Genomic DNA, 57671 nt, shown 5'->3' on the forward strand with positions numbered 1-57671 from the left:
GCGATGCTGAACACAGCCCTCATTCTGGGCGAAGATCATCCGTGGAAGTCCGTCTATGCGCCGGATCGCAAGCCGCTCGCAGCGGCGCGGAATTTCCTGCGCGAGAACATGACGATCCTGCAAAACCTCGCGGAATATGTGGCGCCGGGTGAAATCGCTTCGCTCGAAGAGCTTCAGCCGGGTGAGGGCGCCATTCTGCGGCGGGGACTCGAAAAGATCGCAGCCTACAAGGACAAGGCTGGCGAACTGCATCTTCATTCGGCCAGTTGCACGCATATTGGCTGTCATCTGCACTGGAACAGCTTCGAGAGCTGCTGGGATTGTCCGTGCCACGGTTCGATCTTTGCGCCCAACGGACGGCCGATCAATGCTCCGGCCGTGTCGGCTTTGCGCCCGGTAAAGGTCTAGCGAGATCCGGTCAAGGCTCAGGGAGCGTTCCATCTTCAAGGACGAGGACATCGAGCAGGGCGATCTGCGTAGCCCGCGCACACCGTGGGCCGTCCTACGGCCGCTGCCAATTGAGCCGATCGTTGACAGCTTTCGGTGCGAGGTGTTGATCATCGGCGCCGGCATCACCGGTGCGCTGATGGCCGAGCGCCTGACACGGCAAGGCCGCCAGGTGGTCGTCATCGATCGCGAGCTTCCCAGTCTCGGCAGCACGGTGGCCAGCACCGCCATGCTGCTCTGGGAAATCGACCGGCCGCTGTTCGAACTCGCGCAGCTCTATGGTTTCGAGAAGGCCGTTCGCTGCTATCGGGCCAGCCACCATGCCGCGCAAGGCCTGCCGTCCCTGGTTAGGCAGCATGGAATTGCCTGCCAGATGCGACGGCGTCTCTCGCTCTATCTCGTCGTCGATGACAGTCCGAACCTTGTTCAGGATGAATATGCGCTGAGGAGCCGCGCCGATCTGCCTTCCCTCTATCTCGATCACGCCGCGCTGCTGAAGCGCTTCGGCATCGCGCGGGCGGGCGCCCTTTTGTCAAGGGACGCGGCTGATGCCGATCCTGTGCTGCTCACACATGGCCTGCTTGATATCTCCCTGCAACGCGGTGCCCGCCTTCTCAAGGCCAACGCGGTTGCCTACGACAGCACGGCCCAGAGAGTCACCGTCGGCCTTGAGAACGGACTTTCGATCGAGGCGCGCCAGGTTGTGCTCGCGACCGGCTATGTGATGCCGGATATTGTGCGGCCCACGGCGCAGCAACCAGCTTCCAGCTGGGTCATCGCGAGCCGGCGGCAGCCAGGCCATCTGTGGCCCGAACAGGCGCTCATCTGGGAAGCGAGCCGGAACTATCACTATGCGCGGACCACCGCTGATGGCCGCATCATCCTTGGTGGCGAAGATGACCGTACGCTCATCGAGCCTGACGCTCGTGATGACGCCACGCCTGCCAAGGTGAGGGCGCTCAAAGATTATCTGAAGGCGCTTTGGCCGCATGCATCGGAAGATGTGGCGTTCGGCTGGTCGGGCGCCTTCGATACCACCCATGACGGCTTGCCGTTGATCGGCAGGGTGCCCGGCTCCAAGAATATCTTCGCCGCCTTTGGCTATGGCGGCAACGGCATTACCTTCAGCTTCCTCGCGGCGGAACTTCTGGCGGCGATGCTTGCCGGAGGTTCTTCGCCCCTGTTCGATGATCTTGCGATTGATCGCGATATTCCCGGCTAACGACGCGCGATCAGGCAGCCCAGCATGAAGGCGACGAGCACCGAGGGCAGCGGAGCCTCTCGCACCACATCACGCAGAAATGCGAGCACCTGGCCCGGCGGCTGCCCTTCTTTCCTTTGCCGCACCGTGCGGGCGGTCTCACGCCTTCCGAAACGTCTGTGCTGGATTGCGCTTCATCGCTCCGCGCCGCACCTGATCCGCCATTCCCTGCTCCTTCAATCTGGGCAATGGACCGGCGGCGGAACCGTTCCTACTGCGAACGCTGTGGCCGTACGCGGTGCTCTAGCAACGAAGGGGACCCGAGGCCGTTCTGGAAGGACCGACAACGATCGATCAAGAATGGTCATGGCTAAAGATCCGCCGGAGCCTAAACGAGACGGCAAAGGGGCCCACATCTCGGGCTCTCGCAAGCCTGCGCGGGAAGTTCAGGAGCCCTTCACCATCCGCCCGCCGGAAACCGATCACGGCTCGATGCCCAATCTGAAATGGTCGTTCGCTGACAGTCACGTCAGGATCGAAAAGAGCGGGTGGACCCGCGAGACGACGATCCGAGAACTGCCGATCGCAAAGGACGTGTCAGGAGTCAACATGAGACTGGAGGCAGGGGGCGTCTGAACTGCATTGGCACAAACAAGCCGAATGGTCGTACATGCTTCGAGGCAAGGCGCGGATCACCGCGGTCGACGAGGCCGGCTCGAACATTCGCGGACGATGTTTCTATTTTCCGGCGGGAATCCCGCACTCGATCCAAGGACTCAACAGCGACGTGAAGGGTGCGAGTTTCTGCTCGTCTTCGACGATGGTGCGTTCTCGGAAGAAAACACTTTCCTACTAACCGACTGGCTCGCCCACACGCCGCGTTCGCGATGGGCACTACATCGACAACACGGGAGACCGCCCGCTGCGGTTTCTGGAGATGTCAGGTCGAACCGGTATGTCGACATCTCGCTTAACCAATGGCTTCCCCGCGCGCTCGTCGAAGCGCATTTGAAAGTTACGGGTGACGTCCTGGCGCGGCTCCTGACCGCCAAAGTGGCGCGCACGATAGTATTCCCGCGACCAATCATCGAGCGGGAGGTCGAAATGCCGCCGCGTGGTGTCCGTATGGAGGCGATGGAGGCACGTTCTGTCGATGCCATTCCAGTCGGAAAGGAGTGGCAATATGAACCCAAATGGGACGGATTTCGTTGCCTGCTGGCGCGGGACCGGGACGCGGTGTCCATGCGCTCGAAGTCCGGCCAGGATCTCGCCCGATACTTCCCGGAGATCGTCGCCGCAGCCCGCGATTTGCGCGAGCAGAGGCTTGTGCTTGACGGCGAGCTCGTCGTCGAGATTGGCGGGCAATTTTCGTTCAATGACCTCCTGCAGCGCATCCATCCGGCCGCTAGCCGCGTTCAGAAGCTGTCCCGGGACACGCCGGCCCTATTTCTCGCTTTCGATCTGCTGGAGCTGGGCGACAAAAAGTTGGCCGACCAACCGTTGTCCCGACGGCGACTTCAGTTGGAAGAGCTTGCTGGCCGCAGTTTTTCGAGCGCGCCGCTATTTCGGCTATCGCCGGCCAGCACGAAGTTCGGGGATGCCGAGCGGTGGCTGCAGTCGGCCGGCGGCGGAAGTGACGGCGTGGTCGCGAAGCGGCTCGATCTTCCGTACCAGACCGGGAAGCGCGAGGGCATGCAGAAGATCAAGCGATATCGCAGCGCTGATTGCGTCATTGGAGGCTTTCGCTACGGCGAGAAGCTGCAGGCCGGCCGCAAAGCTGTCGCCTCATTGCTGCTGGGGCTTTACGATGCAGACGGCCTCCTGCACCACGTCGGCTTTTCGTCAGCCATCAAGGCAAAGGACAAGCCGGCGCTGACCGAAAGACTCGAGATGATTGCGGCGACCAAAAGCTTCACTGGCAACGCGCCAGGCGGACCAAGCCGATGGTCGACGAGACGGTCGTCCGAATGGCAGGCGGTGAAGCCGAAATACGTTGTCGAAGTGTCCTACGATCACTTCACCGGTGGCCGCTTTCGGCACGGCACGACCATCCTTAGATGGAGGTCCGACAAGAAGGCGAACCAGTGCACCAACAGATGAAGCAAAAGATCGCGCGGGACCTCATGAGGGCGATCGAGCCAGCCTGACGGATACTTGGGTCGACGCAGATGTGAATCGTATTGGCGCCAGGTGGCCCCAGCCGTAGCACATCTCTCTTGGCCATTCTTCGGTCGTCTCAAGGACTTTGCCGTATCAGACGCAACAAGGGTGTTCCTTCATGGTTCCTTCGTTAACGCGCCCCCGGGCGACTCGACCGGGTGCCCTCGGGAACCACGAGATGCAGCCGGGCTTTTACCTCTCGATGTTCGAGAAAGCCGATAGAAGTGAAGAACTGACTTCCGCGATTGCCGACGGTTTCGTCCGCGTCCGCGGAGCGCGGGAGCATAACCTCCGGAACGTTTCGCTGGACATCCCGCGCAATGAGCTCGTGGTCTTCACAGGCGTGTCCGGATCCGGCAAGTCCTCCTTAGCGTTTGGGACGTTATACGCGGAGGCTCAACGTCGTTATCTCGAATCCGTATCACCTTACGCACGTCGGCTATTCCATCAGATGCAGGTGCCCGACGTCGACGCAGTCGAAGGATTGCCGCCAGCCGTCGCCCTTCAGCAGCAGCGCGGATCGCCGACAACCAGGTCGTCGGTGGGAAGCGTCACGACGCTCTCCAACCTCTTGCGCATACTGTATTCGCGGGCGGGCACATATCTGCGCGGGCAGGCCTTGCTTTACGCGGAGTCCTTCTCGCCTAACACGCCGGAAGGCGCCTGTCCGAACTGTCACGGCATCGGGCGAATTCATCAGGTCGTCGAACGAAGTCTGGTACCCGACGACACTTTGACGATCCGTGAGCGCGCCATTGCGGCCTGGCCTTCGGCTTGGCAGGGCCAGAATCTCCGGGACATTCTCGTCACCTTGGGGTATGACGTCGATAGGCCGTGGCGCGAGCTTTCGAAGAAAGATCGTGACTGGATTCTCTTCACGGACGAGCAGCCAACCGTACCGGTGTATGCGGGATACACGCCAGCCGAGACGCGAAAAGCCCTGAAGCGCAAGGAGGAGCCCAGCTATATGGGCACCTTCACCGGCGCCTGCCGGTACGTGCTTCAGACATATGCCACCACGCAGAGCGTCATGATGAAGCGGCGTGTAGCGCAGTTTCTGTCGAGCGATGATTGCCCGGTCTGCGATGGGAAGCGGCTAAAAGCAGAAGCACTTTCGGTCAGATTCGCAGGAATGGACATTGCCGAGATGTCTCGCCTGCCGTTGGCCAAGCTCGACGAGCTTATCAAACCGTATATTGATGGAAGCAAGAAAGACGGTACCGACGATCATCCCGAAAAGGCGCTTGTCGTTCAGAGAATCGTCGAGGATCTCGTCGGGCGTCTCGAAGTTCTGCTTGAGCTAGGCCTCGGTTATCTCACCTTAGAGCGCAGCACGCCGACGTTATCGCCGGGCGAACTGCAGCGTCTGCGGCTCGCGACGCAGGTCCGATCGAACCTGTTCGGGGTCGTCTACGTACTGGACGAGCCCTCCGCTGGCCTGCACCCGGCAGACACTGAGGCGCTCTTGCGGGCACTCGGGCGCCTGAAGGCATCGGGAAATTCGCTCTTTGTCGTTGAACACGAGCTCGATGTGGTCCGCGAGGCCGACTGGATCGTCGACGTTGGGCCCGCTGCCGGGGACCAGGGCGGTCGGATACTCTACAGCGGGCGCCTTGCCGGTTTGGCCAAAGTCGAGGCGTCCCAAACACGAAGGTATCTGTTCGAAGATGCCGCGAGGGCACCACGCAAGATCCGTCGGCCGAGCAGCTGGCTGAAGCTGCGGAACGTGACGCGGAATAACCTGAGCCGTCTCGATGCCGACCTGCCTCTCGGCGTCCTTACATGTGTGACCGGCGTGTCCGGCTCGGGCAAATCCACTCTCATCAGCCAGTTTCTCGTCGAGGCGATCGCGGAGAACCTAGGTCAGCAACGCAAATCCGATCTGGACGAAGCTGAGCTGCAGGAGACCGTGCGTACGCTGAGTGGGGAAATTACGGAAGGGTTGGATCGCGTTAAACGTCTCGTTGTGGTCGATCAGAAGCCGATCGGCCGGACCCCGCGGTCCAATTTGGCGACTTACACCGGCTTGCTCGATCACGTGCGCAAACTGTTCGCCGGGACGAAGCAGGCGCGTGCCAGGCGCTACGACGCGGGCAGATTTTCGTTCAATGTGGCCAAGGGCCGTTGCGAAACCTGCGAGGGCGAAGGCTATGTATGCGTAGAGCTGCTGTTCCTTCCGAGCGTCTATACTCCGTGTCCGACGTGCCGGGGCGCTCGCTATAACGCGAAAACGCTCGAGATCAAGATACGGGACAAGTCGATCGCCAATGTGCTGGCGATGACCGTCGACGCGGCTTTCGAGTTCTTTAAAGACGATGACGTTCTTTCGCGCTCTTTGGGCGTTCTGCGCGAGGTCGGGCTCGGTTACATTAGACTTGGCCAGTCGGCCACCGAACTTTCAGGAGGAGAGGCGCAACGCGTCAAACTCGCCACCGAGCTCCAGCGCGCCCATCGTGGCGGCACATTATATGTGCTCGACGAGCCGACGACGGGACTGCATCCGTCCGATGTCACAAAGCTCGGCAATCAACTGCAAGGGCTCGTCGAGGCTTTCAACACCGTCGTTCTGGTCGAGCATGATATGTCTGTTGCAGCGGAGAGCGACTGGATCGTAGAAGTCGGCCCTGGCGCTGGAAACGAAGGAGGCCGCATCGTGGCGTCCGGACGACCGGATCAAGTTGCTGCCTCCGGGAGCCGGACAGCAGAATATTTGAAGCGAGCGCTCTAACGAGTTCATCGAAGGCCGCCAGCCCCCATAGGAACACCGGGGGACGCAGTTGGTTGTTTGCCATCGCCTGCCCGAAAGAGACACGCATGGAAGGCATCCTCGTCGCCGAATTCGATACTCGCCGCGCGGCAGAACTCGCGGTCGAGCACGTTGTGCAGGAGTGCGGAGTCCAGAGAACCGACGTGGTGCAGCCGATGGGCGCCGACAATACATCCGGCGATCGACCCGCGCTCGCCGACGTGAAGGTAAAGCCGAAGCCGGGCGAGAAGCTTGAGGGCCCGATCGAAGTATCCGTCGACTTCCATGGCGACGATCCGAAGCGCGTCGCGGACGCGCTGAAATCCGTTGGTGCTAAGGCCGTCCGGACGAAGTAAAGGACAGAATCATGCCCGAATATCCCAAACCGCCGTTTCCCAGCCAGCGACAACCCATGCCAGGCTCGACGGGGAAGATGGACCCGCGCCCGGATCATGGCGAGACAAGCTATAAGGGCTCGGGACGGCTTCAAGGCAAGTGCGCCATTATTACTGGCGGCGACAGCGGCATCGGGCGCGCGGTCGCCATAGCCTTCGCCCGCGAGGGCGCCGACGTCCTGATCGCCTACCTTGACGAAAGCGACGATGCGAAAGAAGTCGCGGCGATGATTGAGAAGGAAGGGCGCAGGGCTGTCCTCGTCGAGGGCGACCTTCGCTCGGCCGACCATTGCCGCACCGTGGTCGACCGCGCCGTGCAGGAACTTGGCGGCGTCGACATTCTCGTCAATAATGCCGCGCATCAGGCGACCTTCGCCGACATCGGCGACATCAGCGACGAAGAATGGCGCATGACTTTCGAGGTGAACATCCATGCTATGTTTTACCTCGCCAAGGCCGCGGTCCCGCATATGAAGCCTGGAGGCGCCATCATTAACACGGCATCGGTAAATTCCGACATGCCGAATCCGATACTGCTCGCCTACGCGACGACGAAGGGAGCGATCCAGAACTTTACGGGCGGCCTGGCCCAGATGCTGGCGGAGAACGGCATCCGGGTGAATGCCGTTGCGCCGGGTCCAATTTGGACCCCGCTTATTCCCTCGACGATGCCAGAGGAGGCCGTAAAGAACTTTGGCAAGCAAGTGCCGCTGAAGCGGGCTGGCCAGCCGGCTGAACTCGCCACAGCCTACGTGATGCTCGCCGACCCGCTATCCAGCTACACTTCGGGCACGACCGTCGCGGTGACCGGGGGCAAACCCTTCATTTGAGAAGTGGCCGGCATAAAGCATCCCGTGACGCCCGATGGCCGCTACTTCGTCGTGAAAGAGAAGCTTTAGGTCTCGGCAATCCGGACGTTGAGCCGGGCGCCTCCATAAAGCTTAGGAGGCACGCTTTCAGCGAGGGCAAGTTGGGCGATGTGCATCGATGGTCCTTTAGCTAGGAAGCACCGCTCGGAGCAGTAAGATGATTGCATCCGAACCGAGTTTGGCAATGCTCCGGCCTTGCGGTGCCGATCACCGCGCGCGTGCCCTCTATAGTGATGCGCTCGAGGAGCTCTTGCGCACGCGTCGGCATCGCCTTCGCGGCGATCCCAACTCCCATAGAGGTGACGCTCAAGCAGACAACGACGCCTATCTGATGTATCAATCCCGGAGTGAGTGGCGCAGAAAACGCTCCAAGCGATATCGATCGCCGTCCGCACTGTGATTGCATTTGCCATTTCAAGCTCCGTGACAAGGGCATCATTGCCGTGCAATGCCTTTCCACGGCGAAGGTTGCATCCTTTTCCCAACCTTAAAGCTGGCACCGGGCGTATCGTAGGAACCTTGCTCTCCCGAAGACATTTGCCGTTAAGATCTTAAACGGAGGATGTTATGGGACTCGAAGCGAAGGAATCCGGCAACTTGATCGGCAGCGACAAGGTTGAAGGCACGACAGTTTACGGTGCAGACAGTCAGAAGATCGGCAGTATCGAGCGGGTGATGATCGACAAAAAGAGCGGAAAGGTCTCCTACGCGGTCCTGAGCTTCGGCGGCCTTCTTGGCATCGGCGATGATCACTATCCACTGCCTTGGCAATCGTTGAAGTACGACACCAATCTTGGCGGGTACGTCACTGGCGTGACAGAAAGCCAACTGCAGGGCGCGCCCAAATATCGTGATGAGACGGCATGGAATTGGAATGATCCGGCGGCCGGTCGATCGGTAAATGACTATTACCGAGTACCAATCTGATTGCCCTCGAAATGCGGTGTGCTCGTCATCAAAGTGCGCTGCATTCGCGAAAAGCGTGTGGGAGCATCGTCGAATAACCGGTCGGCCGCAAATCGGGTCTTGAAAGCGAGTTCTAGGAAGCGCTCGCGCGAGCAAGCCTAGCGCAGGTACTCGCCCGCGCCGCGGAAACCTTATCTCCTCAGGCGAAGCGATATAGCGCGCCTCTACTTCCCGCACCACGAGGCCCTGAGAAAAATGTGGAGACCCGGCACGCGCGCGGCTGAACGCTTAGTGCGCTCGGCCCGGTCAGGGCCGCTGGTCACGCGTTAGTTCGACTGCGATATGTCAGACATCTGAGTCCATGTATTTCAAGCGCTCGGGTTCACGGCCAAGGCCGGGATTAGGAACGCGGTACGGGTCCGCGATCCGGGCCCGGGGAAGCTGATCTAATTGCTGTCCAGGAACTGTCGCATTAGCGGCAAGCACGCCGCACGGCCTTGCAAGTCAAGAAAGGTAGGTGCGCGCGAACTGGAATATGAGAGCGGATAGGCTATCCGAGACTGAGGGCGTAGAAATACATCGCCGCGATTATCGCGACGCTTAGTAGCGTGATGCCGAAACTTTCCCATCCCGAACCGATTTGACGAATCGCTCAAACGTTCCAGCGCTGCGACATCCTGTCAAAGCGCTTGATGAGCAATGCGCCTCACTCCTTGTCGCCCGATTAACTTGATGGACGCCCGCGACGGGGCAGCTTCGGGCCAGTGATCCGGTCTGCCGCGACGCGAAGGGCGCCGGCATGTTTCATCGCTTCAACGCGAGCCGGCCCAGGCGGCAAAGCGCGCGCATGATCCAGCGCCAGTATCGCTTCCGCATAGCGAGACGCCAAGCATTCGACGAGCGAACCGGTGTGGACCGCCAAGGGCAAGATTTCGCCGGCTCTGTGGGATGCTTATTCGATGGCGATGGCGCGATATCTTCCGGCATCGCTCGAGGTCGCCGTTGCCTTTTACGCGGCCGAACACGAGGGACGGAACTGGCGGCACCTGTGTTCTCAGCTCGAGGTCGTCCAAGTGCCTTGGGGGCATGATGGCTGCATGACTGTCGGTGCGGAGCGGCTGGTAGTTGATCATCTGCGGCAAAGAATCAACGCTCTAGCCTCGCGTGCGCCTCCTTACGGCCGAGCAGATGGAGCGCGCGTCTGAAAACGCGACAAAGCGGGATAAAATTCAAGGTGAGACATTACCGAACTTAGACACGTGTCAAGTCGAGGTAATCCGGCAGAGCGGTCTAAATTGCTGAGATTTCCCGGTAGACTGACGGTGCGCTCAGCCAGTCGCGCGCTGAGGATGCGGTCCGGGGAGGATCACATCCGGAAAGAAGCCCTGACGCCGCTAGCCCCCGTCGGGGCTTCTTGCTGCTTACGCCGGCTCAGAATGTACGAACGCCGCCCGCTTAAAATGCATGCGGACGGCGTCGGTTCTAGCCCCAGGAAGGATCTGCAAAATCCTGGCTAAGCTAAGTCTGCACAAAGACTTAAAAAGTTTAATACCCCTGAAGGGGTAGCTTGCCGTCAGAACGCGCGGCGCGCCCACGTTGTCGCACGACTGGCGTGGTCTCTGCCGATCAGCCGAATAGGTCTTTGCCAGCCTGCGCCATTCTGACGAAGGTGCCGTTCTCGCGGTACTCAAGCCACTTCATCGTTTCCTTCAGGTCAGCCGAATACTCAGCCGGTGTCGCCTTATCCCGGTAGAGCATTGGATAGTTGATCTTCTCGATCTAGATCCGGCCGCCCTGGATCGGCTCGAATGCGTGAGCGTGCTCCATGATCCTGCGGGCGGCTTTCCCGGGACTGGCGTAAAGGACGATCTGCGGTTAGTTTCATCGGCGGTATGGAGAATTAGCGACTTTCTGCGGGGCTGCCGTTCTGTGCGCACTCATTGGAAAATATGGCGCTCTCACGGCAATCGAAAGCGAAAGACTCGAGATCGACGAAGCTACAGTATTGGTTCGATCGATCGATGCATGGCCGACGTCGATTACACCAGTCACCGAGTCCTACAGCCTCAGCGATGAAGAGAAAGTCAGCCTCGCTTAATTTGAAGGTCAAAGCCCTACCGCTGTTCAACCCTAGTGCGCCACAAGGCATCGAAGGTATTTTGGCGAGATGGTGTCCATTCTTGATCGCTGGGCTTCTCTATGAGCGCGCTTGCAAGCTCCTCGGTGGGACGTGCCTGCGTCGAAATCCGCACGGGCCACTCCAATAATGATTTTGAAAGCATGGGCTTGCCTTCGTACCAGCATTTTCGTCCGTCGATGAGGCGCCAAGACCAATACTCGCGCAGATTTGGGGGCATCACCGCACTGCATTGCTGTTTCGCCTGCGCGGTCGGCATTCCAATCAATAGGAAAGTAGCGATGCGAGCGGCCAAAGGAATAAATGAAAATTGCCTCTTCATCGGAACACTTAGAGACTACTTCGTTGCCGCAGTCGACTTACAGCAACGACCAAGTCGGGCCGCTCAAGAACCTCAACTAACTTGTCGAGTATGCGTTCACTGTCGTGGGGGCGGGGCAGAAGATACTCGTCCAATATGCACAGGGCTTCGCTGACGGCATCAAGAGCCAACTGTTGATCGGTCATCGCTTCTTACCCATTCGAATTGGTGGAGCGTTGCGATTTCAAGAAAGCTTAAAGATCAAGTCAGCTTTTGGACTTATCCCATCAAATTTTATTTCAATCGAGGGTGAATTTAGGTCAGCGCTTCTGTCTCAGGATTGCGATTTGGCTGTCGCCTCACCGCCGCTCCGCGCAACGCCACGTGCACTTCGATTGGCGTATCGCTACACAAACGAAGAGTCCGACAAGGCGCTGCGCCTCTACGCCCGGGTCAGCGCGACGGATCACGCGATGGGAGTGCGAGGATCTGCTCGACGCTTTGCAACAGCGGCTCGATGCGAACCCGCTTGCTATGCGCCTTCGTCGCGAGACGGTCGAGCATCCGTTCAGCGTCACCTCATCAAGCCGTGCGAAATTAGCCTTCAAATTTTTCAAGTCAGTGAATTTCTTGCATAGCGCCAGCAACTACCACCGTTGCCCGATCTTCTTGACTCCCGATCTAGGAAGAACGGCGCGAGCGCGGGAGTTAAGGTTCAATAGATTGGGGCCAAAAAAGCGAAGTGTGGCAGGATCACTGGCTTGTAGCAGCCACCAGTCGGCGCATAGTCAAGCAATGATCGAGCAGCGCCCAGCCTTCATGGCTTGCAAAAACCCCGGCACCGGCTGGAGAATCGATATTCTGTGGGCCGATGGCGAAACCGAAGTCATCAAAGGTTTTGTTACGGAGCACGACGCAACCAAGTGGATTTCCGAGCATTCGGTGGCGTGCCAAGAAAGCGCTAGCCCACCGCGCTAGCGTGGCTTCTAGTTCGGAGGAGCGGCGACGATGGATCGCGAGACGGAGGAACTGGCAAGTAAAATCGCAGAATGCGCGAGACAGGCGCGCCATCAAGCCGCGCTTCTGCCGGAAGGTCCAGTCCGCGACGCACTGATAGAAAAAGCCAAGCATTACGAAGCACAAATCCCCGCCGACTCTACGTATACGACTGTTACCCAGCGCTAATGGGCAGGTGACTGCATTGCTTCGGCGCTCCGATTCATCCGGCAGGCTTCCACCCGAGGTTTGCCTTTGAGTTAAGTGTTCTTTCTTCATCTTCATCGTCGAATTGCGTCGTTTTTAGATGTGCCCGCAGTGTGTGCAGCTCTCGGCCGGTGCTGGCTATCGACGTTGCGCCGCAGGGACAGCGCATCAGCGACACGGCCTCCCTGAGGGCAGCTTCTCGCCGCATGCCCCATGGCGCTGCTTCGACCGCGCTCGGAAACTCTGCCAAGAACCCGTCTCCGGTGTTCTTCACGATACGGCCGCCGTGACTGGCAATAGCAGGCTCACTTCTCTTGCGAGAAGTTCGCTCAGCTTGGCGTGCGTGGCCTCTTCGTCATCGTGCATGAGCCGTGAATAGCCGGCGACATCGGCGGCCATTATGGCCGACAGCCTGCGCTCTATCCGAACTGGCCGCTCTTGCACTATGGACCCGCGATCCAAGCGATGCCCGATTGTACGACGGACAAGCCGCGCCCCCAACGGCCTTGACGAAGATGCCCGAGAGGCCGCCGATCAGCTATCGGCCCGAACGGCACAACCTAGGAACAGTCGATATTCGCCGGACGTTAGCGCTCATGCAACAAGTCCGTTTGGTAGGCGACCGGCGCGAGGAGACTTACATGGCTGACGAAAGCTCAGTTGCACCTACTGCCACGCCCGAGCAGCGAAGAGACCGAGCTTCAGAAGCGATCCGGCGGATGGCTGAAGACGACGCGTTGCAACATTTGCCACAACATGATCGGTGGCTGCATCATTTGAGTGAAGCGACCCGGGCAGCTCCATTTCAGTCCCTTGCCGTTGCATTCTTGCTAGGCGCCTTCCTAGCTCGTCGGTAGCGTCCATGCAGCGCAGCCCTACGAATTGCCAGACGGCAATATCTTATTCGGATTGCTCAATGACCTTGCTCACATCAGGCTCATCAATCCCATCCGCCCGATTGCACTCGCAAGGCATGCCGGCGCCGCACTGACAGCCATGTGCCTCCGCCGTCCAAGGCAAGTGCGGATGGTTCTCGCAGACCCAGCCCAACCCCAAGCAAATCGGACAGGTGGGTTTGGTCATTCTTGAGCTTTGTCGGGCAGACCCAATTCCTTGCGGACCGCAGCAGCGGAGTTGCCGACCTTTTCGACGACCTTCTGAAGGTCATTCTTCGACACACCAAGTGCATGGGTCCAATACTTCACCTCGTATGGCTCGTGCATGTTGATCTTCGAGCGATCTGGCTGGACGCGGTTGGTTAAATTGTCCGGCATTGCTTCTATCCCAAAATAAAAGGTCGCGGCCGTTGGCTGGTCCGAAGAAGATCAGGCTATTGTCGGGGCGGTTTGCAAAATTGACCGTCGCGGCAGTAACGTCGGCCACCCAAAGCTAGTTCCTGCCAACGCTTCCTTGCCCCCGAAGATCCGGGGTACATTCTCAATCAGTTTAAACCGGTGGCCCCGGCTGCACCTCGCTAGGGCCGTCGACTCGGCCTCAGCGTCTCGCCGGGGCCGTTTCTGTTCAGGGAACGAGCAGCAGTCCACGACGTCAAATCTAAACGATGGACTGGGACTATTACCGCGGCCTTAGCGCTCTCCGCGGGCGTTGAGGCCATTCTAACGTCAGGGGCCGCTTTTCGCGACTCGTGAATAGCTTCGCTAAAATCTCAGCCTGGTCTTTTGTCAGCTTCTCGGCGAACGCGCCGTCCTTTTCTATCTGGGCCGGTCCTTTGCATTCGCTATCGTAGACTATCCAGCCGTTGCCGCCTTGCCGAACGAGGAATCGGCCTCTCATCGGGCGTCCAATAAATTCCATTGCAACACCACCTGTGAAATTGAAGGGTTTCATGCGTCCAGCGAATTGAAACGGCCACAACCCGAGGGCCGCCAACCCGAACAATGCGGGTTTTCCTCCAGCAGCCGGGGGGGCCTGGATCGGCTGGGGGACCTGAGCCGACTCGTTGCCAAGCCGATCGTTCCTATTATCGATCGTTAGGATAAACGGCCCAGTGATGCTGGTTTTGGCGTGCAGGTGATCGTGGCAACTCGGCCCCTCCGCGCCGCGCCTCACCGCGTTGGGGCCATTTTTGCAAAGACTACGCGAAAAGGTCTTTGCTGACCTGGGTGATCCGCGGAGTGCCAGCGTTATTAGCGAACCGAAATAAACATTCAGCTGAAGTCGTGTTTATTCGGTTAGCCGAACAGATTCTCGCCGGCCTAGGGTCATGCGATTGGGTGCCGTCCTAGTCAGGACATTCGCTGCGGGCCTACCTTAGAACGCGACAAAGAAAAAACCCATCAGTAGCAGGGCGAGCAAAACAGACGCCCCGGCCGCTACCTTTCGTCCGGCGCTTGGCTTCGCTGATTGGTTCATATGGGGGGTCATAACCCGGAAGATTGAAGTCACTCGCTCATATGCGCGCCGGTCTCAGCTTGCCGGGTTCTCTTAAGTAGCTGCTCTTTTTCCATACCTGCGGGGAGTACGCTTGCTTCTTCACGAAGACTCTTGGCCTCTTCGGTAAGGCGTTCCTCCAGAGAGTGCTCTTGCTTGAAGTGCCGACGCTTAATGACCATGCGCTGTCCTTTCCGTGGCGGAAGGCGACGTGCCCCCCGAGCTGGAGCTACTTCGAGATAGCGATGCGGCGTTGAGTGCGTCGCCGAGGGGCGGATGGGCGCGGAGGCGACCATCTGGATTCGAGAATGCCCCCGGCGTAGCTTTCTCAAGCAGAAAAAGCGGGTGCGCGTTTGCGACCGCTTTTTCTTGATGTCGGTTTGAGGGGACCTCTTACTTTGCAGGCTCCATCATTGGTTTACCCTTATCGACGATATGGACCGTCAACATCTTCAGGGTTTTGTCGCCTGCCACCTTGAAACCACCGTGGGGCACGTCGCGAATGTTGATTGTTGCTGCTCCCGTAGGAAATGGCACCTCTTTTCCATCGGGTAGCGCCAACGTTGCGCCCTCTAGAACGTAAACGGCTTCCTCGCCATGATGCGTGTGGCGAATGAGATTATTTCCGGGCTGTACGTCGACGACGCTGACTACAATCTCCATATTCGTGCCGCTTAGGTCGGCGCGTTTCAACTCGGTGCGGTTTGTTTGGGCATTCGCGGACCAGGTAAGGGCGAAGAAAATAAGAGCAGTGATCCGAAGCATACTTTCCTCCTCAAATAGACAATGAAATGTTTTCGCGACACGCCAATGTGACGCCCACTTATCCAACAGCAACCATTACGAGAGTGCAAGGGAAGTGCAGCATAATCCATCCTGAAGCAGATTGTGGCGATTGAGGCGACGACTACACCACCCCGCCGATCGTGGTATCGACCCGTGATGGCCGCATCGTCAGAGATTGCGAAGCAAAGTAAACCTCCGCGCATCGGAAGTGTACCAGTAGGAGAAATCGGCAGGGCCTACCAGAGACGTCCTTGGCGAATTGATCACTTCGCCTCACTCGATCCGGATATCAACCCAGCCGACCTTGCCGCAGGCGGTGAACTTGCGGTGCACCGAGATTTCAGCCCAATCCCATCTGCAAGTCGGCAAGCTTCAGCAGCCGCTATGATGTTGGCGGCCGACGCAAGAACACAAGCACCGTCTTGAAACCGGCGTTGCGATCGACAGGGCCAGTCCAATAACGGAGATGACGGGCGGGTTTTCGACGCCAAGGCATGGGCCGATATACTCAGTGCATCGAGTTCATGGCCGGTCGGGCTGCGGAGCGCATGTTGCTAGGCGGCGAACTCGCCGCTCCGGTTGAAGAACGTCCTTGGCGGGGATCGCTTGTGCATTTCCCTGCACGAACGAAAACATCCAGGTCTGGAAGCTTCATTCGCAGCTCCTCAACGAAGAGCGGGCGAGCAAGCCGCCGCCGGCAATCCTGGCTTGTCAGCTCGGTTCGCAAAACCAGCTTCTAGAACTCATCTGCCGGGGACGCCCTATCCCCGCCGAGCCTGCTGCAGCTCTTCGGAGTGGATTGTCGCCACCGCGTGACTGAATACTTGGCTGGCGTCGCCTTGCGCAATCACCGGTAGAGAAAAAATCCGTGGACGCCCGCATAATCGAAAGTAGTGGGGAGCAGGCTCTCCACGGCGCCGCGCTGCGGACGGCGGCAGCATTTACCCGCGGCGGGGAATTGATTTCTTAACTCAAACCTTGGGTGCGGTGATCGCGAAGCTTGAGAACTTCCGAAGCGGTCCCTTGCCGGAAATGGGCTTCATCCGCGATAGGTCGGGCCATGGGCTTTGCCGGTCATCATGTCCCGCTGGAACGTAACCCCGCGCCCATTATGCCGGGAGTGCCGCCGTCTCTTAAGAGTGGTCGCTGACAAGAGACGGCAAGGCACCCCTGCGCACGGATATCCCCAGCCTCGTTGTCCACATCCGCAACTCCTTGAAGCTGCAGCAAAGACGAATGCCCTCGGAGCGCGCACCATAAACCCACGTATTGTTCGGGAAACGAATATCGCCGGCGGCCTAGTTTCAAGTGCAGAAGCGATGTCTGCCTTCGGGGTCGATGCCGTAGCCCGTCGACATTCGCCGTCGCCCGCTCGTAACTGGCCTTCAGCTGCTTGACCTGCTGGCGTGTTTGCGCAAGCGATGCCTCGAGCTGGTTGACTTTGTACTGGAACGGCGCCGGATCGATACGAAACAGCACCTCGCCGGCGACCGCGGTGGTGTGCCTGGCACATGGGATAGGTTGATTGTCCAGGCGTCATCGACCCGCGACCCGTCTAGAAATGGTATCCGCGCGACAAGGAGAGGTCTGGCGCGATCTGGTAGGTCAAGTTGAGAAATTGGCCGGAGATGGTCGGAAGGAAGCAGACGAGGGGCACCACGCGCCTACGGCACGATGCCGGCACCGAATACGGGCTTTCGATATTCCGCGACAGAGGTCGATTTCGCACGCGACTCCGAGAAGAATTATAGCATGTTGTTCGAATCGATTGATGAAGGATGAGGAATAGGCCCGGAGCAACTCGAGCGACGATGCGGGTAAGCCGACATCGGATCCCGAACGTTTTGGGCGTTTGCTGGAAGGCCTCCGGAAATACTGTCCCGGCATGATTGTGCAGCTCTCGACTGGAGGGCGCTCAGGCACAGGCCGGGAGCGAGGCGGAATGCTGTCACTGCGGCCGGACATGGCGTCGCTGTCGACCGGGTCGTGCAATTTTCCCACGCGCGTTTACGAGAACGCTCCCGAACTCGTCGACTGGTTGGCCTCCGAGATGCTGGCTCATGACATAAAGCCGGAGATCGAGGCGTTCGACCTATCGATGATTTTCCAGGCCATCGCTATGCAAAAGATCGGCAAGATCAAAGGACCGCTGCACGTCCAATTCGTAATGGGCGTGAAGAACGCAATGCCCGTCGATCGAGCAGCGTTTGAGTTCTATATTGAGACCCTTAACCGGTTGGCGCCTGATGCGACCTGGACCGGCGCCGGCATTGGAAAGGACCAGATCACGCTCAATGCGTGGTCTCTTGAACTCGGTGGACACTGCCGCACAGGACTTGAGGACAATGTGCGACTGGATCGTGAGAAGCTTGCACCGTCGAACGCCGCGCTTGTCAAGCGTGTGGTCGAACTCTGCGGTCGATACGGGCGGCGTCCAGCGACCGTGCCGGAGGCGCGCGCGCTATTGAAGCTCGCTGCATGAGTTGGGCGTCGAAAATGCCTTTTAGTTGTCGTGCGAGGACGGCTAGAAATTGGTGCTGCTCGCCGGGATTATCGTCATGAGGGTCGGCCTAGCCATGCATACGTTGCGGTTGTGTAGGTCGCAGACCGTCTTTATGCGTAACCTTGATTACCCCTCACTATCCGACGCGCCTCGCACTCCTCGGCGCCACGCTCCCGGACTGACGCCGACCATTGCTGAAAATACCCTCGTAAAGTGGCTCTGATTGGCAAACCCAGCCGATTTCGCAACCTCGGACAGCGGCAGATCGCGAATGGTCATCAACTGCTCGGCCGTCTTCACCCGCCGGCGAAGTAGCCATCGATGCGGCGGCAGACCAGTGGAGATTCGGAACGCCCGCGAGAAATGATCGACCGAAAGATCGAACTCGGCTGCGATCTGCCGTAAAGGAGTCTTTCCGGCGAGATCGGCATTGAGCATATCGCAAGCGCGGTCTAACTGCCACGGAGCGAGGCCGCCGCGTATCGTCTTGGCGCTACGCCGAAGGCCACCGTAGGTTTGAGCGACGTGCGCAGTAAGTGCGTGCAACATGTGGTCGACGAAAAGCTGGTTGGTCTCGTCCGCTCGACGCAAAGCTTCCACGAGCGACGCACCGAGGTTACGGACGACTGCGTCGTCGTGGCCTATACCCGGCTCATAGGCAAGCTCGCCAATGCGCGGTGCGCCGGCCTGCCTCGCAATGTCGTCAAGGGCCGAGCGCGGAAGATAGAAAAAGAGGGAGTGAAACGGCTTGTCAATGACGTAGCGCGGATCGCGCTTCAGATCGTAGAGATAGGTCGCGCCGCCGTGGACATTCGTCTTGATGACGCATCGGCCCCGCTCCCAGCACTCGCAGTCCGGATAATCACGAAATTTGAGGCTGACGAGGTAGGCGTCCTCGGAGGGCAGCGAACCGGAAAGGCTCGGCACCGGGTCGTCGTTTCGGGTTTCGGTCACCGCCAGCTCGGAACTGCGCAGCGTACGTGCAATCAGCGAAGGTGCGTTCTTCGCCTGCAGGGGTCGTCCGAGCCTCGATCCGTAGACGCCGGCCTGTGCCATTTGAGTTGATCCGGAAGGTTAGACCGCAGGCGCTGATCGCCCTGCGAATTTTGCGGTGCATTATCGGAAATAGGCAAGCGGCTGTCCACGGCCACCCGGCGACGCGCAACTTTTCGTGAGGGCAAATCGTCGCGAAAGTCGCAACGGATTCGGAAGCAATTTCAATGCGGTCGACCCAATCAACTGCCGCCAGGAACTGGGGTGAAATCCGGAGCGCAGGTCGCAACGATTCGCAAGCACACGTGATTCCGCGACTCGCAGTCGCATGGTCCTCGTTTGGCACGGAATGAGGCAAGACATGACGGCTTTGGGAAAGACGCGGGGGCCCTGCGAGCCCTAGAAACACGCCGTAGAAGCCAAGTGACCGTGACGGCCGTGTCATGACATGGACCTTACGGGCATCTGCGAAAAAGCAGCGAAAGACCGCGGGGCAGAAGCGATCAGGAGGCCACGCAAATGCTTAGGGCAACCGTATCCACGGGCTCGCAGCCTTCATCGCACGTAGCGCGCTTACCTATGACTCTCAATACTAACACTGCAGACCGCCCACTTGTTTTGATCGTGGACGACGACGAGGAGATCCGGTCGGCGCTTCGGGAGCTTTTGCTATCGGTCGGCATCGACGCGTGCTGCTTTGGCTCGACGCAGGAATTGTTGCGTGCCGATCTTCCGGAGCGGCCCGGCTGCCTGATTCTCGATGTTCGCATGCCCGGAGCAAGCGGGCTGGATCTGCAACAGCGTCTGGCATTGAACGGCAACACGAGGCCGATCATTTTCCTCACGGGTCATGGCGATATAGCCATGACCGTCCAGGCAATGAAGGCGGGAGCCGTCGACTTCCTGACGAAGCCAGTCAGAGACCAGACACTCCTCGATGCCGTCGCGGCGGCGATCGAGAAGGATGTCTCGCAAAGAGCCGCGGCCAGGCGCATAACGCAACACGCCGCCCGCTTCGCAACGCTGACACCGCGCGAACGTGAAGTCCTGGGCGAGGTAGCAAGGGGGCGCCTCAACAAGCAGATCGCCTTTGATCTCGGCATCAGCGAGATCACTGTGAAGTTGCATCGCGGCAACGCGACGAGAAAGCTGCAAGCAACGTCCGTCGGAGACTTGATCCGGATTTGGGAAGCACTTCCTGCGGAACTTCGCGGGAGGTAGCCCATCCTACACCAAGGAATAGGTACAACCCGATCAGCAATGGGCAGATGATCGGCGGGCCATGCCAGCGAAAGTCATCTGTTTGTCCAAAACGCCCCTAGTTGCCATCGTAGATGACGACCAAGCTGTACGAGAGGCTCTTTGCGATCTCCTCCTGGTCCTGGACGTTGCGTGTCGCTCGTTTGATCGGGCGGAGGCGTTCATGGCTGAATTTGTGCCAGGCCGCTTCGATTGCCTGATCACGGATGTGAGCATGCCCGGCCGGAGCGGGCTCGAACTACAGGAGCGATTGCGCGAGCTGGGCTCGTCAATGCCGGTCATTTTCATCACCGCGGACACGAGCCCGGCGACAGAGGCTCGCGCACTGAGGGGCGGTGCCTATGCCTGCCTGACGAAGCCGGTCAATGATGAGGTGCTCTTTCATCTCCTGCAGAACGCAATGAACTGCGCAGGCCGCTCGCGACGCAACGAGCGACGGGATCCACCATCAGATGACTAATCTCGCCCGACAGATATCGCAAGGCGGCCAGCCGAATCTCGTTGCCTCTGCTCCCGGCACGGAACTGGCCGACCTTGTGTCCGAAAGCATCATCGTCAGCAACCTGCACGGTGTCATCCAGTACTGGAATGCCGCATCGGAAGTCCTGTACGGCTGGCCTTCCATGGCGATGGTCGGTCGACACGTGGCAGAGATCGGCTCGCGCGGCCACTCGGGTGTCGATCACATCGACATACTGCTCCGCGAAGGTCGATGGGAAGGTATCGTCTTTCGGCGTAGCCTGACCGGGGTCGAGGTTGCGGCGGCCGTGCGGCAGGTGGTGCGACGAGACGCAACCGGCGCGGTCCTTGACATCGTTGAGTGTGGCCGAAATGCAGGACCACTAACCGAAGCAGCGTACCTGCGCATGGATGCCGAGTTGCAGGGATCTCTGGCCGCTGCTTGGGAGCTTGATGCCTCGCGGGCCCGGCCCCTGCTCGATGCAATCGCGAAGCACAGGCGCGGCGGAGCCGCTATCGACCTTGATCAGCATCCGGACTGGGTCAACGGACTGCTTACCGCCACTCGAATTCTGGCTGTCAATGATCGCGCGGTTCGCATGTTCGGGGCACATGCAGGGCACGAGCAGATGATCGGTCAACCGATCGGTACGTTCTGGCCGGCTGAAAGCCGCTCAATCCTGGCCGGACTAATCGGAGACGTTGCCACAGACCGCTCGCGCCTCGAGACCCGCAGAATGGTCCTGAGCGGCGCGATACGCAACCCCATCATCAGGGCCTGGCATTCTGCGGACCCGAAGCCGTCGGGCACCGTGCTTGTTACGATCAACGGCGCGATCGATGATGACCGCACGTCCTGGGAGTTGCACGCGAGCGAGGATCGATATCGCAAGCTCATTCAGTATCTACCGACGGCTCTCTGGCAGGTCGATTCCCGACGCGCGGGCGAGGTCTTCGACGATCTGAAGGCGAAGGGTGTTCGCGATATTGCTTCCTATCTGGCGACACACCCTGATCTTATCGAGCACGCCAAGGACGTCGTTCGTGTGACGGACGTCAACCACGATGCAGTCTCACTGTTTCGGGCACGCAATCCCGCCGACCTAATCAAACCGGTTCGATACCTGTTTGCCGCCGTCCCGGGGCTCGCCGAGCGGGTCATGGTGGCTCACTTTGAAGGTCGACGCAATCTCATAGAGGAGACCAGAATCCGTGCATTCGACGGTTCGCTCATCGATGTCCTGTTCACGGTCACATATCCTGTGCCCCCCGAGCAACTCGACAACACCTTCATCACCATCCAGGACATCAGTGAGCGCTTGAACGCCGAACGGCAACTTCGGAAGCTGCAAGCTGATTTCGCGCATGCTGGCCGCATCGCAACTCTTGGGGAGCTCGGAACTTCGATCGCGCATGAGATTAATCAGCCGCTTACGGCCATCGTGACCAATGGTGAGGCAAGCTTGAGGTGGCTGGCGCGCGCAGATCAAAACATCGAAAAGGTCACCCAGCTCACGTCCCGAATCGTGGCGAATGCGCGGCGCGCGAGCGAAATCATTCATCGCATACGAGGCATGGCGGCGAAGCATGAACCAGAGAAGCGGCTCATGGATATCAATGACGTCGCGAAAGAAGCGCTGTTATTCATTCGCCACGACATTGAGTCAAAATCAATTGCCTTGTCGACGACGTTTGCATCTGGGCTTCCCCAAGTGATTGGTGACCGGATTCAGCTGCAGCAGGTGATTATCAATCTGCTCGTCAACAGCGTCCAGGCCATCGTGCACTCCGGTCAACCGACACGTCGAATCGACGTCCAGACGTCGGTCACCGAAGAAGGCTCGGTCGGCTTCTCCGTCTTCGACAATGGGCCGGGTATCGCCACCGGAGACCTCGGGCGCATCTTCGACAGCTTCTTCAGCACCAAGGATGCAGGAATTGGCATCGGCCTCGCGATCTGCCAGTCGATCGTTAGGGCGCACGGAGGCAGCATTTTGGGCGCGAATCGTCCAAATGGCGGCGCGCATTTTCGCTTCACGCTTCCGGTGCCGGCGACTGCCGGTCCCGATTCCAGCGTTGTCGCGCTCATTCGGTAAGTGCGCCAACGTTCGCATGAGCGCCTGCGTTTGCAAGGAATTGCGCCCGCGATGCGGACAATCTCTCCCGAACTATACCGAGGTATAGGTCGACCTATCCGCTGAACCAGCGCGACCAGACCCGCTGCACGATGCCCTCGTACAGCGCTCACCGCCATGATCGCAGCACACGGGAAGCGATGCATCCGCAGACGCGCGGAACGAACGCTCTTCCCCAATGCGAGTGGAAGTTCATGAGCAAGCCCATCTTGCGCGCCCCCCTGGACAATGTGCCCGGCGCGACGCAGGCGCATAGGAGTGACCTGCCGGTCGGTGAGCGGCGCCCCGCCAATGAAGAGATGGCACGCGTGCTCAGGACTAAGCCCTTTCGCGTTGCTTTGGAACCGTCCAGCGGCACGATTGCATACTGGAAGCACGAGCCCGTACACGACATCGTCAAGCCGATGGTCGATCACGTCATCATGACCTACCCGACCGGCGTACAACGGCTCGAGCGGCGCACCGGACGATCAGTTGCGATCGGAACGGCTCGTCCCGGCGTCGTGACGCTCATTCCGGCTGGTTCGACCTCTCGGTGGGATATTCACCGGCCGATGCATGTCCTTCAGCTCTATCTTCCGCAGGCAACACTCTCGCGTGTTGCCGACGAAGCCTACGTCGCCGCGCCCGGCGATCTTCTGGAGCGGACAGTGTACTCGGATCCCGTTACATCCCGGTTGCTGATGAGTGCAGTGGATGTTCTGGAAGGACACGCGACGCTGGAAGCATTGTTCAGGCAGCAATTGATGGACCTTCTGGCAACGCGCCTCTTGGCAGCACATGCTGGCTCGTCGATCACGGTCCGGCCAGCTCTGGGCGGCCTGTCGCCAAATGTCCTGCGCCGCGCCATCGAGCGCTTGCGCTCCGATAACGATGCGGACGTTTCCCTCGGAGCACTCGCTTCCGAGGCCGGCCTCTCGCGCTACCACTTTTGCCGTGCCTTCAAGGAGAGCACAGGCCTTTCGCCTCATGCCTGGCTCCGCCAGCGACGGCTCGAGCAGGCCATGGAGATGCTGCGCGACACGGACGCATCGGTCGTCGCGGTCGCGGAGGTCCTCGGCTACGGCTCTCAGACCGCGTTCGCCGCGGCATTCAAACGGTTCACCGGCGAAACGCCGACCAATTGGCGGCGCAGCATGCGTTAGCAGCAATCGCGCTGCAATCGGCGCAATCGCTCTTGGGCAGTGGTCCGCGAGCTCCCCTAGATAGCCGCAAGAAATCTGACGACACGGAGACCAACAGATGATTTCCAAAAAGACCTTCAGCGGCCTCGCCACGTCGCGTCGAAACTTGCTGGCGAGCACGCTCATTTGCGCGACATCGCTGACCGTTCGCCCGTCTTCGGCGATTGGCAAGGAAAGGGACCATTCGATGTCGGCCACACAAGGAAGCGATCCCGCGACTTCTGTGACGACCAAGGACGGCGTGCAGATATTCTACAAGGATTGGGGGTCGAAGTCCGCCCAGCCGATCGTCTTTCATCACGGTTGGCCGCTCAGTTCCGACGATTGGGACGCGCAGATGTTGTTCTTCGTCGGCAAGGGCTATCGAGTCATTGCGCATGACCGGCGAGGTCATGGCCGCTCGAGTCAAGTGAGCGATGGCCATGACATGGACCACTACGCAGCCGACGTTGCGACTGTCGTTGACCATCTCGCTCTTCGCAATGCCATTCACGTTGGTCATTCCACGGGCGGCGGCGAAGCAGCGCGCTACGTCGCACGCCACGGCAGGAGCCGGGTGGCCAAACTGGTCCTGATCGGGGCCGTGCCTCCCTTGATGTTGAAGACGGAAGCCAATCCGGCGGGCGTGCCCATTGAGGTGCTTGACGGATTGCGCAAGCAGCTCGCAGCGAACAGGGCACAGTTCTATCTCGAATTCGCGAGTGGCCCGTTCTATGGCTACAATCGCCCAGGTGCACAGGCGTCCCCGGCGGTGATCTGGAATTGGTGGCGCCAAGCAATGATGGGTAACGCCAAGGCACAATACGATGGCGTCAAAGCCTTCTCGGAAACCGACTTCACCGAGGATCTGAAGAACATCGACGTCCCCACGCTCGTCCTGCATGGCGGCGACGATCAGATCGTGCCCGTTGGCGATTCTGCAACCTTGTCGGCGAAGCTTCTGAAACGAAGCACTTTGAAAATCTACGACCTGCTACCGCACGGTCTGTGTACGACGCATCCCGATATCATCAACGCAGACTTGCTGAAATTCGTGAGCGCCTAACCCGGTGCCTTCATCGAAGAGAGTCAAACCCAAGGAGTAATCAAATGCGACTAGTCATCATTGGCGCCGGATTCGCCGGCATGTATGCCGCTCTCTCTGCGGCCCGGCTGCGCGACATCCAGGGCGTTTCGCCCGAGGCGTTCGAAATTGCGTTGGTTTCACCGGAGCCGACGCTGGTGATTCGACCGCGGCTCTATGAGCCGAAACCGGAGACCCTGACAGCTTCGCTCCTGGATGTGCTGAAGGCCGTTGACGTTGCCTATGTGAAAGGCAGCGCCGAGTCGATCGATACCAAGTCTCAAGTGGTAGACATCGTTGCGGCCAAGGGTGCGAAGCAGAGACTCACCTATGACCGATTGATTGTCGCAGCTGGTAGCCGGCTGTTCCGTCCCAGTATTTCCGGGCTCGCTGAACACGGTTTCAGCGTCGACCAGCTCGACGACGCGATCGCCCTCGACCGGCATTTGCATCATTTGGTGGGGTGGCCGGTATCACGGATGCGCGACACGGTTGTCGTGGCCGGCGGCGGATTCACTGGCATCGAAGTCGCGACAGAAATGCCCGCACGGCTTCGTGAGATCCTCGGCAAGGATGCCAAGCCGCGTGTCATCATCGTCGAACGAAACAGTGCGATCGCCCCCGACATGGGCGAAGGTCCTCGTCCTATCATCGAAGCCGCGCTCCGCAAGTTGGGGGTCGAGACCCGGCTCGGCGTTGGCGTTACCTCGCTCGACAAGTCCGGCGTCACGCTTTCCAGCGGCGAGCATATTGATAGCGGTACCGTGATCTGGGCGGCCGGCATGCGTGCCGCTCCGCTAACCGCGCAGATTCCCGCTGAGCGCGACAACTTTGGGCGCCTGCTCGTCGATCCCGACTTGCGCGTGCTGTCGGTGCCTGGGGTCTTTGCGACCGGCGATGCGGCGAGGGCGGCATGTGACGGGGTTGGCAACTACGCGCTGATGTCCTGCCAACACGCCACGCGGATGGGCGCCTTCGCCGGCAACAATGCGGCCGCCGAGCTGCTCAGCGTCCCTACCAAACCGTACCGCCAGAAGGCTTACGTCACTTGTCTCGACTTAGGAGAAGCCGGTGCGCTCTTCACGCGCGGCTGGGAGCGCAAGGTCGAGATGGTTGGCGACGAAGCCAAGAAGACCAAGAAGGAGATTAATACCGTCTGGATCTATCCGCCGCGGGCCGAGCGTGCCGCTGCTCTTGCTTCCGCTGATCCGGAGCGTGTCACTGATCTCTAAACACCTCACGAGCATTGACCGCGCTTTCTGCGCGAAAGCACGAGCCGCTCAGGATCGAGCGCTGAAGTTCTCGAAGATAGATCGGATGATTCGCAATACTCAACAGGAGACAACCATGAACTTAGACACTGCCGCACGCTCCGTTAGATCGAAGCCCGACGAATTGGTACCATCGCGCTACGCGCTGAAAATCGGCGACATCGATGTTATGGTGATCAGCGACGGCGTGCTGCCGCTGCCGTCCAAAATGCTGGCGCACAACGCCGACCCGGCCGTCCGCGCCGCCTGGCTGGACGACATGTTCCTGCCGCCGGACGCGTTCGACTGGGCACTGAACGTGGTCGTGGTACGCAGCGGCGCGCAGACCATCTTGATCGACGCGGGTCTCGGACTGGACCCGGATCTGCACCTGCCGCGGGCCGGGCAGTTGGTCAAGCGACTGGAAGCCGCCGGCATCGACCTGGCATCCGTGACCGACGTGGTGCTGACCCACATGCACATGGACCATGTCGGCGGCTTGCTGGTCGAGGGCGTGAAGGACCGGCTGCGTCCGGACCTGCGGATCCACGTGGCGGCCGCGGAGGTCAAATTCTGGGAGGCGCCCGATTTCTCCCGCGTCTCCATGCCGCCGGGATTCCCGGACGCGCTTCGGGCCACCGCCAAGCGGTTCGCGAACGAGTACCACAACCAGCTGCGGACGTTCGAAGATGAGCACGAAGTTGCGCCGGGCGTCGTAGTCCGCCGCACCGGTGGCCACACTCCCGGACACAGCGTGGTTCGCGTGGCATCCGGCGGCGACCGGCTGACATTCGCTGGCGACCTCGTCTTCACCGTCGGGTTCGAGCACCCGGATTGGCACAACGGCTTCGAGCACGATCCCGAGGAAGCCGCTCGCGTCCGGATCGAACTTTTGCGCGAACTGGCGGCGAACCGCGAACTGCTGGTGGCCACGCACATGCCGTTCCCGTCGGTCGGTCATGTTGCGGTCGCAGGCGACGCGTTTCGTTGGGTGCCGGCCTTCTGGGACTACTGACCGATTGTTGGCTCAAATCCGAACCAGGGGCGGGCGTTGACAAGCGGCGACCGCGCCCGCCACTGACAAGCTTGGAGCTTACCACCGTGAAACACGAGACCGTGCGCGCATCGTCGTTCGCGATGCCGCTGAGCAGTCCGGCCTTTCCTCCCGGTCCTTACCGCTTCGTCGACCGCGAATATTTCATCATCCAGTACCGCACCGATCCCGACGCGCTGCGCCGCGTGGTGCCGGAGCCGCTGGAGATCACCGAACCAGTAGTGAACTACGAGTTCATTCGCATGCCGGATTCCACCGGCTTCGGCGACTACACCGAGAGCGGCCAGGTCATTCCCGTATCCTACAGGGGCCAGCTGGGCGGCTTCACCCATCAGATGTTCCTGAACGACCATCCGCCGATTGCGGGCGGGCGCGAGCTATGGGGGTTTCCCAAGAAATTGGCGCAACCGAAGCTCGAGGTCGAAATCGATACGCTGGTTGGCACTTTGAACTATGGCTCAATCCGCATTGCGACCGGCACCATGGGCTACAAGCACCGGTCGCTCGATACGGCGGCGGAAGCCCGCAAGCTCGCAGCCCCCAATTTCCTGCTCAAGATCATTCCGCATGTCGATGGTTCGCCGCGCATCTGCGAGCTGGTGCGTTTCCACCTAAAGGACATCACCGTGAAGGGTGCTTGGACCGGCCCCGCTGCCCTGGATCTGTACTCGCATGCCCTGGCACCCGTCGCCGAGTTGCCGGTGCTGCAGGTGCTGTCGGCCAAGCACCTCGTCGTGGACCTGACGCTCGGGCTAGGCGGCGTGGTCCATGACTATCTTGCCACCGACCAGAGCCGCGGCTCGGTCTCGGACGTCTTGATCGAAGCAAATGCCGGCTGACCGAGATCAGCCCTACATCCGGAGCTCCAGAAAATGCTGAACGTCATGCGCGGGGATATCGATCCGGCGCCGCAAGCGGCCAAGCCATTGCCATATGATGTCGTGGCCTTGGTGCTGCAGGGTGGCGGCGCGCTTGGTGCATATCAAGCCGGCGTTTACGAAGGCCTGCACGAAGCCGGCATACGGCCGAACTGGTTGGCTGGCATTTCGATCGGCGCGCTGAACGCCGCCATTATTGCCGGCTCGCCCGAGGCCGAGCGGATCGAACGGCTACGCAAGTTCTGGGAGAGCATCTGCGCGGCGGCGGTGGAATGGCCGGTCGGCGAAGGGCTTGCCAATGCGATGCCGTTCGCCTTCGATCTCCGCTCAGCGCACAATGCCCTGGCGGCGCTCAGGGCCCTCTTGCAGGGGCAACCCGGCTTTTTCAAGCCACGCTTCCCGCCACCGTTCCTGTCGCCCTTCTCGGGCAACGCGGCGACGAGTTTCTACGATACCTCACCATTGCAGCAGACGTTGGAGCGGCTTGTCAACTTTGATCGGCTGAACGCCGGGCAGGTGCGCGTCAGCATTGGCGCGGTCAACGTCCGTACGGGCAACCTGACCTATTTCGACACGGCTGAACGCCGGCTCGGACCGCAGCATTTCATGGCATCCGGTGCCCTGCCGCCGGGCTTCCCTGCGGTCGAGGTCGACGGCGAGCACTATTGGGACGGCGGCGTCGTTTCGAACACGCCTCTATCCCGAGTGCTGTCGAGCGAGCCGCGCGACACGCTGACCTTCCAGGTCGATCTTTGGTCGGCACGGGGCCGTGTGCCGAATGACTTGATGGAGGTGTCGAGCCGCCAGAAGGACATTCAGTATTCCAGCCGCACACGCGCCATCACGGACCAGGCGCTACGGATGCAGAAGATGCGTCAGGCGCTGCAGCGAATGCTCGAAATGTTACCGGATGGCGCGAAGCAGGATCCGGAAATCCGCGCCATCGCGGACATGGCTCGCCATCGCTCCTGCAACATCATCCATCTGATCTACCAGTCCAAGATCTACGAGCGCCATTCAAAGGATTGCGAATTCGGATTGAATGCGATGCGGGCGCATTGGCAGAGCGGTCTGGAGGATATCCGCCGTACATTGGCCGATCCGCGGCGGCTCGACCCGCCTGCTCCCGAGCTCGGCATTGTCACGCACGATATCCACCGCCGTGACTGATCTCGCGGCAAATCTAATCCCAAACCATCGAAAGGAAGTCCCATGTTGAAGGGCAGGGTAGCCGTCGTCACCGGATCGACCAGCGGTATTGGGCTCGGTATCGCTAAGGAGTTGGCTAAGCTCCGGGCAGACATCGTTTTGAATGGCTTTGGCGATGCCAGCGAAATCGAGGCGATCCGAGGCGGCATCGAACGCGAGCATGGTGTGCGCGCCGTTTACGATGGCGCCGATATGTCGAAGGAGGAGGCCGTGCGCGGATTGATCGCAGCGACGGTCGAGAAATTCGGCCGGCTCGACATCCTCGTCAACAATGCCGGCATCCAATTCACTGCGCCGGTCGAAGAGTTCCCAGCCAACAGGTGGAACGCGATCCTGGCGATCAATCTGTCGGCCGCCTTCCACGGCATTGCGACGGCGGTCCCGCAGATGAAGAAGCAGTGCTGGGGGCGGATCGTCAACATTGCCTCCGCGCACGGCCTCGTCGCTTCGACGCATAAGGCAGCCTACGTCGCGGCCAAGCACGGACTGGTCGGCTTGACCAAAGTAGTCGGCCTGGAGACTGCCGGGAGCGGGGTCACATGCAATGCAGTCTGTCCGGGCTGGGTGCGAACGCCCCTCGTCGACAAGCAGATCGACGACATCGCTGTGCAAAGAGGGGTCAGCCGGACGGAAGCGGCCAGGACACTCCTGGCGGAGAAGCAGCCGTCCCTCGAATTTGTTTCTCCGGCGCAGCTTGGCGGCACTGTCGCTTTCCTATGTTCGTCCGCCGCCGACCAGATCACCGGAACCGCGATCTCGGTTGATGGCGGTTGGACCGCCCAGTAACCGCAAAGGAACGCGATCAACATGCATAGCGAAGAAAAGGTCATTGTCCTGACCGGCGGCACCTCAGGGATCGGGCGAGCGGCGGCAATCCGCCTTGCCAACCAGGGCGACAAGGTGCTCGTGACCGGCCGCCGGGCGGGTCCTCTGGACGAAACGATCGCCGAGCATCCGAACATCGCGGGTATCGTTGCGGATGCGGCCTCGATCGATGATGCCAGGCGCACAATTGCCAAGGCGATGGATCTCTGGGGCAGAATAGACGCCTTGGTCAACAACGCCGGCGCGGGCGCAATCCTTCCATTGGCCGATACCACGGCCGATCGGATCATGGATATCTTCTCGGTTAATGTGCTCGGTCCTAGCCTGCTTGCCTCCGCTGCCCTTCCGCACCTGAAGACGAGGTGCGGCACCATCATCAACGTGTCGAGCACCTTTGGTCACCGACCCGCGGCCGGACTGTCTCATTATGCTGCGAGCAAGGCCGCGCTGGAGCACCTGACCCGTTGTTGGGCGCTGGAGCTTGCGCCATTCGGCATACGGGTGAACGCTGTCGCCGCTGGGCCAACGGAATCCGGCGCCCTCACCGGCATGATGGGACTGACCCAGGAACAGGCCGCCGCGGTCAAGGAACAGGAGCGTGCGCGCATCCCGCTCGCGCGGCGCGGCGTTCCGGACGATGTCGCAGAATGGATTGTCCGGCTTGCCGGCTCAGCCTCGGAATGGATGACCGGCCAGGTGGTTGCCATCGACGGCGGCCTCGGGTTGGCCTAGTCGCAATCGGGGTGTGGGCGCTGAATCCGGAAGTGATGATCAGCACAATGGATGCCGACCTGAGGAACAGGGTCGATGAGCTCGAACAACGACTGCAGAGCGGAGTAGCCGAGAATGCCCGCCTGCAGGGCGAACTCGCGATCGCGTTGGAGCGGCAGTCCGTCACGGCAGGAATCCTCAATGTCATCGCCAGTTCGCCAACTGACGTGCAGCCGGTATTCGACGTCATCTCCGAAAGCGCGAGGCGATTGCTTGCCGGCCAAACGGCGCTCGTGACACGTGTCGTCGGCGACATGCTTCATCTGGCGGCATGCACGGCAGGAAGCGTGGCCGGTGATGAGGAGATCCGAATCTCATTTCCCGCGCCGCTCACGTCCTCCGGGATCCACAGCCGGGTCGCACTCACGTCGACGATTGCATTTCGCTCCGATATCGAGACCGAACCGGGTGTGCATCCGGCGATCAGGAGTATGGCACGCGCGAGGGGATATCGAAGCATTGTGGTCGTGCCCATGCTCCGAAAAGGCGTGGCGATCGGTACGATCGGCGTTTCGCGCGTCGAACCCGGAACCTTCACTGGTAGCCAGATCAACCTTCTCAAGACGTTCGCCGATCAGGCCGTGATCGCGATCGAGAACGCACGGTTATTCGAAGAAGTAGAGGCCCGCACGAAGGAGCTCGCTAGATCCCTCGACGATCTACGCGCGGCCCAGGACCGCCTGGTGCAGACCGAAAAGCTCATATCGCTCGGTCAGCTCACTGCTGGCATTGCGCACGAGATCAAGAACCCGCTCAACTTCGTCAATAATTTTGCCACGCTCTCGGTCGAACTGACCGGCGAGTTGAACGAGCTCCTCACTCCGGCCATGCTCCCGGACGACATCCGCGGCGAAGTGGATGAACTGAGTGAGCTGCTAACGGACAACCTTCAGAAGATCGTGCAGCACGGCAAGCGCGCCGACTCCATCGTCAAGAACATGCTCCTGCATTCGCGTGGTGGCGGCGGCGAGCACCGGCCTGCCGACGTCAATGCGCTCGTCGAAGAGAGCCTCAATCTTGCCTATCATGGCGCGCGCACCGAGAGACCGCAGTTCAACGTCACCCTCAGGCGCGAGTTCGATCCGAACACCGGGATCGCCGACGTGTTCCCGCAGGAGATCACGCGGGTGCTGCTGAACGTCATCTCCAATGGCTTCTATGCCGTGGCGAAGCGCTGTGAGCGCGGTGATCCCGGATTTGAACCCGCGCTCAGCGCCGTCACGCATGATCGCGGCGAATACGTCGAAATCCGCATCCGCGACAATGGCGTCGGTATTCCGCCCGAGGTGAAGGAGAAGATGTTCAATCCGTTCTTCACGACCAAGCCGCCGGGCGAGGGAACGGGCCTCGGACTTTCCATGAGCCACGACATCATCGTGAAGCAACATGGCGGCAGGATCGATGTCGAGACTGAGCCCGGCGAATTCACCGAGTTCACCATCCTGCTGCCGCGCAACATCGGTCTTTCTCACAGTATCGGGGGCTGACTATGACTGTATCGGTTCTTGTGGTGGATGACGAACCCGATCTGGAGGTTCTGTTTCGCCAGCAATTTCGACGCGAGCTTCGCGCCCGGCGCTTTGTGATGGACTTTGCCGGATCGGCAGCGCAGGCCCTGAACCGCATTTCCGATACCGGCGAGCAAACGCTGATCCTCATCCTCTCCGACATCAATATGCCCGGAATGAGCGGGCTGGAGATGCTGCCGGAGCTTCGCGCTCGGCGGCCCGACGTTCCGGTGATCATGATCACGGCGTACGGGGATGCCGAAACGCGCAAGACGGCACTTGAACGGGGGGCACACGCCCTGTTGACCAAGCCGATCGACTTCGGCCAGGTCCGCCAGGCGATCCAGGCGAGACTGGAACAGCCCGCATGACCTCCACCGTTCTTGTAGTCGATGACGAGCCGGATCTGGAGGTGCTCGTCCTCCGGAGGTTTCGCCGGCAGATTCGCGAACGGCAGTTAAGCTTCGTGTTCGCGCGTGACGGTCTTGAAGCGCTGCAATCGATCGAGCAGCATCCGCATGTCGATCTCGTGGTCTTGGACATCAACATGCCGCGCATGGACGGCCTTTCCCTGTTGGCGAAACTGCAGGAGCGAGAGGACAAGAAGGTGGCGATTGTCGTGTCGGCCTACGGCGATATGAGCAACATACGTACCGCAATGAATCGCGGCGCGTTCGACTTCCTGACCAAGCCCATCGATTTCGCCGACCTGGAATCCACGATCCAGAAGACCATCCGTCACATCGAGGTCTTGCGCGAAGCACGCCGGCGACAGGCGGACGCGGAGCGGGCTCATGCGTCGCTGTCGAGATATTTCTCGCCTGAGCTCGCCAAGCGCCTTGCTGCTGTAGATGGCGACGATGGAATGCAGGTCCACTGGCGCGACATTGCAGTGATTTTCACCGATATTACAGGGTTTACGTCACTCGTCGAGACGGCCGATTCGAATGTGCTGAGAGATCTGCTCAACGAATATGTCGGTGGACTGACGGAGGTCGTCTTCGCCTATGAAGGGACGGTGGCGAAGGTGATCGGTGACGCCATTCAGGTACTGTTCAATGCACCCGGCGACCAGATCGATTACCCCGCCCGCGCGATCGCCTGCGCGCAGGCGCTCGATCGATGGGCCGAAACATTTCGGGAGCGCTGGAAACAGAGGGGCGTTGACTTCGGTGTCACGCGGATAGGCGTCCACGCCGGACCTGCGCTGGTCGGCAATTTCGGCGGCGGCCGTTACTTTGACTACACAGCCTACGGGGACACAGTTAACACTGCCGCCAGACTGGAGGCGGCGAACAAGACATTGGGCACACGGATCTGCGTCAGCGACTCGATCGCATGTAAGGTTCGGGAGTTCAGAGGGCGGCCGATCGGCGACCTTGTTCTGCGGGGACGAAGTGAGGCGCTACGCGCCCACGAGCCCTTGTCAGCTGCGGAGAGTTATGGGTTGGCCGCGACACAGTACGCGACTGCCTTTAACAAGTTGGAGGCAGATGACACTGACGTGGTGCCAGCCTTCGCAGCACTGGTCGGTCTCAACGCCGCCGACCCGCTGGCGAATTTTCATCTGAAGCGGCTCCTCAACGGGGCCAAGGGTGTTCGAATGCATGTGGGGTAATTGGGCACACCTCCAGGGCGTGGGCTCATTGATGCGTAGCTTCACCTGAGCGTAGGGCCCTTCCGTCGGTGGCAACCGACCGCTATTGCTGAATCCCAATCATGTTAAACGAAGATCATATGATGCCGCTTGTTCTGACCAACATCCTCGGAATTGCCGGTATCGTCGTTTGGCATCTTCAGGGGAGCAACCGTCCGACCGGCCGACTGATCGCCCAGATCCTGTTCTTTATCGGCATGAGTTTTACGCTCTATCTGGGCGGCATCGCTCCGCATCGCGTCGATGGCGCCCAGTTGCGGGGTCTCGGCGCGTTGCTCTCCATATCGGCCAGGATCCTGTGGTGGACCCATCTCGCATGGGCCATCATTGGCCTAGTCCACATCTATATGTTGCTCAATCGTCGGCCACGGGAAGCGCACCTGATCCAGGACATGGCCGTTGGTGTCATCTATCTCGGTGTGGTGCTGTCGATCATTGGTTTTGTGTTCGGTGTCCCGGTTGGTACGCTGGTCGCGACCTCAGGCGTCGTCGCGATCATTTTCGGCCTTGCGCTGCAAAATACCCTTGGCGATGTCTTCTCAGGGATCGCGCTGACGCTGGGGAGGGCCTATGCCATAGGCGACTGGATCCAATTGAAGGATGGCACGGAAGGCCGCGTCGTTGAGACCAACTGGCGCTCGACCAATCTGCTTACCGGAGGGTACAATGTCGTCGTTGTGCCGAACAGCATCCTGGCAAGACAGGGTGTTACCAATCTCAGCCGCCCCGATGAGACGCACCAGATCACGTTGACCGTACGCATTGCCACCACGACGCCAAACTTCGTCGAGCAAGTCATGCGGTCCGTACTGGATGCCAGCACGCGGATCGTCCAGGACCCGTCGCCGATTGTCGCCCTGAATTCGATTGACGCCGCCGCGATTGAAGTCGAGTTGTTATTCCGTGTGGAGAGTCCCGCCGGCTGGACGGCGGCCCGCAACGAAGTCATCGACCTCCTTTACAGCCAATGCAAAGCAAACGGTCTATCTTTGGCCGCGCCGGCCGAAAGCCTTGTCTTCGACTCGGCCGCGATCAGCGGCGAACATTCTGCCAGGGCAATCGAAGCGCATTCATCCCGCGCGGGTTAAGGTTCACGCAAAGGTATCCTTCCAGAGCGCCGCAGGTGTTTCCTTTGAAAGGAACGAGATCGGACAGCGTGACGCTGCGCGGTTTCTCGCGCCAAGCGTCGTCGGCCTCCCACATGATCTGTGCGACAGCGCCCCTAGTACCCCAACGCGTGGACATGGAGCTTGAGGTTGCCGTCCTCCCGGTTGCCGATGTCGATCGCGCTAAGCGATTTCGGCGGCTACAAGGCGTAGTCGATTGCGCAGCCAGGCGTGTGCGGGGTCGTTGTTATGTCGAGGATGCCAATACATCGCTTCGTGAATGTCGGGCAAGGCAATGGGGGGCTCGAATAGTTTGAGCCTCGGGCAGGAATGCAGCGCCCGGACCTCGCGCTCCAGCACGAGACTGATGAGCGGGGTACCCTCGATGAGAAACGGAACCAGCAGGAAGCTTTCGACCGTGACGTGAATGCGCCGCTGGATACCCATCTCGGCAAGGCGCTGGTCGGCCAAGTTTAGCTGCCGGTCCATACCGATGCCATAGACGAGATGCGGCAGTTCCAGGAACTGTTCGTGGGTCAAGCAATCCTTCGCGATGTGCGGATGTTGGGCGTCGGCGGCACATAGCCAGCGGTCGCTAAGTAGAGGCGTCGACGGGAATCCGGCGTCGCCAAACAGTTCGCTGGGCTCGATCACGAGGTCGGCCTGGCCGCTCTGCAACATGCGCCCCGGGTCGCGGGCGCGCGGCAGGAGGTGAACGGTCACGTTGGGTGCTTCGGTGGTGAGCGCACGCACCAGCGGCGTCAACAATACCAGGACGGCGTAGTCCGAAGCACTTATCGAAAAGCTACGCGAATTTTCGGCAGGATCGAAATGCGCCTTCTTTGAAAGCGTCTGCTCGATGCGCTCCAGCGTCTCCCGCACCGGAACGATGAGCTCTTCTGCGTTTCGCGTCAGCTCCAACCCTCGACCGAAGCGAACCAGAAGCGGATCGTCGAACAACTCGCGGAGACGCGACAGAGCCGCACTCATCGCAGATTGCGTAAGGCCAATGCGCTCGCCGGCGCGACTGACGTTTCGTTCCGTCAGCAGTGCATCGAGCACGACTAGGAGATTGAGGTCGACGCTGCGAAGGTTCAAAGCCCTGCTCCCGTTGACCGGCAAGTGGCACGATGCAGGAGTGTGCACGTTCCGACCGAACAAAATCAACCTGATTTGATGGTTTCGGGAGCCCGCGGCCGGGGAAAGATCGGGTCATAATATCCATACGATCGATGTTAGACATCCATTGCATCGATAGTGGGGCGCGGCGCCGGGTTTGCTGATCGCCACAGTCCGATCGCCTGCAAAACGCAGCATTCGCGTAAATATTTGAAATCACAAATATCGATTGGACGCCTTGTAATTCTCCCGAATAGCCTCGTGACGTTGCCAACATGTCGCGCACTTTCCTCCAAGCGGGGCAGGAAATAGCGCGAGGCTGCGATGGGAGGCTATACGATGAGACATCGTTTGGAGATGGGCGTTAGTGCGCGCGCTGCGCTTTGGGATCTCGCTTCCGGTCCGCGACCCGATGCTTTCCGCACGGTGATGCGTCGGATCGTGGGAGGCGTCGCCGTTGTTGGCACGCTTCGGGAAGAACGGCCGTGGGGAATGACGGTGAGCGCGTACACGCCCGTCTGCATGGAGCCACCGACCCTTCTGGTCTGCATCAACGCGAAGACGGTCACGGCCGCGGACATCGAGAGAGACCGGAAGTTCTCGCTCAATCTGCTCAGTGAAGCTCAAGCCGGACTCTCTCAACGTTGCGCACAGCCCGGTGCTTCGAAGTACCTCGACGGCTATGTCGTGCCCGCGGACGAGCTTCCCGTCCCATCTTTTACACCCGTGCTGCGTGAGGCGATCGCAACGTTCGATTGCGACGCCTCCGAAATCCGACGGATAGGGACCCATGTCGTCGTGATCGGTGCGATCCGCACGATCTTGGCGCCTACGTCGCTTCGTCCCCTGCTGTACGGGCAGGGCCGTTACTTGAAGACAGTCGCGTTGGACCTCGCATCCGCAGGGGCGTCTGCATGAGTATCGAGAAGGTCGTCGAACGATTCTACGAAGCCCACAACGCCCGCGATGCCGCAGCGGTCGCGGCTCTTTATGCGCCCGACGCCAGTCACGAGGAGATTGCGCAACGCAAGGTCAAACAAGGTCCGAAGGAAATAGCGACGGGCCTGGAGCGCTTCTTCGGCTGGTTTCCCGACGCTTCCTGGACACCGGAACGGCGTGCCGTCGGTGCGAACGGTGTCGCCATGATGAGCTACCTCCTGAAGGCGACGCTCAAGAGCCAGATGGGACCGATCGCGCCGCGCGAGCAGGCGATTTCACTTCGCGGCGTGCATTTGTTGGTAATCCGCGACGGCCTCATTCACCGGAGCGAGGACTACTGGGATGCAGATACTTTTCAACGTCAACTCAACCATGTCTAACGGAGAATAGAAATGAGAAGCGGGAAGGAATACCTGGAGTCGCTCCGCGACGGCCGGAAAGTCTATGTCGGAGGCGAACTGATCGAGGACGTCACGACTCACCCTGCGACTAAGGGCTATGCCCAAGCCATCGCCGGATATTACGATCTCCACCTCGATCCGAAGAACCAGGAAATTGCGACCTTCATCGACAAGCACGGTAACCGCCAGTCGATGCATTGGTTCCTACCGCGCAGCAAAGAGGACGTCGTCAAGCGCCGGCAATACTGCGACTTCCTCTGCCGCCATTTCAAGGGCGGCATCTTCACCAGGCCGCCTGCCGGCATGAACGTCGTGATGTTTACCCAGGTGGACGATCAGAAGCCCTGGTCGGAAAACTCCCGCTTCTCCGGAAAGAAGCGCGATCTCTCCGGCAACATCCAACGGCAGTGGGAAGAAGTGACTTCGCAGGATCTGGCCATCTCGCCGATGTTCCTCGACGTGCAGTTCGATCGCGGCCGCGAAAATGCGATGGCCGAGACGCCGATGCTCAAGATCATCGAAGAGCGCGATGACGGCATTCTGGTGCGAGGCTGGAAGGCGATCGGCACCTCCGTTCCGTTCGTCAACCACCTCCTCATTGGAAACCTCTGGCGCCCCGGTCAGACGCCCGAGCAGACCGTTTACGCGCTGGTACCGATCGCCACGAAGGGCATCTCGGTCGTCGCCCGTAAATCGAACGCTCAGCCAGATGCCGATCCGTACGATCGTCCCTTGGCCACGATCGGAGACGAATTGGATGCGATGGTGTACTTCGACGATGTCCTGATTCCCTGGGACCGCGTCCAACACGTCGGTAATCCCGATCATGCCAAGTGGTATCCGCAGCGGCAGTTCGACTGGGTGCATCTCGAGACTCAGATCCGGCATTGCGTCCACGCCGAACTGATGGTTGGTCTCGCGCTGCTCCTAACGCAATCGCTGGGTACCAGCACCAATCCGGTCGTACAGGCCCAGCTCGCTGAACTCATCCGCTTCCGCGAGACGTGCCGTGCATTCATGATCGCCGCCGAAGAAACCGGCTTCGCGACACCCGGCGGTCTTTTCAAGCCGAACAACATCTACATCGACTTCGGCCGTGCCTATTATCTTGAAAATCAGAACAAGATGGTCAACTTGCTCATCGATTTCTGCGGCCGCGGCGTCGTGATCCAACCGTCGAGAAAAGAGCTGGAGGACCCCTACATCGGTCCGAAGCTTTCCGAGGCTTTGCGCGGTGCCGAGATCAGCGCGTACGACCGCATCAAGATCTTCCGTCAGATCAGCGAGCGGTTCCTGACCGAATGGGGCAACAGGCACGAGATGTTTGAGAAGTTCAATGGAACGCCGCTCTACCTCATCAATCTGCTCACGATGCAGCGTACGGAGTACCAGGTAGACGGTCCATTGACCGAGTTGGCTCGGCAGGTTCTCGGCTTCGGCGATACGGCAGAACTCGGCAAGCGAGCTGCAGAGGCACAGAAGAACTCGCACTACGCCAATGTGCGCTTCCAACCCGAATACGTCAAGGCGCAGGACCAGCGCGACGGTTATATGTCGACGGCCGCCGAGTAGAAAACATCCTGAAGAGCTCGGGCGAAAGCCCGAGCGTCGAGGGCTCTCTTCAGTGAGAGGCCGGCAGGTGGCAGCGCTCCGCCATCGACCAACCCCTCACATTTCGGACTTGAATCTACTCGATACGGATTTGCAAGGCGCCGCGGCAACCGCTGCGATGCCCTCGAACTTGAGCGACCCACGGATCGGGCTGCCAACCTACGCTCTCATAAGAACAGTGCTGGCATGATCGGATCATTCACGTACGAAAGTCTTCCGTGTCGCGTTGTCTTCGGCAGTGGCACGCTGGGTACCGTCAACGCCGAGGTCAGACGCCTCGGTGGCAAACGAGCTCTGGTGTTGACCAGTTCGCAACAAATGACGCAGGGCGTCTCGCTCGCGGACGAGCTTGGGTCGCTCTGTGCCGGCATATTCTCCGACGCCACGATGCATACGCCGGTCGAGGTGACAGAGCGGGCATTGACCGCGCTGAGGACGTGCCAGGCGGACTGTGTCATTTCGCTCGGCGGCGGATCGACCATCGGCCTCGGCAAGGCGTTAGCGTTGCGCACCGGCGTCAATCAGCTCTGCATTCCCACCACTTATGCGGGCTCCGAAATGACTCCGATTCTCGGAGAAACCCGCGATGGACGGAAGACAGCCCTACGCAGTGCGGCCGTGCTGCCGGAAACGGTTGTCTACGACGTCGACCTGACGATGACCTTACCTGCTAAGCTTGCCGCGACTTCGGGCATCAATGCGATCGCCCATGCCGCGGAGGCGCTCTATGCTCAAGAGGCCAATCCCGTGATCTCGCTGATGGCGGAAGAGGGCATCCGTGCCCTTGCACATGCGCTGCCCGTGATTGCCGTCACAAGCGACGATCACGACGCGCGCACCGAAGCACTCTACGGCGCATGGTTTTGCGGGGTTTGTCTCGGTACCGTCGGAATGGCACTGCATCACAAGCTTTGTCACGTGCTCGGTGGTCGGTTCGATCTTCCGCATTCGGAAATGCACGCCATCGTTCTCCCGCATGCGCTGGCCTATAATGCGGCGGCAGCCCCCGACGCCGCGGCTCGCATCGCCAAGGCAGTAGACGCGAACAACGCAGCCGCCGGGTTATTCGATCTAAGCCGGCGACTAGGCACGAAGCGCGGGTTGCGCGAGATCGGTATGCCGGAAGATGGTATCGACCGTGCGGCGGACCTTGCGATAGTCGACGCCTATTGGAATCCCCGTTCTCTCGAGCGCGACGCAATCCGAGACCTTATCGCCCGCGCTTGGGCAGGCGAACCGCCTGCCGTACCTTAGGAGACGATGCTCTCTTCCGCCAAACAAAGCGAACTCAACCCACGGAGTGATAATGCGCAACTTCAACGAAGATACGATCACTGATGCGGTGCTTGAGCGACTGCAGGGCGCAACGAATGCCCGCATTCGAGAGATCAGCGAGGCCCTGGTGCGACATCTCCATGCGTTTGTACGCGAGGTGCGTCCCACCCAAAAGGAATGGGAATACGGCATCGACTTCCTCACGAGGACCGGTCAAATGTGCGACGACAAACGCCAGGAGTTCATTCTGCTCTCGGATACTCTGGGCGTCTCGATGCTGGTCGACGCGATCAATGTTTCTTCGGTGCCCGGCGCGACGGAAAGCACGGTGCTCGGCCCGTTCTTCGTTCAGGACGCTCCAGAAGGGAAATTGGGGGAGGACATCTCCAACGGCGTCGAAGGCGATCCGCTTTTCGTCACGGGCTCGGTCTCGACCGTCGACGGTCTCCCCCTTGCCGGCGCATCGGTCGATGTCTGGCATTCCGACGACGATGGTAATTACGACGTGCAGCAACTCGGTGAGATCGGGGGGCTGGCGATGAGGGCCCGCTTCCGCACCGACGCCAGTGGTCGATTTAATTTTTGGTCGATCAAGCCGGCAGCCTATCCGATACCGCACGACGGCCCAGTCGGCGAAATGCTAAAGGCACAGGGCCGGCATCCTTGGCGGCCGGCACACGTGCATTTCATGATTTCCGCCCCGGGCTTCGAGCAATTAGTGACGCACATCTTCGTCGCAGGCGACCAGTACCTCGATTCCGATGTCGTCTTCGGCGTGAAGGACGATCTGGTCCGGGAATTCGTGCTTCGTAACCCCAGCGACGAAGGCGACGGTCGGGCCACCAATAGAAAGTACTACTACCTAAACCACAATTTCGGTCTGAAGAGGGCTGCGAAAAGCTCACAATCCTTGGAGTCAACGAAGGTCTCGAGAGTTCCCGGCGCACAAACCTGAGTGCGTTCGCCGCTCAGCTCTCTCGACCGTAGCGTCGAGCAGCTACTCACTAGTGTTGGGCTGCCAAGATGAGCATAGGCGCCACGCAGGGCTCAGCGCGCCCGGCGAGACTGGCGGTCCATCGTCCGATCCCTGTTGCCGGCACGCGTGGCCCATTCCGACAAAGCAAAATTATCTAATGATCTCAATAGCCCGAAAGGCTGCAAAATATCGGAATAGCACCAGAAAACATTGCCGAGATTCGAAGACTTCCAATCTGAATGGAGACCGGCTTCTCGATCATCTTAGCGCGATAGGAGGTCGCGTCGAGGCGGCTTTAGGCGAAAGATTTCAGAAGGTACCGTAGGTTTTCTGGCTGTGCGGAAAGGCGGTAGCGCTCCCCCGCTACCATGCGGCATTCGTCATAACGTCGCGGTTCACCGCCTTATCCAGCCTCCAAAGGGATGGTGCCTTCCACGCGGTCCGCCAACTCGGGGGCCAGCTCGCTCTGCGGCCACGGCACGAGTAACGAGGGAAAGGCTGCCTGGCGTTCAGCTGTCGGGTCGGGGGCGCTGCATCATCATGGTCGACTCTCGCCGTTTTGATGGCGGTCGTCATTCTAAGACCTTCGTACAAGTGCGGTGTCTTGGCGACCATTGAGCGAATTAGTGGCGCCAAGCTTTCCGGCCGTCAGCGTCGTACCAAGATACGGCCCAGCAATGCCGTGCTGTACTCGCCGGTGGCCCTCGCCAGATTTCTTGCGCTCGAACTCGGCTGCCCGGCCGGAAAGTTGAAGGGCAGGCTGAGCGTCCAAGGCGCGATGAACCGGAATCCCCAAGAGTCGTCCTTTTGCGGTGGCTTTGAGATCGGTGCGAGTTCGATCTCCTCTGCCTTATGGGCGAAAGGCGAGGATAGCGCGATCTTGCCCTTGATGGGTTGAACGACCGCACCGCCAAGACCGTATTTCAGCATCGAGTAGATGAAATTGCCATCCGGCTGGACGCCGACCAGAGGCTGATCCAGTTTGTCGCGGAGTTGCTTGATGACGAGATAGCTGTCGATGCCACCGGGCACGCCGTCGCGCTCGAACCAGGTTCTTATGGTGCCGGATGAGCTTCGCATGGAGAAGGAGTCATTATCATCCTGGATTCGTGCGACCTGTTTGTTGAAGCCGTAAAAATTCTGACCGATCAACGTGGCTGCCAGCGAGCTCACGAACAAATGCGGCATGTAGCTGAACAGGACGTTCTGCAATGAAGGTGCGTTCTTATGGACAACGTCGGGAATCAGCTGGGCGATTTCGAGGTAGTGCGCGCCGCCGAAGGGTAGTGGTCCCGGACGCACGTTGCGTTGCCGGGCAAAGATCAGGACGACATGATGCGGTGGCTCGGGAATAATCTCCGGTGTCTTTTCCGTCTTGCCCTCTGCATCGGACGACGTGCCGTGATGCGCTGTCTTGATCGTGCTGTGGGGCGCTGGAGGTTCGAGGAGTGTCAGCCCATCGGGTAGCATCTTCTCGAGTTCGCAGCGCGGCCGTTGTTGGACGACGCAAAACGCCTCGATTTCGCCGGTACCGGCGACGGCGTTAGTGGCAAGCTTGCGCAACAGGTCCAATGCCGGCAACAAGGCGGTTGGCAGCGAAACGTCGTTGAAGTCGTTGGCGTTTGGCATGGCAATATCTACTCCTGCAATTGCGGCTGCCGCGGCGCGGCCCGCCATGACCGATGCTTCAATACAACCCGCATTAATACCGGTACGAACCCAGTCGCCGGCGAGAAAGAGATTGTCGACCCCCGACTTGCCGGCCTCCATGCGTTTGAACACGCTGCCGGGAACCGATAGCACATATCGGTCCGAGGGATTGATGTTCACCCTCGGATATTGCGCGAAGAACCGCCTTCGAGTCGGGGGGGAATAAGCACGATAGTCGAAGAATCGCTCCCAACGAATGGCATGGCCGGGGCCTTCAATTCCGGGCCATAGGAAGTGAAGGTTGCTCTCGACCCAGTGCAGCATCCTTCGCCTTTGCCGCGCGAGCATCCTGGCCGGATAACTGTGTTTGCAGAACGGGGGCGGCGGATGCAGGGGATCGTCGACCAGGGAGCCAACGAAATATGCCAACCCCTTGGGAGGCGATTGAGGCCATTTTTCCAGTGGCAACATCAGGCTGAGGTCGGCCCAGGTATCGAGCGGCAATACGAATCCCGAAAGAGCCGTTCGATCCTGCTTGCAACCGAGCTCTCGCATGCCGACGCTTGTCCATGCCTGAAAGGCTACCGTCGCCGTCGTCTTGATGGCATCGACCATCTCTCGCCAGCCGGGCGTGTGGCAGATCAGGTCGCTGCATATCGTGCAAAATGCGCCGATGCCGATGCCGAGCACGACATCGTCGAAATCCCTCCCTCGCCGCAGCTTTCGGGGAGGGGCGACGCCGGGCCACTTCGTCCACGCCGATTCCAGGTCTATTCTTTGGTCCCGCAGATCCTGTCCTTGGACCAGCTGACAGTAGTCTGGATGGGAAGGCCAGCTCGGGATTGTGCCGTCTGCGCCGATCCAGATCAGCGGATCGTAAGAATTGCCGGAGTGGGTGGTCGCCTGCACGGTGGTGTCGATGAACTCGATCGAAGCTTTGTCTTGAGACAGTCCGATGTGCTCGACCTTGGTAAAGAATTCGAATTTGACATGGCGTTTCGTGAGGACCTGGTAGAGCGGAGCGAACAGCAGCTCGCCCATGGTCGCCTTGAGAAGGTAGAAGAACGACCCGCGATATGTGAAGAGCAGCTTCAACAGGATGCGGGTGCCGGTGCCTGCCGCCACGTTCCTGCAGGGAATGACATTCCCGTATTCATGCGTGTGGCGGCTACCGAAGAACCCGAACACATAATCATAGCAGCCACGGATAATGGCGGAATCCAGCGTCGAATCCGAGCAACCGTTCGACCTCATCCAATCGGTCCACTCCTGATGGTCGATGCAGTCGAAGCCCTGCCACAGCACGCCGTCGCTCAACATGCCGATCGCGATCGTCAGAGCGACCTCCGCCACGATCTCGCGCGGGTCGCGAGACATCGCAGCTGATGGCGGCTTGTCGCAGAGCTGAGTCCGCGCATGCCTTAGTATCGTCTGTAGTTCGGCGGCGTCACTCGGGCTGACCGCCCTGGGATCCTGCGGCAGGATATCGATCTTCGCCCGCGCCGTTCTGAACGGACCGTCGGTTGTTCCGGCCGCCACGGCGGAGTGCTGGGTCCCCGCCGGCCATTGGTCGGTGAAACCAGCGATCGACTGGCTCTGCTGCACCGAGCATTCGAGCAGGGAGCGCAGAAAATCGACGAGCGAGACTGCGGGACGCGGTGTGCCGGGAATACCTTCATGGGGTGGAATGTCGATAGTCCATGAAGTCCAACCGGAATTGAACGGCTCCATGAGCACGGATCGATCGAGGCCCTCGAAGGCGTTCTCGCGTGATCCGAACGGCGGGCTGAGATCGAGATCGTTCATCGCGGCATAAAGCCGGTCGACCAGTTCGAATGCGTTATCGTAGAAACCGGTCCAGACATGAAGTCCGTGTTCTTCGGCGCGATATCCTTTTTCCTTGTCGCGGCCGACCGCTCCCTTGCCGCCAAGGCGCCAGCCGATCGTGTAGACGGTGATGTCGAACAGCTGATGCTGCGGATCCTGTTCCGTCAGCTCGAACGCCGCGCTGAGCGCCGCGACACCGCCTCCCAGGATTGCAATCTTTCTGAGCGCCATGCGGCCGATCCTCATTCAGCGGGAGCGGGCGCGCAGCTGCGCATAACATCACAGAGAGACACAAATTGTCGGGTAGCGTGAAGGAAACGCTCGCCGGGAATTTCGAGCTCTGCGCCGGTGATCGCGCGCGCCGCCTGCATTCCCGAGATCACGGCTGTTTCAACGCATTCGGTGTTGAAGCCGGTGTCGATCCAGGTTCCGGCGAGGTACAGGTGCTTGAAGCCGGACTCGTCGGTCTTCAGGCGCCAGGCGCTGGTGCCGGCCGCGGTCGCGACACAGCAGTCCCAGGGACTGATATTGGCTTTGACGTGCTGAGCCCTGATCCGGCGATAGCCGTGGCGATCCTGATCGTCGTAAAGCACGGTCCAGTCAAACGCACCGTTCGTCATCACCTTCGGCCAGATGAATTTAGCCTTGTGCTCGAGCCAATCCAGCGTCTTGAGATAGGCGAGCAGATTTGCCATCTCCTGGGCATGCCGGCTTGTCTGCGGCGCTGCGTACAATTTCGAAGGGAAGACGTCACAGAGGTAGTGAAGCGAGTAGGGAGGAGGGACGCGGCGCTCATACCGCAGGAGCTGGAACATGTCCGCCCAGATGTCGAGAGGGTTGGGGCCTGACACCAGCGCGGGCTTTTGTCCGGGCCAGCCGAGGTCGGCAAGCGAGCGCGTGCTCCAGAGCTGAACTGCGATGCTGGGCACCAGGCGAAGCTTTGCCGCCATATTCCAGAAGCCGGTGCTGTAGTTGTAAAGGTCGTCGAACGGCTCGTGCTTTGCTTCAATGCCAGATAGGCCTGGTCCGGGCGGTCGCTCGACACTCTTGTTGCCCGTGAACTTCTTGAAAGCGCCGAGCGGTATCGCCAGGACGACATCGTCGAAATCGTCGACGCGTGTCTTTACGTCGGTGCCGACCCGCTCGTTGCACCAGAACGATTCAAAATCAACGCAGCCGTTCGGGGGCACGTCGAGGTGAAGCCAGTCGGGTTGGCTGCTCCAGCCGGACAGTCCATCGCCAATCGGCACGGTCCATTCATAGCCGGACTTCGGTATCGCCTGCACGTCAAAGTGCAGTGAATCGACAGATCGCCCATCCGACGAGACCCTGATATCGGTCAGTTTGTGAAAGAACCGAAACTCGACGTCTCGCTGCTTGAGTATCTCGAACAGGGGAGCGACGATCACTTCGCCCGCACCGGCCTGCAGCTCCCACGCCACGGCTCCCTGATAGGTTCCGAGTGCTCGAAGCAGGACCTGGACCGCGGTTCCTGCGCCGTAGCTCGCGTTGGCGATGTCTCCGTCCGGATACTGAAACATCGTGTCGTAGAGCGCTCTCACCATTGGCGACTGCTTGACCAGTGAGGGCTCGGCGCCATGACGAACCAACCAGCGGCGAAAGTCCTCGCCGTCCATCTGGTGGATGGATCGTTGCTCAATCACGATGTCGTCGAAAATGCCGTCCACCAGCGGCCACGCTAGTCGCAAGGCCTGGTCGAACAAGTGACCGGCTGCGGTATTCGCAAAGGTCATATGACAACTGGCGCCAGCAGCGCCCTGAAGCACCCGGCGGACTAATTCCATGTCCGCGGGGCCAAACGAGATCATGTCTTCGTCGAGATGCAACAGCCATGCCGAGGCAATCTCCAGACAGGTTCTTGCCGTCACCACACCGAGTAGTCTTGAGGGGGGAAACCGCGGGTCGTCACGCATTTTGATCGTTTCGATCGAAACTTCGTCGAGCTTGACGATCGGCGAGTCTGACCCGAGCGCATAGTCGTGGAAGTTGATCAACAGCCCTATCGCGTGCGACAGACAATTGGCGATGCTGAGGTCAGCCGGTTCTCTGCCGGGTATACCGACTTTCTTCGATGTCGGGAAGTTGACGTCATACACGGTCGGCTTGGCCCCATCGGGATCGCCGATCGGCGTGTAACCCTGTGGGAGAATCAAAGTGTTCAAATCGACTTTCGCTCCCTTCCGCGGCAAGTCTCGGTAAACTTCGGCCAACATCTGGAAAGCGTTCAGGTAGTGGCCGAACCAGATATGCAGGCCATGCTCGATGTTGCGGCCCTGCGCATCGCGCCCGCTGGCGCACTTGCCTCCGAGCCGCCATCCCAGCTGATAGACCGTGACGTGATATTGCTTGCGCAATTCCGATGTAAGGCTGAGCTGATAGGCGGCGGAAAGTCCCGCCATTCCGCCGCCCACGATGATGATGCGGCGCTGGCTCAAGCCTGTCTCCATTGCGACGACGGCGATGGATGGACACGTTTCAGTTCGGCGAGCTCCTTGGCGGCGCCGAGGCGTTCAAAGATGTCGGCCGCCTGCCGGAGGCGAGACTCACGCTCAGGATCGCTCGCGCTGGTCGCAAGGCCGATTCGATAGATCGCCTGCGCCTGCTCGCGGGGGGTTTGCAGCAGCTCGGCCACTTCGGCGGCGCGCTTCCAATTCTCGAGCGCCCGCGCCGGTCGACCGGTCAGGAAGCACAATCGGCCGTTCATTAACAGACTGTAGAGACGGCAGATCGGCGATGTTCGAGCGAGCCGGGAAAGCTCCCGGCACGCCAGCTTCGCCTGGCTTTGAATGTTCGAAGAGACCGCGCCGGAAGCTTGCTCCCAGTGGCTCAGTAAGACATCGGCGATTCCTGCCGGCCCGAAGGCATATCCGCCCCACACAACGCCGCATTCGCGCAGGATGGGAAGTCCCCGTTCCGCAAGCTCAAGGGCGACCGCGGCCTCGCCGCGCTCGAGATAGCCGGCCGCGGCCACGCCGGTGCAAAGCAATTGTTCGGTGCGGATCAACCGCTGGCCTGCCAGCGCTTTCAGTTTGTCGAGGCATCCGGTATCGGCCCCGCCCCGGGTGATGTCGATCAATGCCCGTAAGGAAAGACTCCAAGCGCGGATCTGCGGCGGGGAATCGTCGGAGAGTTCCGCGAACAGCTTGGCAAGCCGCTCGTCGGCGAGCGAAATATATCCCCGCAACAGCGCGATGAAGATCAACATCGTCTCGCTGTTCTGCGCACGCTTTCGGTCTCCCAGGCGCTCGTAACAACGTCTTGCATGCTCGCCATGCGCCTCGGCATTATCCCATTCGGCGAGGCCATAAGAGAGAACGCCGAGCACGAGTCGGACCCGCGCGATCTCGGGCAGCGAGCCGTAGCCTTCCGCAAGTTGGATCGCGCGCGCCGCGTAGCTGCGGCCGATCCCCACCATGCCGGACATCCCCATTCCGAGCGCCAGCGCGCTGTATCCTCGAATCGTCTCCGGGGTCGCGCCGCATTTTTCGGCCAGGTTCAACGACGCCAGCGTTCCGTTGAGCACGGCCAGCGAGTCATTCTGGTAGAAATACTGCTCCGACAGAAATTCGTGCATATGAGCGACGCGCTGCATGTCGGACCTGTCCTGCTCAGCCAGGGCCACTTGTTTCGACGAAGTATACCGTAACCTCAACTGGGTTGCGGCGTTGCGAACAAGCGCGCCGATTCGTTCGGTCTTGCTCGCCGGAAGACGATGACCAAGCAACTCCATCGCGCGGTGGTAGTGGTTGGCGGAGCTCTCGTAGTCCGACAATTCGTGACAAGCGTCACCGAGGATGACCTCCCAAGCCGCCTTGCGGCTGCGTCCGATCTGGATTGCTTCGCGCTGCGTGAGATCGAATAGCTTCTCCACGTAACGGATCGCCTCGCGATTTGCCGAGTTGTTGCGCGACTGTTGGGCCGCAAGCTCGAGGTAAGTGATCGCCCGCAACGGCTCGCCGCCAAGCTCGAGATGCCTTGCCAGGCGCGCATAATTCGGTTGCAGCTCCTCGGCGTGATGCTGCTCGATGAAGCCGGCAATCCGCCGATGGAGGGTTTTTCGCTGCGCAAAAGACAAGACATGATAGGCAACCTCCATCGTTATGGAGTGCCTGAACACAAAGGAAAGTGGCCGCGTCTCGCGATCGAGTTGCAGGAAGTCGAAGTCGATCAATCGGCGGATGCATTCCGCCTTGGTGGCAGCGGACAACTCCGGGACGATTTGATCCAGCAACTCGGAGGAGAAGGCGTCGCCGACTGCGCTGGCGGCCTTGAGCACCAGCTGGTCGTCGAGCGATAGCAGGTCGATCCGGCTGACGATTGCGCGTTCAACGCTGGTCGAGAGCGAGATACTGGAATCGGCGAGGCTCTGTTCATCGAACGAACATATCCCCCGCGTAACCTGAATCTTTCCGGTGTCCCTGAGCGCGAGCGCGAGTTCCTCGCTGAAGAACGGATTTCCACTGGCATGACCGTAGACATATCGCACCAGTTCCGGCGGAACCTCGGACGATCTCAGGCGCCGCTTCACCAGCAGCCGCACGTCGTCGCGCGACAGCCGGTCGAGCCGCAGCTGCAGCGATGAGGCGAGTTCGACGGCAAGACGCTGCTCTGCGATCGCTGTCGTCTGGGTCCGCTGAGTAACCACGATCAGGAAGTCCGAAAGCCGGCGCGCGACGGCGCCTAGCAGTTCGATCGAGGGGCCGTCGAACCAGTGGACGTCCTCCATCAGGAGGATGCGAACGCTCGATCGGCGTAGGATGAAGATCACGAGTTCTTCGATCGCGCTCGCGCGAGCCGAGCCGACGATCTGTTCAGTGAAGGCGAATTCGGAAAATCCCAGTGGAATGACTTCTTCGAGCAGCGGAAGCCAATTCAGCAGCGACTCGTTTTCGAGCAGCGCTTCCGACAATTCGCGTCGAACCCGCGGTCCGTCGCCCGGTCCTTCAAACTGCAAGATCTGCCGCAATACGGCGCGCCACACGAAATAGGGCGTCGATCTTTCGATCGCCGTGGCATTTGCAACCAGGACGGCGTGATTGTCGGCCTGCGCCGATCCGATGAAGTCTTCGAGTAGGCGCGATTTTCCGATACCGGCTTCGCCTGCAATGAGGACGAGCTTACCGGTTCCTGTCTTCAGACCGTCGAGACAGCTCCTGAGCATCGCGGTTTCGCTGATGCGGTCGATGATGGTGCGCCGGGGTGGAGCATGGAAATCGTCGGTCACTGCCGCCGGACTGAACGCCAACATCGATGCGCCCGTCCCCTTGACCTGGAGATGTGGCAGCAGATTGAACACGATCCTGCGCCCGACGGCCTGGGCCGTCGTGGCGTCGCAGACGATGTCGCCCTGTGCGGCCTCGGCGAAATGCGCGGCCACATTGATCGCCTGCCCAAAAATCCCGAATGTCCTTTGATGGAGGCCGCCATAATTGCTGCAGAACAGGCGGCCGGTCGCCAGGCCGACAGAAATCGGAATGGCCTTCGCTTCCAGCTGGCGACGGAGGCGCAGACACGCCTCGACTGCCCTGAAGGGATCGTCTTCGTGGGCAAGCGGAGCCAATCCGAAGACGAGCGTGAGAGTCAGGCCCTTGTCGTCCATCAGGACCTGATGAACGGTTCCCTCGAGCCGTTCGGCGATTTGCTGGACGTCGACGACGAAGGCCTGCAGTCTCGTCAGGAAATCATCATCGAAATTGAAATCGGGGAGGCCGACCCGCGCCACTGTGAGCGTGCGAAACTCGCCGACCCAGTCGCTGGCATCGGCCTTGCCCGTGTGGCTTCCGAAGATAATGCCGTCTATCGGTGCGACGGCATCGGGCGCGTTCATTCCAAGGAGCCGTGCTCCATAGGGCATGGGCTCGAGTTCGCACGAGCCCGTCAACAGCCGCGCGGCGTTTGCACACAACGCGATGTCGCCGATCGCGGCCTTCTGATAGGCGAGGCCGATGCTGTAAAAGGGTTCTCCGGCTGCAACATAGTGCCATTTGTCCTGCCAGCCGCCGAGCCTGCAGAAGAACACTTCGCCGGTTTCCACCGCCGTACGCGCACTGATCGCTTCTCGGCCCGGCCCGGCGGTCATGGCCTGTCGCAGCGCAAGGCCGCAGCGCACGGCCTGCGCGGTAGCGACGGCAGCGTCCGGATCGACCCAAATCGCGAGAATGGCGTCACCGGCGAAAGCGACGATGTCGCCTCCCTCGGAATCAATCACGTCGGCCAGTATCGCAAAGCAATCGTTGATGAAGTAGGTAAGGCTTTCAGCGCCGTCGCCGGCAGCGCGGTCGGTCTTCGCTGTGAAGCCGGCAATGTCGATAAGCAGCACTGCCGCGGTCCGGGCGTCCGCGCGGGGGTTGTTTGACCACTCTTGAGACCGGAGGCGTGCATTCACCCATTTTGGCGTGTGGGCGGCTTGCTCCCTCGCGACAGCTCCGGCAGGCATTGCAGGACCTCGGCTCAATGGAGCCGGAATGGAACCCTGTCTTGGAGAGAAAATCAACAAACCTGCGGTTCTCGGACCGCCGGAGACCGTCAGCGGTCTTGTCCAATGTCTAAAATGCCTTTTATCACTTCGGCCGCATGCGGGCTGTGGGGTGGCTCACAATGATCGTCAAACTTCGGGTCCGTTCGTGATCCGGAAAGAACGCGACCACAGGCGATGACCTTGTCACTCACACGCATGTCGACGTGCACATGAAGGGCTGGCCGAGCCGTGCGCATGAGGCGGCGCGAACGCGCGCCAAAGGACCGTCACTGGCTCTCTTGGCTTTCGACACCTTGCTTTCGTTCCAGTCTTCATGAGGCTGCGCCTTCTGAACAAGCTCGACTTCCAAATTGAGGCTCAACCTATTGAAAACACTGGGCCGGGAAATAACGGGGCGATCCCGGCAGGAGGGATATCCCAAGCAAATTCAATGGCATGGACTTGATAACCCCGCCAATGCCGCCATTGCCTAGCGTTTTCGTTGCGGTGGCTACCGTGTTCGTCGCTGAAAGGGATATCAGCGCGAACAAAACGGATTAGCCGTTCTGCCCGTCGCGGGGTGCTGCCCGACTGCAGGGATTGGATGGTTTTCAGTGCTGTGGGTTGACCAGGATCGGCTTACTGGTCGGGACGGCTAGCCCGTGTCCGTGGGCCGTTCGAACGTCTCGATACTTGCCGAGATTTGCGGAAATCTCCCTTGCGACGGGCGACCGTGAAGGTCACCGACGCTCCCTGACCTCTCCCGACTGGCGGGTCGCAGGCGATACATTCTCGAACCGGTGCGCTTGCCAGCCTATGCTCAAGCCGAGCTGTCCTGCCGCCATCACCGCAGCCCGGGCCATGATCCCTCTGTAGGTGGGGTAGGCTCAACCGCGACGTTCAGCCGCTTCGTGTCTGCGACCCAACCCACTGCCAAAACCGCAAGCGAGGCTTCAGCATCCAACCGGGCTCCATTCTTCGTAAAGACCATGCGCACGCCAGCGGGTGTCTTCGCGAACGCCTCGATGGTGCCGAAACTCTCGCATCCTGAGCGTTATGGTGTCATTTGTCGCTGCCTCGCAGCTCATGCCGATGCTTGCGATTTTGTTGAATCGAGAGAAGCGATGCCGTCACTCGCAACGTCGACAATCGAGCGTCTGCGTTGTGGAATTCAACCTGAGGTTAGTTGGCCCTCCGGACATGGCCGAAGACTCCTTCGCCATTGTTTTGACGGACAGGCGTGTGACGAATGCTGCCAAGAGAGTAGCGAAGCTCCGGCCGGCAATCCCGGTATGCATCGAGGTGAGCAATGAGTTCATTCGAGGCTTTCCCGTCAGCTCTGCACGACCGCCACTTGGGGGAGGTGTCGTGTGAGATGGCTGCCCACAGCGCCAGGCGGGGAGATCCAATCTTGCAACGCAAGCGGACGTCGATTCGACCGGTCTGGTTGTGCATCCTGGCGCTGGCGGTGGCCGCGTTCGGCTGCGGCGCCCTTCACGCCCAAGCTGCCGCGGCCCCTGACAGGGAATTAGTCGTGGCGACCAAGCAGGCCCCTCCATTTGCCATCAAGCAGCCGGATGGGAGTTGGAGCGGTATGAGCATCGCGCTCTGGAAAAGGATCGCCGATCAGGCACACCTACGTTTTCGCCTGGTCGAAACCCAGAGCGTGCCGGATTTGCTGGACGGCGTCGCAAACGGCAGATTCGATGTTGGCGTCGCGGCGGTTACAGTGACTGCCGAGCGTGCGCGCGCAAAGTCGATTTTACGCAGCCGTTCTACAACACCGGGCTCGGCGTTGCGGTGCCGGTCAACGAAAACCCCCCTGGGTCGCGATCGGGCGGGCGCTTCTCTCTTTCGGATTCTTCCAGGCCGTCGCGGTGCTGCTTGGTTTCGCAATGGCGGTCGGATTCCTGATCTGGATGCTGGAACGGCGCAAAACGGAGCACTTCGGTGGCGGCGCCAAGGGACTCGGCTCCAGCTTCTGGTGGTCGACCATCGCCATGACGCAGGCCGGAGCCGCTCAGAATGCGCCGACAACACTCCCCGGCAGGATCGTGGCAATGGGATGGATGATCGCTTCCGTGATCGCGATTGCGGTGTTCACCGCCGGTATCACCTCCACCCTTACGCGCAGAGGGCTCGAGGGCGCCGTTCACGGCTTCAACGACCTGCGTTCCGTGCGCGTCGGCGTGGTCGCGAACTCCGCGACGACCGACTACCTCGCTCGTCAGCGGCTTTCGTTTCGAACGTTTCCGGACATCCAAGGCGGCCTCTCCGCGCTGGGGCGTGGGACAATCGATGCCTTTGTTCATGACAAGCCGTTGCTGACCTGGATGGTTCGCAGCGACTTCTCGGCCTCGGCTCGCGTCGTCGATACCAGCTTCAGCAGCGAGAGCTATGCGATCGTACTGCCCAAAGACAGCGCCTTGCGGCCGATGCTCGATCTCGCCGTACTCGATCAAATCGAAGGTGATTGGTGGCAGCAGACGGTGTTCGAGACGCTTGGAAACGCTCAATCTCGCTGACGATACCGTGCGAGGAGCCCGGTCCGTTCAGTGCTGTCAGGGCCTCATCGTTGCAGCGGAACCGACAAAGTTCCGAACATCGGCCTCGCGAGCGATGCAAACCGTCAATAGCCCTGTGCGTATGCGCGAGTTGCTGTTCCACCAAATCGGCTTCAAGCTTGGTTCATCCTCGGCGTGGCGGCTTGGCGCATTTTCTAACATGGCCCCCAAACCACGTGCGTGAGTTGCCGTTGCCGAGGAACTGCTCCAGCGCGCCTTGTCCGTAGGCCGAGTTCGATCCATCGGCCAACTACGCGGGCCAATCATTCCCATCTGAGCGGCCTTCCTATTGGCGCGGTCTCAACCTGTTGTCAGCAACTGTGCTGGCGCGAGTGCGTTCCATGCTTCTGCGAGATGTTCTTCGGTGCCGCGACCGGCGCCACCGGGCACGCAACGTGAGCGTGATTTCCCAACCGTCGCGTCCGTGCCTGACCAGCATTGTCGACTATCGCGGCCGGCTGCCCGCACGCTTTCATTCGTGCAGCACCAGAGTTGATTCTCTTCTCTGCCAGAGCGACTGGCATTTTCGACATCATCCTGACCGCAGATCAAGCCGCCCCAACCGGCGATGGTCTCGAAAAGGAGGCGGCGTTATACGCGCGCGTGCGCATCAGTGCTCAGCGCAGTTCCACGAAGCGAGGTTGAAAAAAGCGCAATAGGTTTGTGCGTCGGTCAATCTCTGCAATAAGGCATCAAGCACTTGAACGCAGCAGCCGTCGAGTGGCTTGTAAGTTGAAATAGGAGACCGGGTTGCAAACACATTTTTCGCGCATCAATCAGTCCAAGGCCGTCTTCGATGATATTTATGCCCTGGATGATCCCAGGGCGTATTTCTCTGTCCTGGGAGATTTGGATTACATGATCCCGGACGTGGCTGAGCCGGTTGTGCGCCAAATTCTGGCAGCGAAGGTTTCAGAAACCGGCGCTAAGCCGACCGTACTTGATGTTGGCTGTTCATACGGAATCAACGCAGCGGTGCATCGGTTTCCACTGACTTTCGGGGGCTTGCGCCATCGCTACGCCCGACGCGAGATGAGGGCGATCGGTTCTGAGACATTGGTGCGCCTCGATCGCAATTTTTATTCGGCTTGGCCGGATGTCGGTCTCGCGCGATTTATCGGTCTCGATGTATCGGCGCCGGCGATAAGGTATGCGACGGGTGTAGGTCTGCTTGAGCAGGGCATTGTCGCAGATCTTGAAACGGAGGCGCTCTCGGCGGGCAGTGCGCATCTTGTCCGATCCGCGGATGTCATCATGTCGACTGGGTGCATCGGTTACGTCACCGAGAAGACGTTCAGCAAGATTCTCGATGCGACGGAGAAGCGTCCATGGATCATTTCGTTCGTGCTACGAATGTTCCCGTTCGATTCTCTAGCCGCGACGTTCGCGAAGCGTGGCCTTGTGACGGAGCGTCTTGCCGGCGCGACTTTTATCCAGCGTCGTTTTCGCGATGCTGAAGAGTTTGAAAGTTGCTTGGCAAGCCTGGCGGCTCTTGGCATCGATGCTACCGGTCTTGAGTCGGAAGGGCTGTTTCACGCCGATCTGATGTTGTCCCGGCCTGAGGCGGATGCGCGCGCCGCTCCCCTGGAAGACATTGTTACTGTTGCCAGCGGCAGGGGGCGTCCGATCGGACCCCGTTATGTCCATGTTGAGGGCGACGACGGCCTGCAGGTCGCGTTGGAGCCGTGACGGGTTCGCCTTCCGAAGATGGGCGTGGGTGTGACCCAGGGACCTGTGCATCCAAGTGGATCATGCCCTGACGCCTGCTTGCTCATTTTCTGGCAGTTCTGCAGTCCACAGGGAGGCCCTGTTCATGACAGCTTCGCCGATTTCGAATCCGTCTAATTCCGTGCCGTATATCGAGATCGATGCTGTATCGAAATCCTACGATGGGGGGCGGAGTGTTGCTGTTTCCAACGTATCGCTCGACGTACAGCAGGGGTCATTGGTCGCGCTCGTGGGCGGCTCGGGATCCGGCAAGACCACGCTGCTGAAGACCATCAATCGACTGGTCGATCCTGACGTTGGAGAAGTCAGGATCGACGGAGTGCCTGTAAGCAAAGCCGAACCACCGATGCTGCGGCGGAGCATCGGCTATGTCTTTCAGGGGATCGGTTTGTTTCCACACATGCGAGTTGCCGACAACATTGCCGTGACACTCAAATTGCGTGGCTGGCAGGCGAACGAGATCGAATCGCGGGTGGCCGAGATGCTGGATATGGTGGACTTGCCGCAGGATTACGCCAGCCGCTTTCCGCACATGCTGTCCGGAGGTCAGCGCCAACGGGTTGGCGTCGCGCGTGCAATCGCCGCCCGACCGCGCATTGTTCTGATGGACGAGCCGCTGGGTGCGCTCGATCCTGTCACCCGCGACAGCCTGGGTTCTTCCTACCGCGAGTTGCACGACCGGTTCGGCATGACGACCCTGATGGTGACCCATGACATCCAGGAAGCTGCGCTGATGGCTGATCGAATCGTCGTCATGAAGAACGGCCGCGTACTCGCCGACGATACGCCGCATACTCTGATGATGGGCTCTGGTTCTGACGATCCGGACGTGACCGCCTTGATGGAAGTGCCGCGACGTCAAGCGGAACGCATCGCCGCGCTTGCGACCAAGAACGGACCTGCTCGTGCCTGATGCCGGCGCAGAGCTGCTTTCCAGTGCCCGATTAGACGCGTTGTTCGACGCCTGGCGCCTGCTTCCCACCTATCTCACACCACATATTGTACTTTGCGCCACGGCGCTGGCGCTTGGACTGCTCGTCAGCCTGCCGCTGGCTGCCCTCGCAGCGGAACGACCATGGCTACGCAGGCTGGTGCTTGCCATCGCCAGCTTGATCCAGACCATACCGGGACTTGCGTTGCTCGCACTGTTCTATCCATTGCTCCTTGCGCTCTCGACATTGACGGCACGGCTCTTCGGCTTCGGCATCCCCGCACTGGGATTCCTGCCGACGCTGATCGCATTGACGCTCTATGCGATGCTTCCGATCTTGCGCAACAGTGTGGTTGGTTTGAATGGCGTCAGTCCAGCTATCGTCGAAGCGGCAGAAGGCGTTGGTATGACGCCTCAGCAGATTCTGACGCGCGTCAAGGCGCCGCTCGCCACGCCCGTCATCATGGCCGGGGTGCGGACTGCAGCCGTATGGACGATTGGAGCAGCCACGCTTTCTACGCCCGTCGGCCAAACCAGCCTTGGCAATTACATTTTTACGGGGTTGCAAACCGAGAACTGGGTTTCCGTGCTGTTCGGCTGCATCGCCGCGGCCGGGCTTGCTCTGATCACTGACTTCTGTCTCGGTCTTGTGGAGACAGGGGCGTCTGAACGCAGCAGGAAGCGTGTGTTGTTCGGCATCGCCGGGCTTGCTCTCGGCACGCTCGCCGGTTTCGCGCCGCTGCTCTCGAACGAAGCAGAAACCTATGTCATCGGC

The 57671-nt window shown here is 60.1% G+C and carries 44 protein-coding genes and 4 pseudogenes (2 of these 48 running past the window's edge); 37 read left to right on the forward strand and 11 right to left on the reverse strand.

Translation table 11 applies throughout. The features are described 5' to 3' along the window. The 9 genes from ACVWZM_RS27330 to ACVWZM_RS27370 form a co-directional block, all read left to right on the forward strand. Window positions 1-408, forward strand: the end of a protein-coding gene (locus tag ACVWZM_RS27330; protein WP_253640965.1) for an FAD-dependent oxidoreductase. It extends 1098 nt beyond the left edge of the window; only the last 408 of its 1506 coding nucleotides appear in the window; its start codon lies off the left edge, out of view; its stop codon occupies window positions 406-408. A gap of 142 nt (window positions 409-550) precedes the next feature. Then, the gene (locus ACVWZM_RS27335; RefSeq protein WP_076829431.1) at window positions 551-1669 is read left to right on the forward strand and encodes an NAD(P)/FAD-dependent oxidoreductase; all 1119 of its coding nucleotides are present in this window, start codon (window positions 551-553) and stop codon (window positions 1667-1669) included. A gap of 345 nt (window positions 1670-2014) precedes the next feature. After that, window positions 2015-2284 (forward strand): cupin domain-containing protein, encoded by a 270-nt coding sequence (locus ACVWZM_RS27340; protein ID WP_253625470.1) that lies wholly within the window; start codon window positions 2015-2017, stop codon window positions 2282-2284. 34 nt (window positions 2285-2318) lie between these two features. Continuing rightward, window positions 2319-2504 carry a cupin domain-containing protein gene (locus ACVWZM_RS27345; protein WP_375162578.1) on the forward strand — a complete coding sequence of 62 codons (186 nt, stop codon included), beginning with the start codon at window positions 2319-2321 and terminating at the stop codon, window positions 2502-2504. A gap of 278 nt (window positions 2505-2782) precedes the next feature. Continuing rightward, window positions 2783-3748 (forward strand): ATP-dependent DNA ligase, encoded by a 966-nt coding sequence (locus ACVWZM_RS27350; protein WP_456856782.1) that lies wholly within the window; start codon window positions 2783-2785, stop codon window positions 3746-3748. Between the two features lie 262 nt (window positions 3749-4010). Next, on the forward strand, window positions 4011-6536 hold the full coding sequence (locus tag ACVWZM_RS27355) for an excinuclease ABC subunit A (RefSeq protein ID WP_456856783.1): 2526 nt from the start codon (window positions 4011-4013) through the stop codon (window positions 6534-6536). A gap of 53 nt (window positions 6537-6589) precedes the next feature. After that, window positions 6590-6910 carry a hypothetical protein gene (locus ACVWZM_RS27360; protein ID WP_229158068.1) on the forward strand — a complete coding sequence of 107 codons (321 nt, stop codon included), beginning with the start codon at window positions 6590-6592 and terminating at the stop codon, window positions 6908-6910. An 11-nt stretch (window positions 6911-6921) separates the two neighbouring features. After that, a complete protein-coding gene (locus ACVWZM_RS27365) occupies window positions 6922-7779 on the forward strand; it encodes a glucose 1-dehydrogenase (protein WP_253589145.1) in 858 nt (285 codons plus the stop codon). A 606-nt stretch (window positions 7780-8385) separates the two neighbouring features. Beyond that, window positions 8386-8745 (forward strand): PRC-barrel domain-containing protein, encoded by a 360-nt coding sequence (locus ACVWZM_RS27370; RefSeq protein ID WP_225649539.1) that lies wholly within the window; start codon window positions 8386-8388, stop codon window positions 8743-8745. A 1605-nt stretch (window positions 8746-10350) separates the two neighbouring features. Here ACVWZM_RS27370 and ACVWZM_RS27375 read toward each other — a convergent pair. Both ACVWZM_RS27375 and ACVWZM_RS27380 read right to left on the reverse strand, forming a co-directional pair. Next, window positions 10351-10482 carry a hypothetical protein gene (locus ACVWZM_RS27375; protein WP_456855336.1) on the reverse strand — a complete coding sequence of 44 codons (132 nt, stop codon included), beginning with the start codon at window positions 10480-10482 and terminating at the stop codon, window positions 10351-10353. Window positions 10483-10838: 356 nt separating this feature from the next. Then, window positions 10839-11183 carry a hypothetical protein gene (locus ACVWZM_RS27380; protein WP_456855337.1) on the reverse strand — a complete coding sequence of 115 codons (345 nt, stop codon included), beginning with the start codon at window positions 11181-11183 and terminating at the stop codon, window positions 10839-10841. Window positions 11184-11663: 480 nt separating this feature from the next. Here ACVWZM_RS27380 and ACVWZM_RS27385 point away from each other — a divergent pair, with 480 nt between their 5' ends. Both ACVWZM_RS27385 and ACVWZM_RS27390 read left to right on the forward strand, forming a co-directional pair. Next, window positions 11664-12140 (forward strand): hypothetical protein, encoded by a 477-nt coding sequence (locus ACVWZM_RS27385; RefSeq protein ID WP_456855338.1) that lies wholly within the window; start codon window positions 11664-11666, stop codon window positions 12138-12140. A 30-nt stretch (window positions 12141-12170) separates the two neighbouring features. Beyond that, entirely contained in the window at window positions 12171-12347 is a 177-nt protein-coding gene (locus ACVWZM_RS27390) for a hypothetical protein (protein ID WP_168855287.1), read from the forward strand. 199 nt (window positions 12348-12546) lie between these two features. On the opposite strand, the pseudogene ACVWZM_RS27395 reads toward ACVWZM_RS27390, so the two are convergent. The 4 genes and pseudogenes from ACVWZM_RS27395 to ACVWZM_RS27410 all read right to left on the reverse strand — a co-directional run. After that, window positions 12547-12812 (reverse strand): annotated as a pseudogene (locus ACVWZM_RS27395) (adenylate/guanylate cyclase domain-containing protein); the annotation flags it as partial. 632 nt (window positions 12813-13444) lie between these two features. After that, window positions 13445-13639 carry a DUF3606 domain-containing protein gene (locus tag ACVWZM_RS27400; protein ID WP_016844186.1) on the reverse strand — a complete coding sequence of 65 codons (195 nt, stop codon included), beginning with the start codon at window positions 13637-13639 and terminating at the stop codon, window positions 13445-13447. A 1128-nt stretch (window positions 13640-14767) separates the two neighbouring features. Next, window positions 14768-14938, reverse strand: coding sequence for a hypothetical protein (locus tag ACVWZM_RS27405; protein WP_168855288.1), 171 nt, complete (start codon window positions 14936-14938; stop codon window positions 14768-14770). Window positions 14939-15149: 211 nt separating this feature from the next. Further along, window positions 15150-15521: a cupin domain-containing protein gene (locus ACVWZM_RS27410; RefSeq protein ID WP_016844188.1), complete on the reverse strand. Its 372-nt coding sequence runs from the start codon at window positions 15519-15521 to the stop codon at window positions 15150-15152. Window positions 15522-17361: 1840 nt separating this feature from the next. Here ACVWZM_RS27410 and ACVWZM_RS27415 point away from each other — a divergent pair. Next, a pseudogene (locus ACVWZM_RS27415) lies at window positions 17362-18024 on the forward strand (3-keto-5-aminohexanoate cleavage protein); the annotation flags it as partial. A 147-nt stretch (window positions 18025-18171) separates the two neighbouring features. On the opposite strand, the gene ACVWZM_RS27420 reads toward ACVWZM_RS27415, so the two are convergent. Further along, complete coding sequence (locus tag ACVWZM_RS27420) at window positions 18172-19101, reverse strand: helix-turn-helix domain-containing protein (protein ID WP_141340809.1); 930 nt, start codon at window positions 19099-19101, stop codon at window positions 18172-18174. Window positions 19102-19617: 516 nt separating this feature from the next. On the opposite strand from ACVWZM_RS27420, the gene ACVWZM_RS27425 reads away from it, so the two are divergent. The 15 genes and pseudogenes from ACVWZM_RS27425 (at window position 19618) to ACVWZM_RS27495 (ending at window position 35379) form a co-directional block, all read left to right on the forward strand. Next, window positions 19618-20259, forward strand: coding sequence for a response regulator transcription factor (locus tag ACVWZM_RS27425; RefSeq protein WP_141340810.1), 642 nt, complete (start codon window positions 19618-19620; stop codon window positions 20257-20259). A gap of 61 nt (window positions 20260-20320) precedes the next feature. Further along, window positions 20321-20758 (forward strand): response regulator transcription factor, encoded by a 438-nt coding sequence (locus tag ACVWZM_RS27430; RefSeq protein ID WP_141340811.1) that lies wholly within the window; start codon window positions 20321-20323, stop codon window positions 20756-20758. Further along, the gene (locus ACVWZM_RS27435) at window positions 20751-22853 is read left to right on the forward strand and encodes an ATP-binding protein (protein WP_456814899.1); all 2103 of its coding nucleotides are present in this window, start codon (window positions 20751-20753) and stop codon (window positions 22851-22853) included. Before ACVWZM_RS27430 ends, ACVWZM_RS27435 begins: the two co-directional genes overlap by 8 nt. 233 nt (window positions 22854-23086) lie before the next feature. Continuing rightward, on the forward strand, window positions 23087-24037 hold the full coding sequence (locus ACVWZM_RS27440) for a helix-turn-helix domain-containing protein (RefSeq protein ID WP_076826971.1): 951 nt from the start codon (window positions 23087-23089) through the stop codon (window positions 24035-24037). 226 nt (window positions 24038-24263) lie between these two features. Then, window positions 24264-25121 (forward strand): alpha/beta fold hydrolase, encoded by an 858-nt coding sequence (locus ACVWZM_RS27445; protein ID WP_253626111.1) that lies wholly within the window; start codon window positions 24264-24266, stop codon window positions 25119-25121. Window positions 25122-25165: 44 nt separating this feature from the next. Next, window positions 25166-26371, forward strand: a complete 1206-nt coding sequence (locus ACVWZM_RS27450; protein WP_253625473.1) for an NAD(P)/FAD-dependent oxidoreductase — start codon at window positions 25166-25168, stop codon at window positions 26369-26371. A gap of 85 nt (window positions 26372-26456) precedes the next feature. Further along, a complete protein-coding gene (locus tag ACVWZM_RS27455) occupies window positions 26457-27404 on the forward strand; it encodes an MBL fold metallo-hydrolase (protein ID WP_456855339.1) in 948 nt (315 codons plus the stop codon). Between the two features lie 86 nt (window positions 27405-27490). Continuing rightward, window positions 27491-28282, forward strand: coding sequence for an acetoacetate decarboxylase (locus tag ACVWZM_RS27460; protein WP_076826973.1), 792 nt, complete (start codon window positions 27491-27493; stop codon window positions 28280-28282). Between the two features lie 33 nt (window positions 28283-28315). Next, window positions 28316-29491 (forward strand): DUF3734 domain-containing protein, encoded by a 1176-nt coding sequence (locus tag ACVWZM_RS27465; RefSeq protein WP_456855340.1) that lies wholly within the window; start codon window positions 28316-28318, stop codon window positions 29489-29491. 42 nt (window positions 29492-29533) lie between these two features. Then, window positions 29534-30316 (forward strand): 3-hydroxybutyrate dehydrogenase, encoded by a 783-nt coding sequence (locus ACVWZM_RS27470; RefSeq protein WP_456855341.1) that lies wholly within the window; start codon window positions 29534-29536, stop codon window positions 30314-30316. A 21-nt stretch (window positions 30317-30337) separates the two neighbouring features. Then, complete coding sequence (locus tag ACVWZM_RS27475) at window positions 30338-31087, forward strand: SDR family NAD(P)-dependent oxidoreductase (protein WP_076826845.1); 750 nt, start codon at window positions 30338-30340, stop codon at window positions 31085-31087. Window positions 31088-31197: 110 nt separating this feature from the next. Next, window positions 31198-32613: pseudogene (locus ACVWZM_RS27480) on the forward strand (GAF domain-containing sensor histidine kinase); the annotation flags it as partial. 2 nt (window positions 32614-32615) lie between these two features. Beyond that, entirely contained in the window at window positions 32616-33005 is a 390-nt protein-coding gene (locus ACVWZM_RS27485; RefSeq protein WP_076826847.1) for a response regulator, read from the forward strand. Further along, the gene (locus ACVWZM_RS27490) at window positions 33002-34252 is read left to right on the forward strand and encodes an adenylate/guanylate cyclase domain-containing protein (protein ID WP_076826849.1); all 1251 of its coding nucleotides are present in this window, start codon (window positions 33002-33004) and stop codon (window positions 34250-34252) included. The genes ACVWZM_RS27485 and ACVWZM_RS27490 overlap by 4 nt, the downstream gene beginning before the upstream one ends. A 101-nt stretch (window positions 34253-34353) precedes the next feature. Then, a complete protein-coding gene (locus tag ACVWZM_RS27495; protein WP_076826850.1) occupies window positions 34354-35379 on the forward strand; it encodes a mechanosensitive ion channel family protein in 1026 nt (341 codons plus the stop codon). A 201-nt stretch (window positions 35380-35580) separates the two neighbouring features. On the opposite strand, the gene ACVWZM_RS27500 is transcribed toward ACVWZM_RS27495, so the two are convergent. Then, window positions 35581-36495 (reverse strand): LysR family transcriptional regulator, encoded by a 915-nt coding sequence (locus ACVWZM_RS27500; protein ID WP_076826976.1) that lies wholly within the window; start codon window positions 36493-36495, stop codon window positions 35581-35583. A gap of 360 nt (window positions 36496-36855) precedes the next feature. Between ACVWZM_RS27500 and ACVWZM_RS27505 the strand changes: the two genes are divergently transcribed. The 5 genes from ACVWZM_RS27505 (at window position 36856) to ACVWZM_RS27525 (ending at window position 41697) form a co-directional block, all read left to right on the forward strand. Next, a complete protein-coding gene (locus tag ACVWZM_RS27505) occupies window positions 36856-37434 on the forward strand; it encodes a flavin reductase family protein (RefSeq protein ID WP_158074181.1) in 579 nt (192 codons plus the stop codon). After that, window positions 37431-37835 carry a nuclear transport factor 2 family protein gene (locus ACVWZM_RS27510; protein ID WP_076826854.1) on the forward strand — a complete coding sequence of 135 codons (405 nt, stop codon included), beginning with the start codon at window positions 37431-37433 and terminating at the stop codon, window positions 37833-37835. Before ACVWZM_RS27505 ends, ACVWZM_RS27510 begins: the two co-directional genes overlap by 4 nt. A 12-nt stretch (window positions 37836-37847) precedes the next feature. Next, on the forward strand, window positions 37848-39428 hold the full coding sequence (locus ACVWZM_RS27515) for a 4-hydroxyphenylacetate 3-hydroxylase family protein (RefSeq protein ID WP_076826856.1): 1581 nt from the start codon (window positions 37848-37850) through the stop codon (window positions 39426-39428). Between the two features lie 225 nt (window positions 39429-39653). Continuing rightward, window positions 39654-40721, forward strand: coding sequence for a maleylacetate reductase (locus ACVWZM_RS27520; protein WP_076826858.1), 1068 nt, complete (start codon window positions 39654-39656; stop codon window positions 40719-40721). Between the two features lie 52 nt (window positions 40722-40773). Continuing rightward, a complete protein-coding gene (locus ACVWZM_RS27525; RefSeq protein ID WP_076826860.1) occupies window positions 40774-41697 on the forward strand; it encodes an intradiol ring-cleavage dioxygenase in 924 nt (307 codons plus the stop codon). A 669-nt stretch (window positions 41698-42366) separates the two neighbouring features. On the opposite strand, the gene ACVWZM_RS27530 is transcribed toward ACVWZM_RS27525, so the two are convergent. From ACVWZM_RS27530 to ACVWZM_RS27540, 3 genes are read right to left on the reverse strand one after another with little or no spacing between them, the layout of a single operon-like run. Further along, complete coding sequence (locus ACVWZM_RS27530) at window positions 42367-45426, reverse strand: NAD(P)-binding protein (RefSeq protein ID WP_456855342.1); 3060 nt, start codon at window positions 45424-45426, stop codon at window positions 42367-42369. 11 nt (window positions 45427-45437) lie between these two features. Further along, window positions 45438-47651 (reverse strand): NAD(P)-binding protein, encoded by a 2214-nt coding sequence (locus tag ACVWZM_RS27535; RefSeq protein WP_199805244.1) that lies wholly within the window; start codon window positions 47649-47651, stop codon window positions 45438-45440. Beyond that, window positions 47648-51535 (reverse strand): AAA family ATPase, encoded by a 3888-nt coding sequence (locus tag ACVWZM_RS27540; protein WP_456855343.1) that lies wholly within the window; start codon window positions 51533-51535, stop codon window positions 47648-47650. The genes ACVWZM_RS27535 and ACVWZM_RS27540 overlap by 4 nt, the downstream gene beginning before the upstream one ends. A 1513-nt stretch (window positions 51536-53048) precedes the next feature. Here ACVWZM_RS27540 and ACVWZM_RS27545 point away from each other — a divergent pair. The 5 genes and pseudogenes from ACVWZM_RS27545 to ACVWZM_RS27565 all read left to right on the forward strand — a co-directional run. After that, window positions 53049-53366, forward strand: a pseudogene (locus tag ACVWZM_RS27545) (hypothetical protein); the annotation flags it as partial. Window positions 53367-53550: 184 nt separating this feature from the next. Next, window positions 53551-54198 (forward strand): hypothetical protein, encoded by a 648-nt coding sequence (locus tag ACVWZM_RS27550; protein WP_456855344.1) that lies wholly within the window; start codon window positions 53551-53553, stop codon window positions 54196-54198. Window positions 54199-54987: 789 nt separating this feature from the next. Then, window positions 54988-55926, forward strand: a complete 939-nt coding sequence (locus tag ACVWZM_RS27555) for a class I SAM-dependent methyltransferase (RefSeq protein ID WP_253625486.1) — start codon at window positions 54988-54990, stop codon at window positions 55924-55926. 124 nt (window positions 55927-56050) lie between these two features. Then, on the forward strand, window positions 56051-56878 hold the full coding sequence (locus tag ACVWZM_RS27560) for an ATP-binding cassette domain-containing protein (RefSeq protein WP_168855306.1): 828 nt from the start codon (window positions 56051-56053) through the stop codon (window positions 56876-56878). A gap of 40 nt (window positions 56879-56918) precedes the next feature. Then, window positions 56919-57671, forward strand: the start of a protein-coding gene (locus ACVWZM_RS27565; RefSeq protein WP_456856784.1) for an ABC transporter permease/substrate-binding protein. 792 nt of this gene lie beyond the right edge of the window; the window shows 753 of its 1545 coding nt (coding positions 1-753); its start codon is at window positions 56919-56921; its stop codon lies off the right edge, out of view.

This window comes from Bradyrhizobium sp. USDA 4501, assembly GCF_054062115.1.

Excerpts from the sequence above, each read along its gene's own strand:
- ACVWZM_RS27340 (WP_253625470.1), top strand. The coding sequence starts at position 2,015 with ATGGCTAAAGATCCGCCGGAGCCTAAACGAGACGGCAAAGGGGCCCAC.
- ACVWZM_RS27345 (WP_375162578.1), top strand. The coding sequence starts at position 2,319 with ATGCTTCGAGGCAAGGCGCGGATCACCGCGGTCGACGAGGCCGGCTCG.
- ACVWZM_RS27350 (WP_456856782.1), top strand. The coding sequence starts at position 2,783 with ATGGAGGCACGTTCTGTCGATGCCATTCCAGTCGGAAAGGAGTGGCAA.
- ACVWZM_RS27355 (WP_456856783.1), top strand. The coding sequence starts at position 4,011 with ATGTTCGAGAAAGCCGATAGAAGTGAAGAACTGACTTCCGCGATTGCC.
- ACVWZM_RS27365 (WP_253589145.1), top strand. The coding sequence starts at position 6,922 with ATGCCCGAATATCCCAAACCGCCGTTTCCCAGCCAGCGACAACCCATG.
- ACVWZM_RS27370 (WP_225649539.1), top strand. The coding sequence starts at position 8,386 with ATGGGACTCGAAGCGAAGGAATCCGGCAACTTGATCGGCAGCGACAAG.
- ACVWZM_RS27375 (WP_456855336.1), bottom strand. The coding sequence starts at position 10,482 with ATGCTCTACCGGGATAAGGCGACACCGGCTGAGTATTCGGCTGACCTG.
- ACVWZM_RS27380 (WP_456855337.1), bottom strand. The coding sequence starts at position 11,183 with ATGAAGAGGCAATTTTCATTTATTCCTTTGGCCGCTCGCATCGCTACT.
- ACVWZM_RS27390 (WP_168855287.1), top strand. The coding sequence starts at position 12,171 with ATGGATCGCGAGACGGAGGAACTGGCAAGTAAAATCGCAGAATGCGCG.
- ACVWZM_RS27400 (WP_016844186.1), bottom strand. The coding sequence starts at position 13,639 with ATGCCGGACAATTTAACCAACCGCGTCCAGCCAGATCGCTCGAAGATC.
- ACVWZM_RS27405 (WP_168855288.1), bottom strand. The coding sequence starts at position 14,938 with ATGGTCATTAAGCGTCGGCACTTCAAGCAAGAGCACTCTCTGGAGGAA.
- ACVWZM_RS27410 (WP_016844188.1), bottom strand. The coding sequence starts at position 15,521 with ATGCTTCGGATCACTGCTCTTATTTTCTTCGCCCTTACCTGGTCCGCG.
- ACVWZM_RS27420 (WP_141340809.1), bottom strand. The coding sequence starts at position 19,101 with ATGGCACAGGCCGGCGTCTACGGATCGAGGCTCGGACGACCCCTGCAG.
- ACVWZM_RS27425 (WP_141340810.1), top strand. The coding sequence starts at position 19,618 with ATGACTCTCAATACTAACACTGCAGACCGCCCACTTGTTTTGATCGTG.
- ACVWZM_RS27430 (WP_141340811.1), top strand. The coding sequence starts at position 20,321 with ATGCCAGCGAAAGTCATCTGTTTGTCCAAAACGCCCCTAGTTGCCATC.
- ACVWZM_RS27435 (WP_456814899.1), top strand. The coding sequence starts at position 20,751 with ATGACTAATCTCGCCCGACAGATATCGCAAGGCGGCCAGCCGAATCTC.
- ACVWZM_RS27440 (WP_076826971.1), top strand. The coding sequence starts at position 23,087 with ATGAGCAAGCCCATCTTGCGCGCCCCCCTGGACAATGTGCCCGGCGCG.
- ACVWZM_RS27445 (WP_253626111.1), top strand. The coding sequence starts at position 24,264 with ATGTCGGCCACACAAGGAAGCGATCCCGCGACTTCTGTGACGACCAAG.
- ACVWZM_RS27450 (WP_253625473.1), top strand. The coding sequence starts at position 25,166 with ATGCGACTAGTCATCATTGGCGCCGGATTCGCCGGCATGTATGCCGCT.
- ACVWZM_RS27455 (WP_456855339.1), top strand. The coding sequence starts at position 26,457 with ATGATTCGCAATACTCAACAGGAGACAACCATGAACTTAGACACTGCC.
- ACVWZM_RS27465 (WP_456855340.1), top strand. The coding sequence starts at position 28,316 with ATGCTGAACGTCATGCGCGGGGATATCGATCCGGCGCCGCAAGCGGCC.
- ACVWZM_RS27470 (WP_456855341.1), top strand. The coding sequence starts at position 29,534 with ATGTTGAAGGGCAGGGTAGCCGTCGTCACCGGATCGACCAGCGGTATT.
- ACVWZM_RS27475 (WP_076826845.1), top strand. The coding sequence starts at position 30,338 with ATGCATAGCGAAGAAAAGGTCATTGTCCTGACCGGCGGCACCTCAGGG.
- ACVWZM_RS27485 (WP_076826847.1), top strand. The coding sequence starts at position 32,616 with ATGACTGTATCGGTTCTTGTGGTGGATGACGAACCCGATCTGGAGGTT.
- ACVWZM_RS27490 (WP_076826849.1), top strand. The coding sequence starts at position 33,002 with ATGACCTCCACCGTTCTTGTAGTCGATGACGAGCCGGATCTGGAGGTG.
- ACVWZM_RS27495 (WP_076826850.1), top strand. The coding sequence starts at position 34,354 with ATGTTAAACGAAGATCATATGATGCCGCTTGTTCTGACCAACATCCTC.
- ACVWZM_RS27505 (WP_158074181.1), top strand. The coding sequence starts at position 36,856 with ATGAGACATCGTTTGGAGATGGGCGTTAGTGCGCGCGCTGCGCTTTGG.
- ACVWZM_RS27510 (WP_076826854.1), top strand. The coding sequence starts at position 37,431 with ATGAGTATCGAGAAGGTCGTCGAACGATTCTACGAAGCCCACAACGCC.
- ACVWZM_RS27515 (WP_076826856.1), top strand. The coding sequence starts at position 37,848 with ATGAGAAGCGGGAAGGAATACCTGGAGTCGCTCCGCGACGGCCGGAAA.
- ACVWZM_RS27520 (WP_076826858.1), top strand. The coding sequence starts at position 39,654 with ATGATCGGATCATTCACGTACGAAAGTCTTCCGTGTCGCGTTGTCTTC.
- ACVWZM_RS27525 (WP_076826860.1), top strand. The coding sequence starts at position 40,774 with ATGCGCAACTTCAACGAAGATACGATCACTGATGCGGTGCTTGAGCGA.
- ACVWZM_RS27530 (WP_456855342.1), bottom strand. The coding sequence starts at position 45,426 with ATGGCGCTCAGAAAGATTGCAATCCTGGGAGGCGGTGTCGCGGCGCTC.
- ACVWZM_RS27560 (WP_168855306.1), top strand. The coding sequence starts at position 56,051 with ATGACAGCTTCGCCGATTTCGAATCCGTCTAATTCCGTGCCGTATATC.